The organism is Rubrivivax sp. A210 (assembly GCF_904426505.1).
Lineage (GTDB): Bacteria > Pseudomonadota > Gammaproteobacteria > Burkholderiales > Burkholderiaceae_C > Rubrivivax.
Map to the genome: position 1 here is coordinate 1 of NZ_CAJGBN010000012.1, position 55,523 is coordinate 55,523.

General features: G+C 70.7%; 55 protein-coding genes and 1 pseudogene (1 of these 56 running past the window's edge). 39 read left to right on the forward strand and 17 right to left on the reverse strand.

Annotation, left to right across the window (positions count from 1 at the left end):
• Positions 1-157 precede the first annotated feature (157 nt).
• A pseudogene (locus tag JMV16_RS08630) lies at positions 158-697 on the forward strand (IS1595 family transposase); the annotation flags it as partial.
• 103 nt (positions 698-800) lie between these two features.
• On the opposite strand, the gene icmF reads toward JMV16_RS08630, so the two are convergent.
• Positions 801-4,088 carry a fused isobutyryl-CoA mutase/GTPase IcmF gene (icmF, locus tag JMV16_RS08635; RefSeq protein ID WP_201493853.1) on the reverse strand — a complete coding sequence of 1,096 codons (3,288 nt, stop codon included), beginning with the start codon at positions 4,086-4,088 and terminating at the stop codon, positions 801-803.
• A 227-nt stretch (positions 4,089-4,315) separates the two neighbouring features.
• On the opposite strand from icmF, the gene JMV16_RS08640 reads away from it, so the two are divergent.
• The gene (locus JMV16_RS08640; protein WP_201493854.1) at positions 4,316-5,083 is read left to right on the forward strand and encodes a type III pantothenate kinase; all 768 of its coding nucleotides are present in this window, start codon (positions 4,316-4,318) and stop codon (positions 5,081-5,083) included.
• Between the two features lie 59 nt (positions 5,084-5,142).
• Here JMV16_RS08640 and JMV16_RS08645 read toward each other — a convergent pair whose 3' ends face one another.
• Positions 5,143-5,571 (reverse strand): CBS domain-containing protein, encoded by a 429-nt coding sequence (locus JMV16_RS08645; RefSeq protein ID WP_201493855.1) that lies wholly within the window; start codon positions 5,569-5,571, stop codon positions 5,143-5,145.
• A 153-nt stretch (positions 5,572-5,724) separates the two neighbouring features.
• On the opposite strand from JMV16_RS08645, the gene kynB reads away from it, so the two are divergent.
• The 5 genes from kynB to JMV16_RS08670 all read left to right on the forward strand — a co-directional run bounded on the left by kynB (position 5,725) and on the right by JMV16_RS08670 (position 11,522).
• Positions 5,725-6,366, forward strand: coding sequence for an arylformamidase (gene kynB / locus JMV16_RS08650; RefSeq protein WP_201493856.1), 642 nt, complete (start codon positions 5,725-5,727; stop codon positions 6,364-6,366).
• Positions 6,367-6,401: 35 nt separating this feature from the next.
• Positions 6,402-7,676 carry a kynureninase gene (gene kynU / locus JMV16_RS08655; protein ID WP_201493857.1) on the forward strand — a complete coding sequence of 425 codons (1,275 nt, stop codon included), beginning with the start codon at positions 6,402-6,404 and terminating at the stop codon, positions 7,674-7,676.
• Positions 7,677-7,782: 106 nt separating this feature from the next.
• On the forward strand, positions 7,783-8,700 hold the full coding sequence (gene ppk2, locus JMV16_RS08660) for a polyphosphate kinase 2 (protein ID WP_201493858.1): 918 nt from the start codon (positions 7,783-7,785) through the stop codon (positions 8,698-8,700).
• A gap of 74 nt (positions 8,701-8,774) precedes the next feature.
• The gene (locus JMV16_RS08665) at positions 8,775-10,586 is read left to right on the forward strand and encodes an aminopeptidase P family protein (RefSeq protein WP_201493859.1); all 1,812 of its coding nucleotides are present in this window, start codon (positions 8,775-8,777) and stop codon (positions 10,584-10,586) included.
• Complete coding sequence (locus JMV16_RS08670) at positions 10,587-11,522, forward strand: ROK family protein (protein ID WP_201493860.1); 936 nt, start codon at positions 10,587-10,589, stop codon at positions 11,520-11,522.
• A gap of 25 nt (positions 11,523-11,547) precedes the next feature.
• Here JMV16_RS08670 and rng read toward each other — a convergent pair whose 3' ends face one another.
• The 8 genes from rng to JMV16_RS08710 all read right to left on the reverse strand — a co-directional run bounded on the left by rng (position 11,548) and on the right by JMV16_RS08710 (position 18,426).
• Positions 11,548-13,035, reverse strand: a complete 1,488-nt coding sequence (gene rng, locus JMV16_RS08675) for a ribonuclease G (RefSeq protein WP_201493861.1) — start codon at positions 13,033-13,035, stop codon at positions 11,548-11,550.
• Positions 13,036-13,040: 5 nt separating this feature from the next.
• Positions 13,041-13,655 (reverse strand): Maf family protein, encoded by a 615-nt coding sequence (locus JMV16_RS08680; protein WP_201493862.1) that lies wholly within the window; start codon positions 13,653-13,655, stop codon positions 13,041-13,043.
• Between the two features lie 41 nt (positions 13,656-13,696).
• Positions 13,697-14,167, reverse strand: a complete 471-nt coding sequence (rlmH, locus tag JMV16_RS08685) for a 23S rRNA (pseudouridine(1915)-N(3))-methyltransferase RlmH (RefSeq protein ID WP_201493863.1) — start codon at positions 14,165-14,167, stop codon at positions 13,697-13,699.
• Between the two features lie 110 nt (positions 14,168-14,277).
• On the reverse strand, positions 14,278-14,919 hold the full coding sequence (gene rsfS / locus JMV16_RS08690; protein ID WP_201493864.1) for a ribosome silencing factor: 642 nt from the start codon (positions 14,917-14,919) through the stop codon (positions 14,278-14,280).
• On the reverse strand, positions 14,920-15,516 hold the full coding sequence (gene nadD, locus JMV16_RS08695) for a nicotinate-nucleotide adenylyltransferase (RefSeq protein ID WP_201493865.1): 597 nt from the start codon (positions 15,514-15,516) through the stop codon (positions 14,920-14,922).
• On the reverse strand, positions 15,513-16,430 hold the full coding sequence (gene hemF / locus JMV16_RS08700) for an oxygen-dependent coproporphyrinogen oxidase (protein WP_236580418.1): 918 nt from the start codon (positions 16,428-16,430) through the stop codon (positions 15,513-15,515). Before hemF ends, nadD begins: the two co-directional genes overlap by 4 nt.
• A 17-nt stretch (positions 16,431-16,447) precedes the next feature.
• Positions 16,448-17,704 carry a phosphoribosylamine--glycine ligase gene (purD, locus tag JMV16_RS08705; RefSeq protein ID WP_201493867.1) on the reverse strand — a complete coding sequence of 419 codons (1,257 nt, stop codon included), beginning with the start codon at positions 17,702-17,704 and terminating at the stop codon, positions 16,448-16,450.
• Complete coding sequence (locus tag JMV16_RS08710) at positions 17,701-18,426, reverse strand: YebC/PmpR family DNA-binding transcriptional regulator (RefSeq protein WP_201493868.1); 726 nt, start codon at positions 18,424-18,426, stop codon at positions 17,701-17,703. The genes purD and JMV16_RS08710 overlap by 4 nt, the downstream gene beginning before the upstream one ends.
• Positions 18,427-18,532: 106 nt before the next feature.
• Between JMV16_RS08710 and JMV16_RS08715 the strand changes: the two genes are divergently transcribed.
• The 26 genes from JMV16_RS08715 (at position 18,533) to JMV16_RS08840 (ending at position 42,977) form a co-directional block, all read left to right on the forward strand.
• Positions 18,533-19,414 carry a hypothetical protein gene (locus JMV16_RS08715; RefSeq protein ID WP_201493869.1) on the forward strand — a complete coding sequence of 294 codons (882 nt, stop codon included), beginning with the start codon at positions 18,533-18,535 and terminating at the stop codon, positions 19,412-19,414.
• Between the two features lie 150 nt (positions 19,415-19,564).
• Positions 19,565-20,194 carry a twin-arginine translocation signal domain-containing protein gene (locus tag JMV16_RS08720; RefSeq protein WP_201493870.1) on the forward strand — a complete coding sequence of 210 codons (630 nt, stop codon included), beginning with the start codon at positions 19,565-19,567 and terminating at the stop codon, positions 20,192-20,194.
• A 95-nt stretch (positions 20,195-20,289) separates the two neighbouring features.
• A complete protein-coding gene (locus tag JMV16_RS08725) occupies positions 20,290-21,858 on the forward strand; it encodes a GMC family oxidoreductase (protein ID WP_201493871.1) in 1,569 nt (522 codons plus the stop codon).
• Between the two features lie 29 nt (positions 21,859-21,887).
• Positions 21,888-22,226, forward strand: a complete 339-nt coding sequence (locus JMV16_RS08730; protein WP_201493872.1) for a ribbon-helix-helix domain-containing protein — start codon at positions 21,888-21,890, stop codon at positions 22,224-22,226.
• Between the two features lie 26 nt (positions 22,227-22,252).
• Entirely contained in the window at positions 22,253-22,648 is a 396-nt protein-coding gene (locus JMV16_RS08735) for a VOC family protein (protein WP_201493873.1), read from the forward strand.
• A 34-nt stretch (positions 22,649-22,682) separates the two neighbouring features.
• On the forward strand, positions 22,683-23,987 hold the full coding sequence (locus JMV16_RS08740) for a PQQ-dependent sugar dehydrogenase (protein ID WP_236580419.1): 1,305 nt from the start codon (positions 22,683-22,685) through the stop codon (positions 23,985-23,987).
• A 10-nt stretch (positions 23,988-23,997) separates the two neighbouring features.
• Positions 23,998-24,351: a c-type cytochrome gene (locus JMV16_RS08745; RefSeq protein ID WP_201493874.1), complete on the forward strand. Its 354-nt coding sequence runs from the start codon at positions 23,998-24,000 to the stop codon at positions 24,349-24,351.
• Positions 24,352-24,485: 134 nt separating this feature from the next.
• A complete protein-coding gene (locus tag JMV16_RS08750) occupies positions 24,486-25,118 on the forward strand; it encodes a PEP-CTERM sorting domain-containing protein (RefSeq protein WP_201493875.1) in 633 nt (210 codons plus the stop codon).
• 71 nt (positions 25,119-25,189) lie between these two features.
• Positions 25,190-26,743, forward strand: a complete 1,554-nt coding sequence (locus JMV16_RS08755) for a helicase HerA-like domain-containing protein (protein WP_201493876.1) — start codon at positions 25,190-25,192, stop codon at positions 26,741-26,743.
• A gap of 108 nt (positions 26,744-26,851) precedes the next feature.
• Complete coding sequence (locus tag JMV16_RS08760; RefSeq protein WP_201494386.1) at positions 26,852-27,148, forward strand: phosphopantetheine-binding protein; 297 nt, start codon at positions 26,852-26,854, stop codon at positions 27,146-27,148.
• A 10-nt stretch (positions 27,149-27,158) separates the two neighbouring features.
• Positions 27,159-27,794 carry a hypothetical protein gene (locus JMV16_RS08765; protein WP_201493877.1) on the forward strand — a complete coding sequence of 212 codons (636 nt, stop codon included), beginning with the start codon at positions 27,159-27,161 and terminating at the stop codon, positions 27,792-27,794.
• Positions 27,795-27,804: 10 nt separating this feature from the next.
• Positions 27,805-29,508 (forward strand): AMP-binding protein, encoded by a 1,704-nt coding sequence (locus tag JMV16_RS08770; protein WP_201493878.1) that lies wholly within the window; start codon positions 27,805-27,807, stop codon positions 29,506-29,508.
• Positions 29,509-29,513: 5 nt separating this feature from the next.
• Positions 29,514-30,461, forward strand: coding sequence for an acyl-CoA synthetase (locus JMV16_RS08775; protein ID WP_201493879.1), 948 nt, complete (start codon positions 29,514-29,516; stop codon positions 30,459-30,461).
• Positions 30,442-31,029: a LolA-related protein gene (locus tag JMV16_RS08780; protein ID WP_201493880.1), complete on the forward strand. Its 588-nt coding sequence runs from the start codon at positions 30,442-30,444 to the stop codon at positions 31,027-31,029. Before JMV16_RS08775 ends, JMV16_RS08780 begins: the two co-directional genes overlap by 20 nt.
• A complete protein-coding gene (locus tag JMV16_RS08785) occupies positions 31,026-33,422 on the forward strand; it encodes an MMPL family transporter (RefSeq protein ID WP_201493881.1) in 2,397 nt (798 codons plus the stop codon). The genes JMV16_RS08780 and JMV16_RS08785 overlap by 4 nt, the downstream gene beginning before the upstream one ends.
• A 16-nt stretch (positions 33,423-33,438) precedes the next feature.
• Positions 33,439-34,281, forward strand: a complete 843-nt coding sequence (locus tag JMV16_RS08790) for a polysaccharide deacetylase family protein (RefSeq protein ID WP_201493882.1) — start codon at positions 33,439-33,441, stop codon at positions 34,279-34,281.
• On the forward strand, positions 34,278-35,048 hold the full coding sequence (locus tag JMV16_RS08795) for a class I SAM-dependent methyltransferase (protein WP_201493883.1): 771 nt from the start codon (positions 34,278-34,280) through the stop codon (positions 35,046-35,048). The genes JMV16_RS08790 and JMV16_RS08795 overlap by 4 nt, the downstream gene beginning before the upstream one ends.
• Positions 35,045-36,229: a beta-ketoacyl-[acyl-carrier-protein] synthase family protein gene (locus JMV16_RS08800; protein ID WP_201493884.1), complete on the forward strand. Its 1,185-nt coding sequence runs from the start codon at positions 35,045-35,047 to the stop codon at positions 36,227-36,229. Before JMV16_RS08795 ends, JMV16_RS08800 begins: the two co-directional genes overlap by 4 nt.
• Positions 36,226-37,023: a beta-ketoacyl synthase chain length factor gene (locus JMV16_RS08805; protein ID WP_201493885.1), complete on the forward strand. Its 798-nt coding sequence runs from the start codon at positions 36,226-36,228 to the stop codon at positions 37,021-37,023. The genes JMV16_RS08800 and JMV16_RS08805 overlap by 4 nt, the downstream gene beginning before the upstream one ends.
• Entirely contained in the window at positions 37,020-37,469 is a 450-nt protein-coding gene (locus tag JMV16_RS08810; RefSeq protein WP_201493886.1) for a hydroxymyristoyl-ACP dehydratase, read from the forward strand. Before JMV16_RS08805 ends, JMV16_RS08810 begins: the two co-directional genes overlap by 4 nt.
• A 2-nt stretch (positions 37,470-37,471) precedes the next feature.
• On the forward strand, positions 37,472-38,212 hold the full coding sequence (fabG, locus tag JMV16_RS08815) for a 3-oxoacyl-ACP reductase FabG (protein WP_201494387.1): 741 nt from the start codon (positions 37,472-37,474) through the stop codon (positions 38,210-38,212).
• A 27-nt stretch (positions 38,213-38,239) separates the two neighbouring features.
• Positions 38,240-39,448 carry a beta-ketoacyl synthase N-terminal-like domain-containing protein gene (locus JMV16_RS08820; RefSeq protein WP_201493887.1) on the forward strand — a complete coding sequence of 403 codons (1,209 nt, stop codon included), beginning with the start codon at positions 38,240-38,242 and terminating at the stop codon, positions 39,446-39,448.
• The gene (locus tag JMV16_RS08825; protein WP_201493888.1) at positions 39,445-40,278 is read left to right on the forward strand and encodes a beta-ketoacyl synthase chain length factor; all 834 of its coding nucleotides are present in this window, start codon (positions 39,445-39,447) and stop codon (positions 40,276-40,278) included. The genes JMV16_RS08820 and JMV16_RS08825 overlap by 4 nt, the downstream gene beginning before the upstream one ends.
• Positions 40,279-40,312: 34 nt before the next feature.
• Positions 40,313-41,953 (forward strand): NAD(P)/FAD-dependent oxidoreductase, encoded by a 1,641-nt coding sequence (locus JMV16_RS08830; protein WP_201493889.1) that lies wholly within the window; start codon positions 40,313-40,315, stop codon positions 41,951-41,953.
• An 80-nt stretch (positions 41,954-42,033) separates the two neighbouring features.
• On the forward strand, positions 42,034-42,402 hold the full coding sequence (locus JMV16_RS08835; protein ID WP_201493890.1) for a tlde1 domain-containing protein: 369 nt from the start codon (positions 42,034-42,036) through the stop codon (positions 42,400-42,402).
• Positions 42,399-42,977, forward strand: a complete 579-nt coding sequence (locus tag JMV16_RS08840) for a hypothetical protein (RefSeq protein ID WP_201493891.1) — start codon at positions 42,399-42,401, stop codon at positions 42,975-42,977. The genes JMV16_RS08835 and JMV16_RS08840 overlap by 4 nt, the downstream gene beginning before the upstream one ends.
• Positions 42,978-42,988: 11 nt before the next feature.
• Here the strand turns inward: JMV16_RS08840 and JMV16_RS08845 are convergent, their stop codons facing one another.
• From JMV16_RS08845 to JMV16_RS08860, 4 genes are read right to left on the reverse strand one after another with little or no spacing between them, the layout of a single operon-like run.
• Positions 42,989-43,771 carry a glycosyltransferase family 2 protein gene (locus JMV16_RS08845; RefSeq protein ID WP_411565017.1) on the reverse strand — a complete coding sequence of 261 codons (783 nt, stop codon included), beginning with the start codon at positions 43,769-43,771 and terminating at the stop codon, positions 42,989-42,991.
• Positions 43,768-44,562 (reverse strand): lysophospholipid acyltransferase family protein, encoded by a 795-nt coding sequence (locus JMV16_RS08850; protein WP_236580420.1) that lies wholly within the window; start codon positions 44,560-44,562, stop codon positions 43,768-43,770. Before JMV16_RS08850 ends, JMV16_RS08845 begins: the two co-directional genes overlap by 4 nt.
• Positions 44,546-45,376 (reverse strand): MipA/OmpV family protein, encoded by an 831-nt coding sequence (locus tag JMV16_RS08855; protein ID WP_201493893.1) that lies wholly within the window; start codon positions 45,374-45,376, stop codon positions 44,546-44,548. The genes JMV16_RS08850 and JMV16_RS08855 overlap by 17 nt, the downstream gene beginning before the upstream one ends.
• Positions 45,373-46,737, reverse strand: a complete 1,365-nt coding sequence (locus tag JMV16_RS08860; protein WP_411565018.1) for an NAD(P)/FAD-dependent oxidoreductase — start codon at positions 46,735-46,737, stop codon at positions 45,373-45,375. Before JMV16_RS08860 ends, JMV16_RS08855 begins: the two co-directional genes overlap by 4 nt.
• Before the next feature lie 169 nt (positions 46,738-46,906).
• Here JMV16_RS08860 and JMV16_RS08865 point away from each other — a divergent pair, with 169 nt between their 5' ends.
• From JMV16_RS08865 to JMV16_RS08880, 4 genes are all read left to right on the forward strand, one after another.
• Entirely contained in the window at positions 46,907-47,629 is a 723-nt protein-coding gene (locus JMV16_RS08865; RefSeq protein WP_236580421.1) for a phosphatase PAP2 family protein, read from the forward strand.
• Positions 47,630-47,657: 28 nt separating this feature from the next.
• Entirely contained in the window at positions 47,658-49,445 is a 1,788-nt protein-coding gene (locus JMV16_RS08870; RefSeq protein WP_201493895.1) for a glutamine--tRNA ligase/YqeY domain fusion protein, read from the forward strand.
• A gap of 92 nt (positions 49,446-49,537) precedes the next feature.
• Positions 49,538-50,005 (forward strand): DUF3016 domain-containing protein, encoded by a 468-nt coding sequence (locus JMV16_RS08875; RefSeq protein ID WP_201493896.1) that lies wholly within the window; start codon positions 49,538-49,540, stop codon positions 50,003-50,005.
• Positions 50,006-50,062: 57 nt separating this feature from the next.
• The gene (locus JMV16_RS08880) at positions 50,063-50,524 is read left to right on the forward strand and encodes an FKBP-type peptidyl-prolyl cis-trans isomerase (protein WP_201493897.1); all 462 of its coding nucleotides are present in this window, start codon (positions 50,063-50,065) and stop codon (positions 50,522-50,524) included.
• Between the two features lie 30 nt (positions 50,525-50,554).
• Here JMV16_RS08880 and JMV16_RS08885 read toward each other — a convergent pair whose 3' ends face one another.
• Positions 50,555-50,770: a hypothetical protein gene (locus JMV16_RS08885; protein ID WP_201493898.1), complete on the reverse strand. Its 216-nt coding sequence runs from the start codon at positions 50,768-50,770 to the stop codon at positions 50,555-50,557.
• Between the two features lie 222 nt (positions 50,771-50,992).
• Between JMV16_RS08885 and JMV16_RS08890 the strand changes: the two genes are divergently transcribed.
• Entirely contained in the window at positions 50,993-51,877 is an 885-nt protein-coding gene (locus JMV16_RS08890; RefSeq protein WP_201493899.1) for an HDOD domain-containing protein, read from the forward strand.
• Positions 51,878-51,889: 12 nt separating this feature from the next.
• Here JMV16_RS08890 and JMV16_RS08895 read toward each other — a convergent pair whose 3' ends face one another.
• Positions 51,890-54,205: a YgiQ family radical SAM protein gene (locus JMV16_RS08895; RefSeq protein ID WP_236580422.1), complete on the reverse strand. Its 2,316-nt coding sequence runs from the start codon at positions 54,203-54,205 to the stop codon at positions 51,890-51,892.
• Between the two features lie 255 nt (positions 54,206-54,460).
• Between JMV16_RS08895 and JMV16_RS08900 the strand changes: the two genes are divergently transcribed.
• On the forward strand, positions 54,461-55,141 hold the full coding sequence (locus JMV16_RS08900) for a PEP-CTERM sorting domain-containing protein (protein ID WP_201493900.1): 681 nt from the start codon (positions 54,461-54,463) through the stop codon (positions 55,139-55,141).
• 20 nt (positions 55,142-55,161) lie between these two features.
• Here JMV16_RS08900 and JMV16_RS08905 read toward each other — a convergent pair whose 3' ends face one another.
• Positions 55,162-55,523, reverse strand: the final stretch of a protein-coding gene (locus JMV16_RS08905; RefSeq protein ID WP_236580423.1) for an ABC transporter ATP-binding protein. Its footprint extends 1,498 nt past the window's final position; the window shows 362 of its 1,860 coding nt (coding positions 1,499-1,860); the start codon falls outside the window, past its right edge — the gene reads right to left on this strand; its stop codon occupies positions 55,162-55,164.

The following is a 55,523-nucleotide window of genomic DNA, read 5'->3' on the forward strand; positions in this document are numbered from 1 at the left end:
CTAGATTCCTTCATGGCCCGTCTCCTTGCAAGTTCGCAACGACCTGACCGCCTGTCGGCCAGGTGCATTGGTGTAGCTCGGCACGCCAACGGCGCGCAACCTACGTCATTGCAGGGGACGGGCCGCCAGATTTCGCGTAGCCATTCTGTCTAGGCCGCTCAGCGGGCGGGTCGAGATCGACGACGCCTACCTCGGTGGTGAGCGATCCGGGGGCAAGTCCGGACGAGGCTCGGAGAACAAGGTGCCGTTCGTCGTGGCACTGCAGACGGTGGCCGGCGGCGCGCCGCACCTGCTGTGCATGGCGCAGCTGCCGTTTCGCCGCACCGCTATCGCCGAGTTCGCCGCCGCGCACTTGGTCAGGCCGCTGAGCGTGGTCTCCGATGGCCTCGACTGCTTCCGGGCGACCGCCAATCATGGGCTGCAAGAGCGCATCGTCACCGGCGGTGGTAAGGCCAGTACGGCGTTGCCGGATTTCAAGTGGCTGAATACGGTGCTCGGCAATTTCAAGACGGCCCTGGCAGGTACGTACCACGCCTTCAAGTTCGGCCAGTACGCGTCCCGCTATCTGGCCGAGGTCCAGTTCCGCTTCAATCGACGCTACCGCATGGATCGCATGCTGCCGCGCATACTGCGCGCGTTGGTCGTGGCCAAGCCTTGCCACGAGGCGAGCATCCGGTCTCCGGATGCTCCTTGCTAATCAGGTCGCGTGCTGCCTCACTGATTCGATCATCAGCCACGAAGCCAAGTTTTCCCGGGGCGAGGTCACTTTGTGTCGAACCCGGGGCGTCGTCGCCCGCAGGCTACATGCTGCGCCGGTACTGCCCCCCCACCTCGAACAATGCATTCGTGATCTGGCCAAGGCTGCAACAGCGCACCGCGTCCATCAGTACCGCGAAGACATTGGCGTTGTTGATCACCGCCTGCTGCAGCCGCGCCAGCTGGGCCGGGGCCTCGTGGGCGTGGCGGGCGTGAAAATCGGCCAGACGCTGAAGCTGGCTCTGCTTTTCTTCCTCGGTGCTGCGCGCCAGCTCGATGCTCTCGGGCAGCTTGTCGCCGGCCGTGCTGCGGAAAGTGTTGACGCCGACGATGGGGTACTCGCCGGTGTGCTTGAGCATCTCGTAATGCATGCTCTCTTCCTGGATCTTGCCGCGCTGGTAGCCGGTCTCCATAGCGCCCAGCACGCCGCCACGTTCAGCGATCTTCTCGAACTCGCTCAGCACCGCCTCTTCCACCAGTTCGGTCAGCTCGTCGATGATGAAGGCGCCCTGGTTGGGGTTCTCGTTCTTGGCCAGGCCCCACTCGCGGTTGATGATGAGCTGGATGGCCATCGCGCGGCGCACGCTGTCTTCCGTCGGCGTTGTGATCGCTTCATCGAAGGCATTCGTGTGCAGGCTGTTGCAGTTGTCGTAGATGGCAATCAGGGCCTGCAGCGTGGTGCGGATGTCGTTGAACTGGATCTCCTGAGCGTGCAGGCTGCGGCCGCTGGTCTGGATGTGGTATTTCAGCTTCTGGCTGCGCTCGTTCGCGCCATAGCGGTCACGCAGGGCCACCGCCCAGATGCGGCGCGCCACGCGGCCCAGCACGGTGTACTCGGGGTCCATGCCGTTGCTGAAGAAGAAGCTCAGGTTGGGCGCGAAATCGTCGATGTGCATGCCGCGGGCCAGGTAGGCCTCGACGAAGGTGAAACCGTTGCTCAGCGTGAAGGCCAGCTGGCTGATCGGGTTGGCCCCGGCCTCGGCGATGTGGTAGCCGCTGATGCTGACCGAGTAGAAGTTGCGCACGTCGTGGTGCACGAAGTACTCGGCGATGTCGCCCATCACCTTCAGGCTGAACTCGGTGCTGAAGATGCAGGTGTTCTGGCCCTGGTCTTCCTTCAGGATGTCGGCCTGCACCGTGCCGCGCACATTGGCCAGGGTCCAGGCGCGGATCTTCTGCGCTTCGTCGTCGGTGGGCTCGCGGCCATTGTCGGCCTTGAACTTGCCCAGGTTCTGGTCGATGGCCGCGTTCATGAACATCGCCAGGATGCTGGGCGCCGGGCCGTTGATAGTCATGCTCACGCTGGTGGCCGGGTGCGTGAGGTCGAAGCCGCCGTACAGCACCTTCAGGTCGTCGATGGTGGCGATGCTGACGCCGGAGTTGCCCACCTTGCCGTAGATGTCGGGCCGCGGGTCGGGGTCGTTGCCGTAGAGGGTGACGCTGTCGAAGGCGGTAGACAGGCGCTTGGCCGGCATCCCTTCGCTCAGCAGCTTGAAGCGCCGGTTGGTGCGGAAGGCGTCGCCCTCACCGGCGAACATGCGCGTCGGGTCTTCGTTCTCGCGCTTGAAGGCAAAGGTGCCGGCGCTGTACGGAAAGCTGCCCGGCACGTTGTCGAGCAGCAGCCACTTGAGCAGCTCGCCGTGGCATTCGTAGGCGGGCAGCGCCACCTTGCGGATCTTGCTGCCGGACAGCGTGGTGTGCGTGAGCGCGGTGCGAATCTCCTTGTCGCGGATCTTCACCACGTACTCGTCGCCGGCATAGGCCTTCTGCATGTCGGGCCACATGGCCAGCAGCTTGCGGGCGGCGGGGTCGAGCTGGGCCTCGCGCTGTTCGGCCAGGTTGATGGCGGCCTCGGCGGCGCGCGGCTTGTCCGGCTTGCCGATCGACAGCATCGCCGCGGCGGCGCGCAACTGCTGGATCTCGCGTGCCAGGCGGCTCTGCGCAAGGGCGCGCTTCTTGTAGCCGCGCACGGTGTCGGCGATGTCGGCCAGGTAGCGCACGCGGGCGCCGGGGACGATGGGCACCTGGTGCGTGCTGTGGCGGGTGTCGACGCGCGGCAGGCGGCCCTCGGTGGTCTTCAACCCCAGCGCGGCCAGGCGCGGCAGCAGGGCCTTGTAGAGCGCGGTGACGCCGTCGTCATTGAAGCGGCTGGCCATGGTGCCGAAGACCGGCATCTGCTCGGGCGGCAACTTGAAGGCCTCTTTATTGCGCTGCACCTGCTTGGCGACATCGCGCAGCGCATCCAGGCTGCCCTTGCGGTCGAACTTGTTGATGGCCACGAACTCGGCGAAGTCGAGCATGTCGATCTTCTCGAGCTGGCTGGCGGCGCCGAACTCCGGCGTCATCACATACATCGGCACGTCCACCAGCGGCACGATGGCGGCGTCGCCCTGGCCTATGCCCGAGGTCTCGACGACGATGAGGTCGAAGCTGGCCGCCTGGCAGGCCGCCAGCACATCGGGCAGGGCCTGGCTGATCTCGCTGCCGTAGTCGCGCGTGGCCAGGCTGCGCATGAAGACGCGGGCGCCGCCTTGCCAGGGCGCGATGGCATTCATGCGGATGCGGTCGCCCAGCAGCGCGCCGCCGCTCTTGCGCCGGCTGGGGTCGATGCTGATCACGGCGATGCGCAGCGCATCGCCCTGGTCCAGGCGCAGGCGGCGGATCAGCTCGTCGGTGAGGCTGCTCTTGCCGGCGCCACCGGTGCCGGTGATGCCCAGCACCGGGGCGGTCTTGGGCGCGGCAGCAATGGCGGCCCTGAAGGCTTGGCTGGCGCTGCCGTTCTCGAGCGCGGTGATGGCCTGGGACAGGGCGCGCCAGGCGGCATCGCCATGGCCCTGGAGCGCTGCGACATCCAGGGGCGCATGCACCGAGAGATCGCTGTCGCAGCGCATCACCATCTCGCCGATCATGCCGGCCAGGCCCATGCGCTGACCGTCCTCGGGGCTGTAGATGCGGGTCACGCCATAGGCCTGCAGTTCACGGATCTCGGCCGGCACGATGACGCCGCCACCGCCGCCGAAGACCTGGATGTGGGCGCCGCCGCGCTGGCGCAGCAGATCCACCATGTACTTGAAGTACTCGACGTGGCCGCCCTGGTAGCTGCTGATGGCGATGCCCTGCACGTCTTCCTGCAGCGCCGCGGTAACGACCTCGTCGACCGAGCGGTTATGGCCCAGGTGGATGACCTCGGCGCCCATGCCCTGCAGGATGCGCCGCATGATGTTGATGGCCGCGTCGTGGCCGTCGAACAGTGAGGCCGCGGTGACGAAGCGCACCTTGTGCGTGGGGCGGTAGGCGGCCAGGGCCTGGTAGTCGGCGGAAAGATCGGTCATGGCGTGGCTCTCGGTGAGGCGCGTCGGACGGCGGGCGGGCGTGGGGCCTGACGTTTACGTAAACGTCAACCACGGATGATGCCATGTCGCGCATTTATGCAGGCTGACAAAGCGCCTCTACGGGTACTCGCTCATGGTTAACCCCGACAATCGCAAGCCGGGGGTGGGCCTGGCCGCTGTTAGGCTGGCGCGCCCGCATTGGGGCTGCCATTTGAACCGCGCTTTTCATGACTTTTCTTGCCCTCGACATCGGCAACACCCGCCTGAAGTGGGCGCTCTACACCGCACCGCATCCGGGCGCCGTGCTGATGCAGCATGGCGCGGTCTTCCTGGAAACCATAGACGAGTTGGCCGAGCGCCACTGGAAGACGCTGCCCGTGCCCTCCACCATGCTGGGCTGCATGGTCGCCGGCGACGCCGTGCGCCGCCGCGTCGAAGACCAGATGGAGCTGTGGGATCTCGAGCCCCACTGGGTGGTTCCGGCCGCCCACGAAGCGGGGCTCAAGAACGGCTATGAGCACCCCAGCCGCCTGGGCGCCGACCGCTGGGCGGCGCTGGCCGGTGCGCGCTCGCGCGTCATGGCCTCCGGCGCGTCGCGCCCGGCCCTGGTGGTGATGGTGGGCACGGCGGTGACGGTGGACGCGCTTGACGCCGAGGGCCGCTTTCTTGGCGGCCTCATCCTGCCCGGCTTCGGCCTCATGCTGCGCGCGCTGGAGCAGGGCACGGCCGGCCTCAAGGTGCCCACCGGCGAGGTGGTCGACTTTCCCACCAACACCAGCGACGCGCTGATGAGCGGCGGCGCCAACGCAATCGCCGGCGCCATCGAACGCCAGCACCGGCGGCTGATCATGCGCACCGGCCAGGAACCCCTGCTGCTGATGACGGGTGGCGCCGCCACCAAGCTGGCGCCCATCACCGACCTGCGCTTCGAGACCGTGGACACGCTGATCTTCGAAGGCCTGCTGCTGATGCAATCGCGCCGGCTGGCGCTTTGAGTCAAGCTCGCCGGCGGGCGCCTTGAAACGCGCCCGCCGGCGTGGGCCTCGCCCGAGGCTCAGCTGGTGATGTAGGTCTCGAGCTGGGCGATGGTGGTCTCGTGCTCGGCAATGATGTCGTCCATCAGGTCGCGGATCGAGATCATGCCCAGCACGGTGCTGCCGTCCACCACGGGCAGGTGGCGAATCTTCTTTTCGCTCATCAGCGCCATGCAGTCGCGTGTGCCGGTCTTGGAGCCGACGGTGACGACGTTGCGCGTCATGATGTCGGCGACGCTCGTTTCCTTGGAATTGCGGCCCTGCAGTGCAACCTTTCGCGTGTAGTCGCGCTCCGAGATCACGCCGACCAGGCGGCCTCCTTCCATCACCATCAGCGCACCGACCTCATAGCCCGCCAGCAGCTCGAGCGCGCCGAACACGGTTTCTTCGGGCCGCACATGCCAGAGCGTGCCTTGATGTTTCTTGAGCAGTTCGGATACGGGTTTCATGCTGGCACCTCCTTGCAAGCGGGCCGCCAGATTAACCGATCTCGGGCGCCGCGCAAGTGCCGGCAACACGCTGTGCAGATGCACGATTTCGTGCTTGCGCACTCGGCCCCTCCGGGCCGTCCCCGAGCTGGTGCGACCCCTATCATCGCGGCCATGCAGCGCACCACGCCGAGGCTCTGGGACATCTCGCCGCCCGTGGGCGCGGGCAGCCCCGTATTCCCGGGCGACACGCCCTTTGCCAGCACCTGGGTGGCGCGCATCTCACCAGGCTGCCCGGTCAATGTCAGCACGCTCACGTTGAGCCCGCACACCGGCGCCCATGCCGATGCCCCGCTGCACTACGACGACGCCGGCGCCGCCGCAGGCGCGTTGTCGCTCGAACCCTACCTGGGCCCCTGTCGCGTGATCCACGCCATCGGCGCGCGCCCGCTCATCGCCCTGCACCACCTGGCCCATGCCCTGGACGACCTACCGCCACGCGTGCTGGTGCGCTGCTATGAGCGTGCGCCGCAAGACCACTTCGACCCTGCGCTGCCGGCCTTCGAGGCCGCCGCGGTGGAGGCCCTGGCCGACCTCGGCGTGCTGCTGATCGGCATCGACAGCGCCAGCGTCGACCCCGCCGACAGCAAGACCTTGCCCAGCCATCAGGTGCTGCGCCGACGTGGCCTGCGCGTGCTGGAGAACCTGGTGCTCGACGCGGTGTCCGAAGGCGATTACGAACTGATCGCGCTGCCACTCAGGCTGGTGCAGGCCGACGCCTCGCCGGTGCGGGCCGTGTTGCGCGCCTGGCGCTGAATCCGCGACTCCGTCTTCAATCCACAGGAATGAGCATGAACCGAGAGCAAGCCCTGGCACTGGACGCCGCCGACACGCTGGCGCCGCTGCGCGAGCTGTTCAGCCTGCCGGACGGCCTGATCTACCTGGACGGCAACTCGCTGGGCGTGCTGCCGCGCGCCACCGCGGCGCGCGTGCAGGCCGTGGTGACGCAGGAATGGGGCTGCGACCTCATCCGCAGCTGGAACAGTGCCGGCTGGATGGACCTGCCCCAGCGCATCGGCGACAAGATCGCGCGCCTGGTGGGCGCCGGCGCCGGTGAGCTGGTGGTGGCCGATTCGACCAGCGTCAACCTCTTCAAGGTGCTGAGCGCGGCACTCGCGATTGCCGCCGCCGACGCACCGCAGCGTCGCCGCATCGTCAGCGAGCGCAGCAATTTCCCTACCGATCTCTACATCGCAGAATCGCTGGCGCGCCAGCGCGGGCTGGAGCTGGTGCTGGCCGAGCCCGACGAGATCACCGGCCTGATGGACGAGCGCGTCGCAGTGCTGATGCTCACCCATGTCAACTACCGCACAGGCCGCCTGCACGACATGGCCGCGCTCTCGCAGGCGGCCCATGAAGCTGGCGCCCTGGCCGTGTGGGATCTGGCGCACAGCGCCGGCGCGGTGCCGGTGGACCTGCGCGGCGATGGCGCTGATTTCGCCGTCGGCTGCGGCTACAAGTATCTCAATGGCGGGCCCGGCGCGCCGGCCTTCGTCTGGTGCCACCCGCGCCACGCCGAGCGCTTCTGGCAGCCGCTGGCCGGTTGGATGGGCCACGCCGCGCCCTTCGAGTTCACGCCCGGCTACCGGCCCGCTGCGGGCATCGCGCGCTATTTGTGCGGCACGCCGGCCGTGCTGTCGCTGGCGGCACTGGAATGCGGCGTCGACACCCTGCTCGCCGCCGAACCCCTGGGCGGCATGGCCGCGCTGCGCGCCAAGTCGCTGGCGCTGACAAGTCTCTTCGCCGCGCGAGTGCAGGCACTGTGCCCCGAGCTGGCCCTGATCTCGCCGCCGCAAGACGTCCGCCGCGGCAGCCAGGTCTGCCTGGCGCACGGTGAGATCGCCTACCCGGTGGTGCAGGCGCTCATCGCACGCGGCGTGATTGGCGATTTCAGGGCCGGAGACCCATCGCACCCTGCGGGCGCGGTGGACATCCTGCGCTTCGGCTTCACGCCGCTGTATCTGCGCTTCGCCGACGCCTGGGACGCCGCCGAGCATCTGCACCAGGTGCTGTCCACCGGCGAATGGCGCCAGCCGGCGTTCATTCAGCGCCGGGCCGTGACCTGATGCCGGGCCGCTGTCGCCATCACAATGGCTGGCGACAGCGGCGGTCACGGAACCGTCATGCCGCCCGACTAGGGTCGTTGACCGCTTTTTCTGAATGGCCGTTCTCATGCAAAAGATCGAAGAAGAGCTCCTGCGCCGCATCCACGAAGACCTGCGCGACGATCTGGACGAAGAGTTGGAGCTCGAGGTCGAAGACCGCAAGGTCGACCAGATCGCGGCCGCCGAAGCGGGCATGGTGGGCTTGCAGGACGATGAGTTCCGCCGCCGCTACTTCCGCGAGCTGTTCAGGCTGCAGGGTGAGCTGGTCAAGCTGCAGGACTGGGTCGTGGCCACCAGGCACAAGGTGGTGATCCTCTTCGAAGGCCGTGACGCCGCCGGCAAGGGCGGCGTCATCAAGCGCATCACCCAGCGCCTGAACCCGCGCGTCTGCCGCGTGGCCGCGCTGCCGGCACCCAATGACCGAGAGCGCACGCAGTGGTATTTCCAGCGCTATGTCAGCCACCTGCCCGCCGGTGGCGAGATCGTGCTCTTCGACCGCAGTTGGTACAACCGCGCCGGCGTCGAGCGCGTGATGGGTTTTTGCACCGACGACCAGTACGAGGAGTTCTTCCGCTCGGCGCCCGAGTTCGAGCGCATGCTGGTGCGCTCGGGCATACAGCTCATCAAGTACTGGTTCTCGATCTCCGACGACGAGCAGCGCATCCGTTTCCTCGGCCGCATCCACGACCCGCTCAAGCAGTGGAAGCTGAGCCCCATGGACCTGGAATCGCGCCGCCGCTGGGAGGAATACACCAAGGCCAAGGAAGTGATGCTCGAGCGCACGCACATCGATGAGGCGCCCTGGTGGATCGTCAAGGCCGACGACAAGAAGCGGGCGCGCCTGAACTGCATCCACCACCTGCTCGACCAGATGCCCTATACCGAGGTCCAGCACCCGACCATAGCGCTGCCCGACCGCGAGCGCCGCGAGGACTACACGCGCAACCCCGTGCCTGAGGACATCATCGTTCCCGAGTACTACTGATTGGTGGCAACCCGCGGCCGGCCGGGGATGGCTCTCCCACCTAGAATTTGCCACCCCCGCGCCCGGAGCCGCCCATGGACACCCGCACCTCCCCGTTCCGCCAGCGCATTGCGCGGCTGCAGGAAGCGCTGACGCGCGAAGGCCTGCACGCGCTGCTGGTGCCGTCCAGCGACCCCCATCTGAGCGAATACCTGCCCGAGCACTGGCAGGGCCGCCAGTGGCTGTCGGGCTTTACCGGATCGATGGGCACGCTGGTGGTCTGCACTGACCGCGCCGCGCTCTTTGCCGACAGCCGCTACTGGGTGCAGGCCGAGGCCGAACTGGCCGGCAGCGGCATCGCCCTCGTGAAGATCCCCACCGGCGCCTCGACCCTGCATGTCGACTGGCTGGTGGCGCAGACGCCACGCGCCGCCACCGTGGCTGTCGACGGCCAGGTGCTGGGCCTGGCCGCCGCCGCCAGCCTGAGCCAGGCCCTGGCCGCGGCCGGCGTGCGCCTGCGCACCGACCTCGACCTGTTGGATGCGCTGTGGCCCGAGCGCCCTTCCCTGCCGGCCCAGCCGGTCTATGAGCACGCGGCGCCGCACGCCACGCAGCCGCGCAGCGAACGCCTGGCTGCGCTGCGCCAGGCCATGGCCGAGCGCGGCGCCAGCCACCACTTCGTCTCCACCGTCGACGACATCGCCTGGATCACCAACCTGCGCGGCAGTGACGTGTCCTACAACCCGGTCTTCCTGGCCCATCTGCTGATCGACGCCCAGGGCGCGACGCTCTTCGTCGGCGCCGGCAAGGTGGATGAGGCGCTCGCGGCCCGCCTGGCCGCCGACGGCATCCATCTCGCGCCCTATGGCCGGGCCGGCGCGGCGCTGGCGGCGCTGCCCACCGGCAGCCGCCTATGGCTTGACCCGCGCCGCATCACCCATGGCCTGCGTGCCCAGGTGGCGCCGGGCTGCGCGGTGCTGGAGGCCCTCAACCCGAGCACCCTGCTCAAGAGCCGCAAGAGCACCGCCGAGGCCGCCTTCATCCGCGAGGCCATGGTCGAGGACGGCGCCGCGATGTGCGAGTTCTATGCCGGCTTCGAGGCCGCGCTGGCCGCTGGCGAGCGCCTGACCGAGTTGACCGTGGACGAGCGCCTGAGCGCCGCGCGGGCGCGCCGCCGCGGCTTCATGGGGCTGAGCTTCCCGGTCATCGCCGGCTTCAATGCCAATGGCGCCATGCCCCACTACCGCGCCACACCCGAATCGCATGCCGTGATCACCGGCGACGGCCTGCTGCTCATCGACAGCGGCGGCCAGTACCTGGGAGGTACCACCGACATCACGCGCGTCTGGCCCATCGGCACGCCCAGCGCCGCCATGAAGCGCGACTACACCCTGGTGCTCAAGGGCACGCTCAACCTCTCGCGCACGCGCTTTCCGCGCGGCACGCTCAGCCCCACGCTGGACGCCATCGCGCGCCAGCCGCTGTGGGATCAGGGCATCGAGTTCGGCCACGGCACCGGCCACGGCGTCGGCTACTTCCTGGCCGTACACGAAGGCCCGCAAAGCATCAGCAAGACCACGCCCGAGGCCGCAATGGCCATGGAGCCTGGCATGGTCACTTCCATCGAGCCGGGCGTCTACCGCACCGGCCAATGGGGCGTGCGCATCGAGAACCTGGTGCTCAACGTGCCGGCCACCACGCCCGAGGCCGGGGCCTTTGGCGACTTCCTCGAATTCGAGACGCTGACGTTGTGCCCCATAGACACGCGCTGCATCGCCATCAACCTGCTGCGCGCCGACGAGATCGCCTGGCTCAACGCCTACCACGCCACCGTGCGCGAACGCCTGGCGCCCCATGTGGCCGGTGCGGCGCGTGCCTGGCTGCTGGAACGCACCGAGCCCATCTGAATGGCCGGCGCACCCTTGGCCCTGGGCGTGGACCTGGGCGGCACCAAGATTGCCGCCGCCCTGCTGGACGAGGACGGGCGCACGCTGTGGCAGGCGCGCTGGGCCACGCCCCAGGGCGATTACGCCGCCACCCTGGCCACCGTGCAAACTGCCGTTCAGGCGGCGCACCAGGCCGCCGAGGGCAGGCCCTTCAGCATAGGCTGCGGCACGCCCGGCACCCAGACCGCCGCCGGGCTGATGAAGAACTGCAACTCCACCTGCCTGATAGGCCGGCCGCTGCAGGCCGACCTCATGGCCTTGCTCGGCCAGCCGGTGGTGCTGGCCAATGACGCCAACTGCCTGGCGCTGTCAGAGGCCACCGATGGCGCAGGCGCCGGCGCCGGCGTGGTGTTCGCCGTCATCCTGGGCACCGGGGCCGGCGCCGGCATCGCGGTACACGGCCGCGTGCTGAGCGGCCCCAACGGCCTGGCCGGCGAATGGGGCCACAACCCCCTGCCCTGGGGCACACCGGGTGAAGACCCGCCCTGGGCCTGCTACTGCGGCCAGCGGCATTGCGTCGAGTCCTATGTCAGTGGCAGCGGCCTGGCACAGGACCACCGCCACGTCAACGGCGAAGCCATCGCCGGCGAAGCCATCGTGCAGCGTGCCGCCGCCGGCGATGCGGCCTGCGCCGCCACGCTGGAGCGCCACGCGCGCCGTCTGGCGCGTGCCCTGGCGGCCATCGTCAACCTGCTCGACCCCGACGTCATCGTGCTCGGCGGCGGGCTCTCCCGCATGGTCCATCTGTACGAGCGCGTGCCGGCGCAGTGGGGCCAGTGGGTCTTTGCTGCCGGCGGCCACGAGCCGGTCCACACGCAGCTGTTGGCCAGCGTACACGGCGACGCCTCGGGCGTGCGCGGCGCGGCTTGGATAGGGCGGCAGGCGGCGCGGGGCTGAGCGAGGCCGCGCGCCACCGTCACCACTACAGCAGCACGATGTCGTACTGCTCCGGGTTCATCGTCGGCTCGGCGCTCAGGCTGATTGGCCGGCCGATGAATTCCGACAGTCCCACGATGTGGACGCTTTCCTCGTCCAGCAGCATCTCCACCACCGCGGCGCTGGCGATGACGCGGAATTCCTTGGGGCTGAATTGCCGCGCCTCGCGCAGGATCTCGCGCAGGATGTCGTAGCAGACGCTGCGCGCGGTCTTCACCTGGCCGCGGCCCTGGCAGGTGGGGCAGGGTTCGCACAGCATGTGGGCCAGGCTTTCGCGCGTGCGCTTGCGCGTCATCTCCACCAGGCCCAACTGGGTAAAGCCGCTCACCGTGGTGCGCGTGCGGTCGCGCGCCAGCTGCTTGCGCAGTTCGGCCAGCACCGCCTGCTGGTGGTCTTCGCGCGTCATGTCGATGAAGTCGGCGATGATGATGCCGCCCAGGTTGCGCAGCCGCAGCTGGCGGGCCATCGCGCCGGCCGCCTCGAGATTGGTCTTGAAGATGGTGTCGTCGAAATTGCGCGCGCCGACGAAGCCGCCGGTGTTGACGTCCACCGTCGTCAGCGCCTCGGTCTGGTCGATGATGAGGTAGCCGCCACTCTTGAGATCGACCCGCCGCGCCAGCGCGCGTGCCAGCTCTTCCTCGATGCCGAAGAGATCGAAGATGGGCCGCTCGCCGCGGTAGAGGTCGAGCTTGCTCACCGTGCCCGGCATGTAGGTGTCGCCAAAGGCCTTGAGGGCGTCGAACTGCAGCCGGCTGTCGATGCGAATGGTCTGCGTGGCCTCGTTGGCCAGGTCGCGCAGCACGCGCTCGGCCAGGCTCAGGTCCTGGTGCAGCAGGCTGCCCGGCGGCTTGGTCTGGGCGCGTTCGCGGACCAAGGTCCAGGCGCGGCGCAAGTAGGCGATGTCGTCGGCGAGCTCGGTGTCGCTCGCCTCCTCGGCATTGGTGCGCAGGATGAAGCCGCCACCGCCGCCGTCCTCGGGCCGGCCCACCAGGGCCTGCATGCGCGTGCGCAGCTGCTCGCGGTGCTCGTGGCTGCCGATCTTCTGGCTGATGCCGATGTGGTTGTCGTGCGGCAGGTGGACCAGCATGCGTCCGGCGATGCTGACCTGGGTCGACAGGCGAGCGCCCTTGGTGCCGATGGCGTCCTTGATGACCTGCACCGTGAGCGTCTGGCCTTCGAAGACCTGGCGCTCGATGGGCACCGGCAGGCCTTCGGGTCGGGCGTCGGGGCGCGGGCCGCCGTTGCCGCCGTGCAGGTCAGCCACATGCAGGAAGGCGGCTCGCTCGAGGCCGATGTCGACGAAGGCGCTCTGCATGCCCGGCAGCACGCGCACCACCTTGCCCAGATAGACGTTGCCAACCAGCCCGCGCTCCAGCGTGCGCTCGATGTGCAGCTCCTGCACGGCGCCGTTCTCGACCACGGCCACGCGCGTCTCCTGCGGCGACCAGTTGATGAGGATGTCCTGGTTTGGCATCGCAGTTAAATCCTCAGCAGCACGTTGGCACGGGCCAGCAGCTGCGTGGTCTCGAAGAGGGGCAGGCCCATGATGCCGGTGTAGCTGCCCTCGATGCGCTCGACCCAGGCCGAGGCGCGGCCCTGGATGGCATAGGCGCCGGCCTTGCCCATGGGCTCGCCGCCCTCGACGTAGTTGCGGATGCGCAGGTCGGACAGCTCGGCAAAGCGCACGCGCGACAGGCTCAGCCTCATCTCGTTGGTGAAGCCCGAGCCCACGGCCACCGCGGTGAGCACGCGGTGGGTGCGCCCCGAGAGCGCGCGCAGCATGGCCGCAGCGTCGTCGGCGTCGCGCGGCTTGCCCAGGATGCGCCGGCCCAGGGCCACCGTGGTGTCGGCCGTGAGGATGGGCGCCTTGGGCAGGCCCAGGAGCTCGAGCCGGCGCTGCGCGGCAAACAGCTTGAGCAGCGTCACGCGCCGCACATAGGCCTCGGGCAACTCGCCGCCAAGGGCGTCTTCCAGGACTTCGACGTCCTCGCCCGGCGCTGGCGGCAGCAGGCGGTGCTGCACGCCCAGCTGATCAAGCAACTGGGCACGGCGCGGGCTTTGCGAGGCCAGGTAAACGAAGGGGTGAAAGGGCATGGGGCGCGATTGTCCACGCCCGCCCGCTTGCCAGGCGGCCCTTACTCGCGGTGGTAGGGATGTCCCTCGAGCACCGACCAGGCGCGGTACAGCGCCTCGGCCAGCAACACCCGCGCAAAGGCGTGGGCCAGGGTCAGGTCCGACAGGCGCAAGGTCTCGTCGGCACCGTTCACGAGGGCGGGGTCCAGGCCGTCGGGGCCGCCAATCAGCAACGCCACGTCGCCGCCCTGGGCGCGCCAGCCGCGCATGCGCTCGGCCAACTGGCGGCTGGTGGCGGTGCTGCCGCGCTCGTCCAGCACCACCCGGCGCGCGCCCTTGGGCAGGGCGGCGGTGATGCGCTGGGCCTCGGCCGCCATGCACTGCGCCGCGGTCTTGCCGCCGCTGCGCGGCTCGGCCTTCAGCGCCTTGATCTCCAGCCGCATCTCGGGCGGAAAGCGCTTGGCGAAATCGGCCCAGGCGGCATCGGCCCAGGCCGGCTGACGCTGGCCTATGGCCACCACCAGCAGCTTCATCGCCTCATACGGATTCGCCTTCAACCGTCCGACGTCGTTGGGTCGCCTTGCCGTGCTGAAGCACTGTCTTCGGCTCCCCGCCTGGTCATACGGTCGAATGCAAACCCGTGTCAGGTGGTGCGCAGGGTCTTGCGCGTGGGCGTCTTGCGCGCCGGCGCCTTCTTGGCCGCGGCCGTCTTGCGCGCCGGCGACTTGCCGGCCACGCGCTGGTAGGCGGCCGTCTTGTCGGCGGCCTTGCGGGCCGCGGTCTTGGGCGCGGACTTCGCAGGCGCCTTGGCCACGGACTTGGCAGCCGCCTTGCGGGCCGGCGCCTTGCGCGGCGCGGCCTCCGCGTCGGCCACCGCCTTCTTCGCGGCGCGGCGCGGCGCCGGCTCGGGCTCGCTGGCCTTGACCAGGCCGGTGTTGACGGCGCCCACCTTCATGCGCACTGCCTTGCCGCCCCAGATTTCTTCGAGGTGGTAGTAGTCGCGGATGCCCGGCTGCATGATGTGGGCCACGGCGGCACCGCAGTCGACGATGATCCACTCGCCGTTTTCCTCGCCCTCGGTGCTCATCACCTGCATGCCGCGCGACCTGACGGCGTCGCGCACGCTGGCGGCCAGGGCCTTGGTCTGCCGGTTGCTGGTGCCCGAGGCGATGATGACGCGCTCGAACAGCGAGCTGAGGTGCTCGGTGTTGAAGACGGCGATGTTCTGGGCCTTGACGTCTTCAAGACCGTCGACGATGGCGCGCTGCAGCTTGCGGATGTCCATTCAGCTCCTGGTATCGGGCCCGTACAGGCCATGGGATTCAATATAGCCGGCCACCGCCGGCGGCACCAGTGCGGCGATGCCGCGGCCCTGGGCCACGCCTTGCCGCACGCCGGTGGATGACAGGTCGGTCAGCGGCAGCGGCACCATGCGGTGCGGATGGCGCAGCACCTCGGGGTGGACGGCACCGGTCTCGCCAGGCCGCCCGGCCACGGCCAGCACGACGCGGCCCATCAGATCCTGCCAGCCGTGCCAGGTGTGCAGGCCGGCGTACTGGTCCTGCCCCATGAGCAGAACCCACTCCGTATGCGGCTCGCGCGCCTGCAGGGCCTTGACCGTATCCAGCGTGTAGCTGGCGCCGGAGCGCTCGATCTCGATCGGGTCGAGCACGAAGCGCGGCTCATGGGCGATGGCCAGGCGCAGCATCGCAACGCGGTGGGCCGCGTCGGTGAGCGTGCGCGCCTTCTGCCAGGGCTGGCCGGCCGGCACCCAGCGCACCTCGTCCAGTTGCAGGCCGTCCAGCGCGGCCTGCGCCAACGCGACATGAGCGCGGTGTACCGGATCGAAGCTGCCGCCGAAGAGGGCAGCGCGTCGCGTCATGCGGCCAGCCAGTCGCGCACCGGCAGGAAGTCGCTGTACAGCCGCGCCTCGGGCGAGCCGGGCTCGGGCTGCCAGTCATAGCGCCACTTCACGATGGGCGGCATGCTCATCAAGATGCTCTCGGTGCGGCCACCACCGTGCAGGCCGAAATGCGTGCCGCGGTCCCACACCAGGTTGAACTCGACATAGCGGCCGCGCCGGTAGGCCTGGAAATCGCGCTCGCGTTCGCCATAGGCCGTGGCGCGGCGGCGCTGCGCAATGGGCAGGTAGGCCGGCAGAAAGGCGTCGCCCACGGCCCGCATCAGCGCGAAGCCGTTGTCGAAGCCGCCCTCGTTGAAATCATCGAAGAAGAGGCCGCCCACGCCGCGCGGCTCGTTGCGGTGCTTGAGGAAGAAGTACTCGTCGCACCAGGCCTTGAAACGCGGATGCTTGTCGGCACCGAAGGGTGCCACCGCATCGTGGCAGACACGGTGGAAGTGGCGCGCGTCGTCCTCGACGCCGTAATAGGGCGTGAGATCCATGCCGCCGCCGAACCAGGCCACAGCCTCGCGCCCCTCCGGAAACGCCGCCAGCAGGCGCACATTCATGTGTACCGTGGGCACGTAGGGGTTGCGCGGGTGCATCACCAGCGAGACGCCCAGAGCCTCGAAGGGCGCACCGGCTAGGTCGGCGCGGTGTTGCGTGGCCGAAGGCGGCAGGCTCTGGCCTTTCACATGGCTGAAGTTGCAGCCGCCGCGCTCGAGCAGGCCGCCCTCCTCCACCAATTGCGACAGGCCGTCGCCCTCCAGCTTGCCGCCGGCAGGGCGGGTCCAGCCGTCGCGGCGAAAGGGCGTGCCGTCCTCGGCCTCGAAGGCGGCGACGATGCGGCCCTGCAGGCCGAGCAGGTAGGCGCGCACGGCAGCGGTGTCGGTCATGGCACGGCTCATGCAGCTCAGTGGCGGATGGCGCGGTGGCCGATGTCGCTGCGCCACTGGGCGCCGTCGAAGCCGATCTGGCGCACCACGTCGACGGCGCGCTGCTGCGCCTGGCGCACCGAGTCGGCCAGCGCGGTGACGCAGAGCACGCGGCCGCCACTGGTGACGATCTGGCTGCCCTGCGGCGCGGTGCCGGCGTGGAAGACCTCGACGTCGGCGCCGGCCACCACCGGCAGGCCGGTGATGACATCGCCCTTGCGCGGCGACGCCGGGTAGCCGTGGGCGGCCATCACCACGCCCAGCGCGATGCGGCGATCCCATTGCAGCTCCACCTTGTCCAGCGTGCCCTCGGTGGCGTGCATCAGCACCTCGAAGAGATCGCTCTTCAGGCGCAGCAGGATGACCTGGGCCTCGGGATCGCCGAGGCGGCAGTTGAACTCCACCGTGCGTGGCTGGCCCTGGCCATCGATCATCAGCCCGGCATAGAGAAAGCCGGTGAAGGGCACGCCGTCGCGTGCCATGCCGTCCAGCGTGGGCTGGATGATCTCGTGCATCACCTTGGCATGCACGTTGGGCGTTACCACGGGCGCCGGCGAATAGGCACCCATGCCGCCGGTGTTGGGGCCGGTGTCGCCGTCGCCGATGCGCTTGTGGTCCTGACTGGTGGCCAGGGGCAGCACATGGCGGCCGTCGCAGACGACGATGAAGCTGGCCTCCTCGCCGGCCATGAAGTCCTCGATCACGACGCGCTCGCCCGGCTTGCCCAGCATGGCGTCGATGGCGGCATGGGCCTCGGCGGCCGTCATCGCGACGACCACGCCCTTGCCGGCGGCCAGGCCGTCGGCCTTGACGACGATGGGCGCGCCGTGGCGCTCAACATGCGCATGCGCCGCCGCCGCCTCGGTGAAGGTGGCGTAGAGCGCGGTGGGGATGCCGTGGCGCTGCATGAAGTCCTTGGCATAGGCCTTGGAGCTTTCAAGCTGGGCGGCGGCCTGGGTGGGCCCGAAGATGCGCAGGCCGCGGGCGCGGAAGAGGTCGACGATGCCGGCCGCCAGCGGCGCCTCGGGGCCGACCACGGTGAGCGCCACCTTCTCGGCCGCCACGAAATCGGCCAGTTCGGCCGGGTCGGTGAGCGGCACGTTGTGCAGCGCCGGGTCGGCCGCAGTGCCGGCGTTGCCGGGCGCCACGAAGACCGTCTGCACGCGCTCGCCCTGCGCCAGCTTCCAGGCCAGCGCATGCTCGCGGCCGCCGCCGCCGATGACGAGGACCTTCATTCCTCGATCAGGGCGTTGTGGTACACGTCCTGCACGTCATCGAGATCCTCGATCACGTCGAGCAGCTTCTGCATGCGCGCAGCGTCGTCGCCGGCCAGCTCGATGGGGTTCTCGGCGCGCATCGTCACCTCCGCCACCGCAGGCTCGAGGCCGGCGGCGGCGAGCGCGTTCTTCACGGCCTCGAAATCGGCCGGCGGCGTCAACACCTCGATGGAGCCGTCGTCGCCGCTGATCACGTCTTCGGCGCCTGCATCGAGCGCGACTTCCATCACCTTGTCCTCGCTGGCGCCGGGCGCGAAGACGAGTTGGCCGCAGTGCTTGAACTGGAAGGCCACCGAGCCCTCGGTGCCCATGTTGCCGCCGTACTTGCTGAAGGCGTGGCGCACCTCGGCCACGGTGCGCACGCGGTTGTCGGTCATGCAGTCGACGATGATGGCCGCACCGCCGATGCCATAGCCCTCGTAGCGGATTTCCTCGTAGTTCACGCCTTCGAGGTTGCCGGTGGCCTTGTCGATGTTGCGCTTGACGGTGTCGACCGGCAGGTTCACCGCCTTGGCCTTCTCGATGGCCAGCCGCAGGCGCGGATTGGCCGTGGGGTCGCCGCCGCCCAGGCGGGCCGCGACCATGATCTCGCGGATCACGCGCGTCCAGGCCTTGCCGCGCTTTTCATCCTGCCGGCCCTTGCGGTGCTGGATATTGGCCCATTTGGAATGACCCGCCATGGAATGCTCTGCTCCTCGAATTCGGAGGACGATTTTAGCTGCCGCCCCCGCCGGGCCCCTAAGCGGCACCTTGGCAAGGCGGCCGGGGGGCGATTACCGTCACGCCATGAACAGCCCCCAAGACTTCGACAGCTTCCTCGACCAGGCCTGGGACGACCACGCCGAAGACGCCGCCGGCGTGGCCGCGCGGCTGGCCTCCCAGGGCCTGACCGTGGCCAGCGCCGCCGGCCACATCGCGCCGCTGGCCCAGTTGGCCCACCACGTCTGGGGCGAGCATCTGGGCGACTGGGCCACTGGCCGCGCCTGGCTGGTTCGGCTCGGCGCCCACGACGCGGCGGATGACGTCGGCCGCGCCGCGGTGGCACGCTGCACCGCCAGCCTGGACCTGAGCGAGGGCCGTGTAGACCCGCGCGGCGGCCTGACCGCCTCCGAGCGCATCCGCGTGGTCGCCATGGCGGCGGCCAACCTGGCCGAGCGCGACACCCCGCGCGCCAGCATGCTGTTCGAGCAGGCCCTGGCCGAGGCCGATGGCGCCGGTCTGGCCGACAGCGACCCCATGCACCGCGCGCTGGCCGTCACCGGCAACAACCTGGCCTGTACGCTGGAAGAGAAGCCGCGGCGGTCAGCCGCCGAGCGCCAGCTGATGATCCGCGCCGCGCAGGCGGCACGCCGCCACTGGGCCATCGCCGGCACCTGGCGCGAGACGGCGCGTGCCGAGTCGCGCCTGGCGATGAGCTGGCTGCAGGCCGGCGAGCCGTCGCAGGCCCGCCACCACGCCCGCCTGGGTCTGGAACTGGTGCTGGCCCAGGAGGGCCCAGCGCTGGAGCAGTTCCTGGCCTGGGCCGCACTGGGCCGGGTCGACCTCGTCGCCGGCAACCAGGACGGCCACCAGACGGCGCAGGCAGGCGCACGCGCCGCCTTTGGCGCATTGGCAGACGACGAGCGCGTCTGGTGCCAGGAGATCCTGGACCAGATGGCCGCAACCTGACGCGCAGGACCGCGCGTCTGGCGCGGTGCCGCAGTCGGCATCGGGTCGAACCCGGTAAACAGCCGTTTATGACCTTTGGCGGCCTGCGGGTGGAATACTGCCCCCGGCCGGCGCAGACCGGCGCCCGATACCCCGACAGGAGACAAGACGATGCGCGTGATCCCCATCGCGGCCCGGCGTGAGCCCGCGGCCGCCTGCGACGACGAATCCGGCGAAATCCCCCGCCTCAATCTGCCGTTGGCGCGGCGCGACTTCCTCAAGGGTTCGGGCGTGCTGATGGGCACCATCGCCACCGGCTCCGTGCTGGCGGCGCTGGCGCCGTCGCCGGTGTGGGCCGTCGAGCTCAAGACACTGAGCAAGGGCGAGGGCGAGGCGCTGATGAAGATGGGGCGCACGCTGTACCCGCACGCCAAGTTGCCCGACGCCGTGTACGCGCTGCTGGCCAAGGATCTGGACGCGGCAGCCGCCGCCGATGCCGCCACCGCCACGATGCTGCGCGAAGGCCTGGCCGGGCTGGACAAGGCCGTCGGCGGACGCTTTGCCAAGGCCAGCGACGCCAAGCGTCTGGCCGCCGTCAAGGCCATCGAAGGCAGCCCCTTCTTCGGCGCCGTGCGCGGCAAGTGCGTCACCTCGCTCTACGACAACGACATGGCCTACGCCGTGTTCGGCTACCCCGGCGCCTCCTTCGACAAGGGCGGCTACATCACGCGCGGCTTCCAGGACCTGAAGTGGCTGCCCGCGCCCGACGAGGCCGCCAGCCCCAAGCCCTTCATGGGCTGAGGCCGGCCCACGCGGGCCTGGCCCGCACCTGAACGTCGAGCGCCCGGGCCCGCTGCGGCCAGGGCCGTGCATTCATAAGAAAGCAGGAGACATCCATGGCGAAATTCGAACAGGGCGACGATTCGGTCGTCGTCATCATCGGCTCGGGCGCAGGCGGCGGCACGCTGGCCAACGAGCTGTGCCAGAAGGGCATCAAGGTGGTGGTGCTGGAGGCTGGCGCCCGCCAGTCCACGGCCAGCTTCATCAACGATGAATGGAAGTCCTTCGTCCAGCTGGCCTGGCTGGACCCGCGCACCACCTCGGGCAGCTGGCGCGTCGCGAAAGACTTCTCGGGCCTGCCGGCCTGGATCTGCAAGACCGTGGGCGGCACCACCACGCACTGGGCCGGCGCCTCGCTGCGCTTCCAGGCGCACGAGTTCAAGGCCAGGACCACCTACGGCGGCATTGCCGGCACCAACCTGGCCGACTGGCCGCTGACGCTGGCCGAGCTCGAACCCTGGTATGCCAAGGCCGAGGACAAGATGGGTGTCACGCGCACCCACGGCATTCCCGGCCTGCCCGGCAACAACAACTACAAGGTGATGCACGCCGGCGCCAAGAAGCTGGGCTACCAGGACGTACACACCGGCAACATGGCCATCAACAGCGTGCCGCGCCATGGCCGCGGGCGCTGCATGCAGATCGGCTTCTGCTTCCAGGGCTGCAAGAGCGGCGCCAAGTGGAGCACGCTGTACACCGAGATCCCGGCCGCCGAACGCACCGGCAACCTCGACCTGCGTCCCGAATCGCACGTCGTGCGCATCGAGCACGACGATGCCGGCAAGGCCACGGGCGTCGTCTACTTCGACAAGGATGGCAAGGAGCAGCGCCAGAAGGCGCGCCTGGTCTGCGTGGCCGGCAACTCCATCGAGACGCCACGCCTGCTGCTGCTGTCGGCCTCGAGCAAGTTCCCCGACGGCCTGGCCAATTCATCGGGCCAGGTGGGGCGCAACTACATGCGCCACATGACCGGCTCGGTCTACGCCGCCTTCAAGCAGCCGGTACACATGTACCGCGGCACCACCATGGCCGGCATCATCCGCGACGAGGCCCGCCACGACACCAAGCGCGGCTTTGCCGGCGGCTACGAGCTCGAGACGCTGGCGCTGGGCATACCCTTCATGGCCGCTTTCCTCAACCCGGGCGGCTGGGGCGCCGACTTCTCATGGTGGATGGACCACTACACCCACCTCGCCGGCATGTGGCTGGTGGGCGAGGACATGCCGCGCGAGAGCAACCGCGTCACCCTCAACAAGGCGGTGAAGGACAAGTACGGCAATGCCGCGCCCAATGTCCACTTCGACGATCACGACAACGACGTGGCAATGCGCAACCACGCCTTCGCCCAGGGCGAAAAGGTCTACCAGGCCGCCGGCGCCATCCGCACCTTCCGCACCCCACCCTACCCGAGCACGCACAACCTGGGCACCTGCCGCATGGGCGCCTCGGCCAAGGACAGCGTCTGCAACGCCTTCGGCCAGACCCACGACGTGCCCAACCTCTTCATCTCCGACGGCAGCCAGTTCACCACCGGCGGCGCCGAGAACCCGACGCTGACCATCGTGACCCTGGCCATTCGCCAGGCCGACCACATCGCCAAGCTGATGAGCCAGCGCGCGATCTAAGGCGCAGGCGGAACAGGAGGACAGCGCCCATGTGCGAATACTTCGTCAAGGCCGACCCCATCGCCTACGAGCAGCGCACGCGCAGCGTGCGCATCCATGGCGTGCTCACCAGCATCCGGCTCGAGAACATGGCCTGGGACATCCTGGCCGAGATGGCCGATGCCGAGAGCTGCACCACCAACCACCTCATCGTGACCTTCCACGACGAGATCATGGCCCATCGGGGCGAGGTGCCCAACTTCGCCTCCTTCCTGCGCGTCACCTGCATGCGCTACCTGCGCCGCCAGCTGATGGCGGCCGAACGCGAACGCCCTACCGTCGCGCCGCCGCCCAAGGTGGTGGCGCTGGGCGCTCGCGCCTCACGTTGACCCCCATCCACCGCAAGCCCATCCGCATGGCCAAAGTCATCCATTCCATGATCCGCGTGCTCGATCTCGAGCGCTCGATGCGCTTCTATGCCGACGCCCTCGGCCTCACCGAGGCCCACCGGCTCGACTTCCCCGACTTCGCACTCGTCTACCTGCGCAATGCCGAGAACGATTTCGAGATCGAGCTCACCCTCAACAAGGGCCGCACCGAGCCCTACACCCATGGCACCGGGTATGGCCACATCGCCGTCGTGGTTTCCGATGTAGCCGCCACCCATGCCGCGCTCTGCCAGCAGGGCTACGAATGCGCGCCCGTCAAGGAGTTCAAACGCGGAGAAGAACTGCTGGCAAGGTTTTTCTTCATTCAAGACCCGGATGGATACAAGATAGAGATGCTGGAGCGGCACGGCCACTACCAGTGACAACGCCAACGACAGACACAACGAGGAGACAAGCTTGACCAAGACCCCCAACCGTTCCGACTACCGACCCGCCTTCCGACTCGGGCTGCTCACCGCCCTGCTGGCTGCCGCCGGCCTGGCCGGTGCGCAGGATGGCACCATCCAGAAGCTGCAGCAGATGAAGGTCGCCACCACCGACCTCAACATCCCGCTCGTGCCGCAGACCGGCAAGAACGCTGACACCATCCGCGAGAACCTCAAGCGCATCAAGCTGCCGCCGGGCTTCAAGATCGACCTCTACGCCGTCGTGCCCGATGCCCGCCACATGGCGGTCGCGCCCAGCACCAACATGCTCTTCGTGGGCACGCGCAAGACCACGGTCTGGGCCGTCACCAACCGCAACAGCGGCGACATGGCCACCGAGGTCAAGTCCTTCGCGCCCAGCCTGAAGTTCAGCAACCCCAACGGCGTGTGCTGGACCAAGGACGGCTTTCTCATCGTCGCCGAGCACAACCGCGTGCTCAACTTCCCGGCCGCCGAGTTCTTCTATGAAGGCCCGGACGTGGCGGTGATCACTGTCGTCGACCAGGGCAAGCTGGTGCCGCCGGAAGAAGAAAGCTACAACCACGGCGCCCGCACCTGCCGCGTCGCCGACGACGGCAAGCTCCACGTCACGCTGGGCCAGCCCTACAACGTGCAGCCCAAGGACAAGGTGGCGCTGTACGAGAAGCTGGGCATAGGCGGCATGGTGCGCATGAACGCCTTCGATGGCTCGGGCCGGGAGGTGGTTGCTCGCGGCGTGCGCAACCCGGTGGGCATGGACATCAACCCCAAGGACAAGTCGGTCTGGTTCACCGACAACCAGACCGACGGCATGGGTGACGACACCCCGCCCGGCGAACTGAACCGCATCACCAAGAGCGGCGGCGAGCACTTCGGCTACCCCTTCATCCACGGCAACAGCACCCAGATCGCCGGCACTGGCGCCGCGCCCGACCTCAAGGGCATGTCGCCGCCTTCCAGCTGGACCAAGCCGCAGCTCGAGTTCCCGGCCCACCAGGCCCAGCTGGGCATGACCTTCTACACCGGCAAGATGTTCCCGGCCAAGTACCAGGGCGGCATCTTCGTCGCCTCGCACGGCTCGTGGAACCGCACCAAGCCCAGTGGCGCCCTCATCAACTTCGTCTCGCTCAAGGGCGACGGCAATGCCGACAAGTCCGAGGTCTTCGCCGAAGGCTGGATCGACGACAACGGCATCTACCGTGGCCGCCCGGTCGACGTGGCGGTGATGAAGGACGGCTCGCTGCTGATCAGCGACGACTTCGCCGGTGCGCTCTACCGCGTCACCTACGCGCCCTGAGGAAGCAGCGATGCGAGTGTCGAATCGCAAGCCGGGTTTGGTGCTCGTGCCGATGTTCGCCCTGGTGTTGACTGCGGCCTGGGCGGCACCCGCCGCCTGGGCTCAGGATGCCAAGCTCGGCCGCCAGAAGGCCCAGCCCTGCATGGTGTGCCACGGCACCAACGGGCTGTCCACCCAGCCCGATGCGCCCAACCTGGCGGGCCAGCCGGCCCTTTACCTGCGCACCCAGCTCAAGGCCTACCAGAGCGGCGAGCGCCGCCACGAGACCATGGCGATGATGGCCAAGACGCTGTCCGACGAAGACGTGGCGCATGTCGCGGCCTGGTTCTCGTCGATACGCATCGAGGCCCACGTCAAGCCCTGAGCACGCCAACGGACCGGCCCCATCGACCCCCGCGAATGCGGGGGTTTTCGTATCTGCGATGGCATCAGTGCGTCTGTGGACATATTGCACGGATGGCCCAGGGCCAACCGCCCTCTGCCCTAGCGCCTTCCGCCATGAAAACCGCCGTCACCACCCTGGCCTGCATGCTCGCCCTGCTGAGCAGCACCGCCGCGTGGGCCCAGGCGTCCACCGATCATGCAGACAGGGTCAGCGCCACCTGGAAGGTAGGCAGCAGCGCCGAGATCCAGCTTGGCACCGGCAGCAGCGGCTTTGCGCGCGCCGTGGCCGCCGCCCAGGAAGCGCTGGACAAGGCCAGCCCGCTGGCCGTGAGCTTCCAGAACCGGTCGACGCCATCCTTGACCACCACCTTGTTGCCGGCCGCCATCGAGGTGACGGTGGGTGGCGCAGGCCACGCCATCGAAGTCTTCGACCTCGGCCAGCGCGCCCGCTCCGCCAAGGCGGAAGCGCCGGCCATGTCCTGCCTGGCCGATTGCGGCGAGTTCACGCTGTCCTTCGATCTCGATGACTTGCTGGCCGGTGGCGCCAGCCTCAGCGAATGGGTAGGCCTGGACGAAGACGACCCCGGCACCGCCGGCTTCGCCCTGCTGGCCGCCGACCCGGCGGCCGGCTCGAACCGCAATGCCGCGCTGACGACCACCATCAGCGCCGTGCCCGAGCCCGGCTCCATGCTGCTGATGCTCGGCGGCCTGGCCGCCTTCTCGCGCCGTCTCTTCCGCCGCGCCTGAACAGCGCCGGCGCGGCCCGCGCGGCGTCTCGCCTTAGACTGCGCGCGCTGTCCACGCCGCGGAGACGCCCCATGCCCGACCCCATCCTCGTTGCCCAGCGCGGCGACGCCCAATGCCAGCTGCTGCCGGCGCTGGCCAACCGCCACGGCCTCATCACCGGCGCTACCGGCACCGGCAAGACGATCTCGCTGCAGACGCTGGCCGAGAGCTTCAGCCGCATCAGCGTGCCGGTGTTCATGGCCGACGTGAAAGGCGATCTCACCGGCATCAGCCAGGCCGGCAACATCAGCCCCAAGCTGCGCGCCGTGCTGCAGGAACGAGGCCTTGCCGAACCGCCCGCTGCCGCCTGCCCCACCACGCTGTGGGACGTCTTCGGCGAGCAGGGCCATCCGGTGCGCGCCACCGTCAGCGACATGGGGCCGCTGCTGCTGGCGCGCATGCTGGCGCTCAACGAGACCCAGCAGGGCGTGCTCAACCTGGTGTTCAAGATCGCCGACGACAACGGCCTGGCTATCCTGGACATGAAGGACCTGCGCGCCGTGCTGCAGTACGTGGGCGACAACGCGAAGGACTTCACCACCGAGTACGGCAACATCAGCGCCGCCAGCGTGGGCGCCATCCAGCGCGGCCTGCTGCAGATCGAGGAACAGGGCGGCGACCGCTTCTTCGGCGAGCCCATGCTCGACATCAGCGACTTCATGCAGACGGTAGACGGCCAGGGCGTGGTCAACATCCTCGCCGCCGACAAGCTGATGAACGCGCCGCGCCTGTACGCCACCTTCCTGCTGTGGATGCTGTCGGAGCTGTTCGAGCTGCTGCCCGAGGTGGGCGACCTCGAAAAGCCCAAGCTGGTGTTCTTCTTCGACGAGGCCCACCTGCTGTTCAAGGACGCGCCGGCGGCCCTGGTCGAGCGCATCGAGCTGGTCGTGCGCCTGGTGCGCAGCAAGGGCGTGGGCGTCTACTTCGTGACCCAGAACCCGCTGGACGTGCCCGACAGCGTGCTGGCGCAACTCGGCAACCGCATCCAGCATGCGCTGCGCGCCTTCACGCCGCGCGACCAGAAGGCGGTGAAGGCCGCCGCCGAGACCATGCGCGCCAATGCGCAGATCGGCGACATGGCCGCCGCCATCATGGACCTGGCGGTGGGCGAGGCCTTGATCAGCTTCCTCGACGAGAAGGGCCGGCCCAGCGTCACCGAGCGCGTCTACGTGCTGCCACCGGGCAGCCAGATCGGCCCCGTCTCGCCCGTCCAGCGCCAGGCCCTGCTGCAGGGCTCGCTGGTGGCCGGCACCTACGAGAAGACGGTGGACCGCGAATCGGCCTACGAGAAGCTCAAGGGCCGCGCAGCCGGCGGCGCCGAAGCGGCCTCGGGTCAGGCGTCACCGACGGGCGGCGCGACCCTGCCCACCACGGCCGGTGCGCCGGCCGAAGGCACCGGCGGCGGGCTGATGGACGGCCTCAAGGGCGTGCTCTTCGGCAGCACCGGCCCGCGCGGTGGCCGCCACGAAGGCCTGGCCGAGGCGGCGGCGCGCTCGGCCGTGCGCAGCATAGGCTCGGCCGTGGGCCGCGAGATCATCCGCGGCGTGCTGGGCTCGCTGCTGGGCGGCGGCTCGCGGCGGCGCTGACGAGGCAAGGCTCAAGGCCGCAGTCCGGAGCCGCATACCCCCGGCCGCCTACAATCCAGGGCTTCGCGCAGCTGGCGCGCCGACCACCTCCGGGAGCCCTTCGTGTCCTTGCCGCAACCCGCCACCGCCGCCGCACCGGCCCAGGATCAGGCCCTTCTCGAGCGCGAGCTGGCCGAGTTGTTCGTCGCGGCGCTCAATCTCGAAATGGCGGCCTCTGACATCGATGCCACGACGCCGCTGTTCGGCGACGGCCTGGGGCTGGACTCCATCGACATCCTCGAAGTGGCGCTCGAGGTCTCGCACCGCTACGGCTTCCAGCTGCGCTCGGACGACGAGAACAACCAGAAGATCTTCCAGAACCTGCGCAGCCTGGCGGCCCATGTCGCCCAGCACCGCACGCAGTAGACCCGGCGCCATGCCCGCCTGGCGCTACGCGGCCGCGGCCACGGCCCTGGCCGGCTATGCCCTGCTTTCGCACCTGCTGATGGTGCATGCGGCCCGCGAGCCCTGGGCCGTGGCGGTGCTGTTCGGTCCGCTGCTGCTGGCCGTGGCCGGTGCCGGCCTGGCGCGCCGCCAGCCCCTGGTGCTGGCCGCCTGCGCCGCCCTGCTGGCGCTGCTGGTGCTGGTCGTGCTGCGCGGTGGCGTGCAGGACATGCAGCGCCTGTATGTGCTGCAGCACGCCGGCATCCACCTGGCGCTGGCCTTGGGCTTCGGCATCACGCTGCGCCCGGGCGCCACGCCGCTGATCAGCGCCATCGCAGCGCGCCTGCACCGGACCTTCACGCCCGAGATGCAGGCCTACACGCGCTGGCTCACCGGCCTGTGGGTGCGCTACTTCCTGGCCATGGTGGCATTGTCCTTCGCCATCTATGCCCTGCTGCCCTGGGAGGCCTGGAGCCTGTTCGGCAACCTGCTCACGCCGCTGGCGGCACTGGCCTTCTTCGTCGGCGAGCACATCCTGCGCTACCGTCGCCACCCCGAATTCGAGCGCGTCACGCTGCGCGCCGCCTTCGAGGCCTACCGCGCGGCCGACGCGGCGCGCCGGCCATGAGCACAGCGTTATGAGCGATCTCCTGCCCCTGCTCGCCGAGCGTGACCTCGCGGCGCCGCTGGCCTGGCGCGGCGGCCAGGCCGTGAGCGGCGCGCAGTTCATCGCCGAGGCCCGGGCGCTGGCGCAGCAACTGCCCGACGGCCGCCCCATCAACCTGTGCCAGGACCGCCTGCACTTCGCGCTCGCCTTCGCCGCCGCCCTGCTGCGCGGCCAGACCAGCCTTCTGCCACCCAATGCCCTGCCCGAGACGCTGCGCCAGATTCCGGGCGATGGAACTGCCGCTTATCTGCTGGCCGATGACCCCGACCTCGACGCCGGTGGCCTGCCGCTGCTGTCAGTGCAGCGCCCCACCGACGTGGAACCGGCCCAAGCCATGCCGCAGATCGCCGCCAGCCAGGCCGCAGCCTGCCTGCTGACCAGCGGCTCCACCGGCGTACCTCAGCCGCACAGCCGCCGCTGGCGCCAGCTCGTCGCCAGCGTGGAGGCCGAGGCCGAGCGGCTGGCGGCACTGATGGGCCGCGCCAGCCTGGCCGGCGTCAACATCGTCGCCACCGTGCCGGCCCAGCACAGCTATGGCTTCGAATCCAGCGTGCTGCTGGCCCTGCTGGGTGGTGCCGCCTTCGACGCCGGCCGGCCCTTCTACCCGGCCGACATCGCCGAGGGCTTGGCCCGCCTGCCGCGCCCGCGTGCCCTGGTGACGACGCCGCTGCACCTGAAGACCCTGTTGCTCGCCGGCGTGGCGCTGCCGCCCGTGGACCTGGTGCTCTCGGCCACGGCGCCGCTCTCGCCCCAGCTCGCGGCCCAGGCCGAGGCGGCCTTTGGCGGCATCCTGGCCGAGATCTATGGCTGCACCGAGGCCGGCCAGGTGGCAGCCCGCCGCACGACGGCCGGCGAGACCTGGACCACGCTGGGCGCGATGCGCCTGCGCCAGGAGAGCGGGGCCGGCGCTGACCTTGGCGAAGGGCGCTACCTCGTCGACGGTGGCCCGGTCGAAGAGGCTACGCCCTTGGCCGACGTGCTGGTGCTCGAGGACGAGCGCCATTTCCGCCTGCTGGGCCGCGCCAACGACCTCATCCACGTCGCCGGCAAGCGCAGCTCGCTGGCGCACCTGAACTTCCACCTCAACCGCATCGAGGGCGTCGCCGACGGCGCCTTCTGGCTGCCCGATGCCCGTGGCGAAGAGGTCGTCAGGCCGGTGGCCTTGGTCGTCGCGCCGGGCCTGAGTGCGCAGCAAATCATCACGGCGCTGCGCGAGCACCTGGAAGGCGCCTTCGTGCCGCGGCGCGTGATCCAGGTCGAGGCCCTGCCGCGCGAGGCCACCGGCAAGCTCACCGCGACGGCGCTCGCCCGCTTCGCGCGCCAGACGCTCGGCATCGCCGACGCCGACGCCGACGCCGACGCCGAAGAGGCCGTGGTCGACCTCCGCATCGCACCCGGGCATCCGGCCTTCGCCGGCCATTTTCCGGGCCGGCCGCTGCTGCCCGGCGCGGCGCTGCTGTCGCTGGTGGTGCAGGCGCTTGAGCGCCAGCCCGCGCTGCGCCACCGCCTGGGCGCCACGCCCGCCATTGCCAGCGCCAAGTTCCTGGCCCCGGTGGGCCCGGGCGCACGCCTGCGCCTGGGCCTGCGCGCCCAGGGCCAGGGCCTGGCATTCGAGATCCGCGAGGGCGACACGCCCGTGGCACGCGGCCAGCTCACGGCCGGGGCGGCAGGGTGAGCGGCATGGCCCCGCCCGGCCCTCGCCAGGCCGCGGCCCCCGAATGGGCCGCCAGCGACGAGCGCAGCAACGCGGTCACGCTGCGCCTGATGGCCTGGATCGCGGTGACGGCGGGGCGCCCTGTGGCGCGCCTGTTGCTGCACCCCATTGCGCTGTACTTCCTGTGCTTCGCGCCCGCGCCGCGCCGCCATGCGCGGCGCTACCTGGGGCGGGCGCTGGGCCGGCCGGCGAGCTGGCTCGACCTCTACCGCCACTTCCACGCCTTCTCGGCCACGGTGCTGGACCGCGTCTACTTCGTGCGCGGCCAGATGCAGGCCTTCGATCTTCAGATCACCGGCGAGCACCTGGTCGACGAGACCCTGGCCGAGGGCCGCGGCGCCTTTCTGCTCGGTGCCCACCTGGGCAGCTTCGAGGCCTTGCACGCGGTGGGCGACAGCCGCCCGGGGCTGGAAGTGGCGATGGTCATGTTCCCCGACAACGCGCGCAAGATCCACGGCGTGCTGCAGGCGCTGGCGCCCGAGTTCAGGCTCTCGGTCATCGCCATCGGCCGCAGCGGCTCGACGCTGCAGATCCGCGACGCGCTGGACGCCGGCAAGCTGGTGGGCCTGCTGGGTGATCGCTCGCTGGGCGCCGATTCGGCGCGCACGCTCAGCGTCGAACTGCCCTTCCTGGGCCGTGCCGCGCGCTTCACCGACGGCCCGCTGCGCCTGGCCATGCTGCTGCGCCGCCGCGTCATCTTCATGGTGGGCCTCTACCGCGGCGGGCGCCGCTATGACATCCGTTTCGAGGTACTGGCCGATTTCCGCCAGCCGCCGGCCGAGCCCGCCGCGCGAGAGCAGGCCATCCAGACCGCGCTGGCCGCCTATGCCGCACGGCTGGAAGCACTCTGTCGTGAGGTTCCCTACAACTGGTTCAACTTCTTCGACTTCTGGAATGAGGACGCACAGCCCTGATCGCCGCGGCTTCGTCGCCGGCCTGCTGCTTGCGGCGGCGCTGCCGGCGCGCGCCCTCGACCTGCCCGAGCTGGCTGCGCTGCTGGCGCGGCGCAAGAGCGGCGAGGCACGCTTCACCGAAGAGCGCACCGTGGGCGGCCTCGACGGCCCGCTGCTCTCAAGCGGCACGCTCAGCTTCACCGCGCCCAGCCGCTTTGCCCGCCACACGCTGCAGCCGCGCGAGGAGTCCATGGTCGTCGACGGCAACAGCCTGGTGCTCAAGCGCGGCGGCCGCAGCCGCCAGATGGCGCTGGACGCGATACCTGAACTCGGCGCCCTGGTCGAGGCCCTGCGCGGCACGCTCAGCGGCGACGCGGCCACGCTGGCGCGCCACTTCCAGGTCCAGGTCGAGGGCGCGCCGGCGCGCTGGACGCTCACGCTGAAGCCGCGCGACGCCCGCCTGGCCACCCAGCTGCGCGAGATCAAGATCACCGGCCTGGCGAGCGATGTGCGCAGCGTCGAGTTGTGGATGTCCGGCGGCGACCGCTCGGTGATGGCCATCGAGCCGCTGCCGGCCGCGGCCCGATGAGCGGGCCCGCGCACGAGGCGAGCCGCGCCCCGCCCCGCCACCGCGCCTGGATCGTCGCGGCCTGGCTGCTGCTGCTGGCCGCGGCGCTGGGCCAGATCCTGCGCACGAATTTCACCGCCGACCTCAGCGCCTTCCTGCCCGCCAGCCCCGACGCCCAGCAACGCGTGCTGATCGAGCAGCTCGAAAGCGGCGCCCCGGCGCGCACCCTGCTGCTGGCCATCGAAGGCGGCGACGCCCGCCTGCGGGCCGAAGCCTCCCGCGCACTGGCGGCGCGGCTGCGTGCCAGCGGCCTGTTCGAGCAGGTGGGCAACGGCGAGACCGAGGCCTGGGCCCAGGTCGGCAGCTGGCTGGTGGACAACCGCTATGCGCTGAGCCCGGCGGTCGAGCCGCAGCGCTTCACTGCGGCCGGCCTGCGCGACGCCTTCGCCGACATGCTCTCGCTGCTGGGCACGCCGGCCGGCGGCGCCGTCAAGCCGCTGCTGGAACGCGACCCCACCGGCGAAACCCTGCGCATCGCCGAAGGACTGATTCCGTCGGGGGCGCCGCGCAGCGTCGAAGGCGTCTGGGCCTCGCGCACGGGCGAGCGCGCCCTGCTCATCACCGGCAGCAAGGCGCCAGGTGCCGACCTCGACGCCCAGGCCGTGACCATCGCCCGCGTCAGGAGCGAGTTCGCCGCCGTCGGTGGCGACTTGAAGCTGTTGATGAGCGGCGCGCCGCTGTTCGGCGTCGACAGCCGGGCCCAGATCGAGCGCGAGATCCACTGGCTGGCCGCCGCCGGCACGCTGCTGATGAGCGCCCTGCTGCTGGCTGCCTTTGCTTCGCTGCGCGCGCTGCTGGTGGCGCTGCTGCCGGTGGCGAGCGGCGTGCTGGCGGGCATTGCCGCGGTCAGCCTCGCCTTTGGCACGGTTCACGGCATCACGCTGGGTTTTGGCACTACGCTCATCGGCGAGGCGGTGGACTACGCCATCTACTACCTGATCCAGGCGCGCGCCGGCGGCTGGCGCCACTGGCTTCGCGAGGGCTGGCCCACCGTCAGGCTGGGGCTGCTGACCTCGGTCTGCGGCTTCGCGGCCCTGGTCTTCTCGGGCTTTCCGGGGCTGATGCAGCTGGGTGTGTTCTCGGTCGCCGGCCTCTTTGGCGCGGCGCTGTTCACCCGCTTCGTGCTGCCGGTGCTGATGCCCGACGGCGCCGCGGGCACCCGCGGCGCCGCCCGCCGCCGCGCCCTGGGCGGCGCGGTGGCGCGGGCCTTCGCCTGGCTGCCGCGCCTGCGCTGGCCGCTGCTGGCCCTGGGCGTGGCCGCCGCGGCCGTGCTGTGGCAGCGCGGCGACCTCTGGCGCGCCGAGCTGAGCGCGCTCAGCCCCATTCCCAAAGCGGCCCAGGATCTGGACGCCAGCCTGCGTGCCGACCTCAGCGCAGGCGATTCGCGCAGCCTGGTGGTGGTGTCGGGCGCCGACCTCGAGGCCACGTTGCGCCAGGCCGAGGCCGCCGGCCGCCTGCTCGACGCCCTCGTGGAGCGCGGCGCCATCGCCGGCTACGACAGCGTGGCGCGTTGGCTGCCCAGCGCCGCCACCCAGGACCAGCGCCGCGCCAGCCTGCCCGACGCGGCCACGCTGCATGCGGCCGTGGCCGCGGCCACGGCCGGCGGCCCGCTGCGCGCCGAGCGCCTGGCGCCTTTCATGGCCGAGGTGCAGGCGGCACGCCAGCGGCCCCCGGTGACGCTGGCCGGGCTGCGCGGCGCCGGGCTCTCGCCGCTGATCGATGCCCTGCTGCTGCAGCGCAAGGACGGCAGCTGGGTCACGCTGCTGCCGCTGCAGCCGCCGCAGGCGGCAAGCGCCGGCCTCGACACCGCCGCGGTGCGCGCCAGCCTGCAGGCGCTGCCGGGCAGCCAGGTCATCGAGATCGGCGCCGAGCTGTCGCGCCTGTATGCGCGTTACCTGCGCGAGGCCCAGGTCCAGGCCCTGTTCGGCGCCCTCGGCGTGGTGCTGCTGATGGCCTTCACGCTGCGCTCGCCGGCGCGCCTGCTGGCGGTCTGCCAGCCCTTGCTGCTGGCCGTGCTGCTGACCTTGGGCGGCCTGGCCGCGCTGCAGGTCCAGCTTGGCATCCTGCACCTGGTGGGCCTGCTGCTGGTGGTGGCCGTGGGCTCGAACTACGCCCTCTTCTTCGACCTGCTGCGCCGCCGCCTGCCAGCCGACGACGACGCCGACACCCTGGCCTCGCTGCTGCTGGCCAATCTCACCACGGTGCTGTCCTTCGGGCTGTTGGCGCTGTCGGCCATTCCGGCACTCTCGGCCATCGGCCGCGTGGTGGCGCCGGGAGCGCTGCTGGCGTTGCTGCTCGCAGCGGCCTTCGCCCCGCGCATGTTCGGTGCAAAGCCTGCGTCACAGGGTGCGTGAGAAAATTTTCGCCAGCATGTCCGCCGCCCCGCCCCTCGCCTCAGCCCCCCGCCCGCCCCGCTGGCCGCTGCCGCCCTTCATCACCGCCACCCTGGGCCTGCATGGCGCGGCGGCAGCAGCGGCGCTGGCCCTGCCTGGCGCCTGGCCCTGGGCCGCGGGCGCGGTGGCGGCCAACCACCTGGCCATCACCGCCGCCGGCCTGTGGCCGCGCAGCACCTGGCTGGGGCCCAATGTGCGGCGCCTGCCCGGCGGCGCGGCCCAGGTGGCGCTGACCATTGACGACGGCCCCGACCCCGAGGTCACGCCGGCCGTGCTCGACCTGCTGGCCGAACTGGGCGTGCGCGCCAGCTTCTTCTGCATCGCCGAGCGCGCACGCGCCCAGCCGGCGCTGCTGCGCCGCATCGTCGCCGCCGGCCACAGCGTGCAAAACCACAGCCTGCGCCACGACCACCGCTTCTCGCTGATGGGCCCGCGCGGCCTGACGCGCGAGGTCGGCGACGCGCAGGCCTTGCTGGCCGATCTGAGCGGCGTGCAGCCCCAGGCCTTCCGCGCCCCGGCCGGGCTGCGCAACCCCTTTCTCGATCCGGTGCTGCATGCGCTGTCGCTGCACCTGGTGAGCTGGACGCGGCGCGGCTTCGACACCCGCACGGCCGATGCCGATGTGGTGTTGGCTCGCCTCAGCCGCGGCCTCGCCGCCGGCGACATCCTGCTGCTGCACGACGGCAACGCCCGGCGTGGCGCCAGCGGCCGGCCGCTGCTGCTGGATGTGCTGCCGCCGCTGGTGGCGCGCTGCCGCGCCGCCGGCCTGCGCCTGGTGACGCTGGCCGAGGCGCTGCCGCCGCGCCACGCTGCGGCATGAGGCGCGACGACACCCCCAGCCTCACGGCCACGGCCGCCTGGCGCGCCGTCCATGCCGCGGCCTGCGCGCCCTACCGCGCCGTGCCCGGCTTCTACCGCCTGATCGGCATGCAATGGTCCTGGCATTGGGCGCGCGGCAAGCTCGCCCACGACCCGGTCTTCCGCGGCCTGCTCGAACGCGGCGACCTGCCGCCGCGCGCCCGCGTCGTTGACATCGGCGGCGGCCAGGGCCTCATCGCCGCCCTGCTGCACGCCTGCGAGCAAGTGGCCGAGCGCCAGGGCTGGCCCGCGGCCTGGGGTGCGGCGCCCTCGGCCACCGCCTACACCTGCATCGAGCTGATGGCGCGCGACGCCCGCCGCGGCGAGACGGCCCTGCACGGCCTGCACTTCGGCCCGCGCTTCGTCTGCGCCGACATGCGCCAGGCGCCGCTGCCGCCCTGCGACGTGGTCGTCATCCTCGACGTGCTGCACTACGTGGACCACGCGGCGCAGGACGCCTTGCTCGAGCGCGTGCGTGCCGCGCTGGCGCCGCGAGGTCGCCTGCTGCTGCGCGTGGGCGACGCCGCCAACCTGCGCGGCTTCGCCATCAGCCAGTGGGTCGACCGCGTCGTCACCGCGGCGCGCGGCCACAAGGTGGCGCCGAGCTGGGGCCGGCCACTCGCGGCCTGGATCGCGCGCCTTGAGGAACTCGGCTTCACGGTTCACAGCCTGCCGATGAGCCAGGGCACGCCCTTCGCCAATGTGCTGCTGGTCGCTGATCTGACATGAAGCCGCTGGCCGTCAGCGCCTACACCCTGGTCACCGCGCTCGGTGCCGGCCGTGCCGCCACGCTGGCGGCGCTGCAGGCCTCGCGCAGCGGCCTGGCACGCCAGGATTTCGAGACCGCGGCGCTGGGCAGTTGGCTGGGCGTGGCCGCTGGCGTCGACGACGTGGTTCTTGCGCCCGAACTGTCCGAGTACGACTGCCGCAACAACCGCCTGGCCGATCTCGGCCTGCGCGCCGACGGCTTCGGCGAGCGCGTGCGCCAGGCGGCGCAGCGCTGGGGCGGGTCGCGCATCGGCGTCTTCCTGGGCACCAGCACCTCGGGCATCCTGCAGACCGAGATCGCCTACCGTCACCGCGACGCCAGTGGCGCGCTGCCGGCCAGCCTGCACTACGGCCAGACCCACAACAGCTACTCGGTGGCGCGCTATGTGCGCGCGGCGCTGGGCCTGGCGGGGCCGGCTTATGTGGTGTCGACGGCCTGCTCGTCCAGTGCCAAGGTCTTCGCCGCGGCGGCGCGCATGGTCGAGGCCGGCGTCGTCGACGCCGCCGTCGTGGGCGGGGTCGACAGCCTGTGCATGACCACGCTCTATGGCTTCAAGTCACTGGAGCTGATGTCCGACGACATCTGCCGCCCCTGGGACGCGCAGCGCAATGGCCTCTCGCTGGGCGAGGGCGCGGCCTATGCGCTGCTGGAACGCGACGCCGCCGCGCCCCTGGCCTGGTTGCTGGGCGCGGGCGAGAGCAGCGACGGCCACCACATGAGCAGCCCCCACCCCGAAGGCGCCGGCGCCGCCGCCGCGATGCGCGCCGCCCTGGCCCAGGCCGGGCTGCAGCCGGGCGCTGTGGACTACCTCAACCTGCACGGCACCGGCACGCCGGGCAACGACGCCGCCGAAGACAAGGCCGTGGCCGCCGTCTTCGGCACCGCCCTGCCCTGCAGCAGCACCAAGGGCCACACCGGCCACACGCTGGGCGCAGCCGGCGGGGTCGAGGCCGCCATCTCCATGCTGGCGCTGCAGCACGGCTTCATGCCCGCCGGCCTGAACGTGCAGACGCCCGACCCGGCCCTGCGCAGCGCCTATCTTTACCAGCCGCGCCAGCAGGCGCTGCGCGTTGTGGCGAGCAATTCCTTCGGCTTCGGCGGCAGCAATGCCTGCCTGGTCTTCGGGGTCGCGGCGCCATGACCACGCTGCGCGTCGCCATCACCGGCATCGGCCTGCTGGGCCCCGGCCTGGCCAGCTGGACTGGCGGCAGCGCCCTGCTGCGCGACCCGTCGGCCTGGCAGGCGGCGCCCACGGTGGTACCGCCGCCGGGGCGATTGCCGCCCACCGAGAGGCGGCGCGCCGGCACCGTGGTCAAGGCCTCGCTGGTGGTGGCCGACGAAGCGGTGGCGATGGCTGGCGCCGACGCTGCCAGCCTGGCCACCGTCTTCTGCTCCTCCACCGGCGACCCCGCCAACTGCCATCTGCTGTGCGAGGCCCTGGCCGCGCCCGAGCGCCTGGTGTCGCCGACGCGCTTCACGAACTCGGTCCACAACGCGCCGGCCGGCTACTGGCACATCGCCTGCGCCTCCCGCGCGCCGTCCACCAGCCTGGCCGCCTTCGACGCCAGCTTCGCCGCCGGCCTGCTGGAGGCGGTGGTGCAGTGCCTGGCCAGCGGCGCGCCGGTGCTGCTGGTGGCCTGCGACCTGCCCTATCCCGAGCCGCTGCACCGCCTGCGGCCGGTGGCCGACGCCTTTGCGCTGGCCCTGGTTGTCGCGCCGGCCGACTTCATCATCGGCCGTGGCCTGGCGCTGAGCGTCACGTCCGAGGCCACCGCCACGCCCTGCGTCCACGCCGGGCTCGAGGCCGTGCGGCTGGGCATCCCGGCGGCTCGCGCCCTGCCGCTGCTGCAGGCACTGGCCGGCGCCGCCGCGGCCCGCGTCGTCATTGAAGGCCTGCCCGGCCTGGCGCTGCACGCCGAGGTCGCGCCGCGATGAACACACCCACGACGCTGGACCGCGCCGGCATCGCCGCCCGCATCCCCCACCGCGGCCGCATGTGCCTGCTCGACAACCTGGACGGCTGGAGCACCGACGAGATCCGCTGCCGCACGGCCAGCCACCGCGACCTCGCCAATCCGCTGCGCCTGGGCGGCAGCCTGCCGGCGGCGGCGGCCGTCGAATACGCGGCCCAGGCCATGGCCCTGCACGGCGGCCTCGGCGCCCCAGCCGATACGCCACCCACGGCCGGCTTCCTGGCCAGCGTGCGCGGGGTGCGTCTGCTGGTGGAGCGGCTGGACACGGTGGCCGGCGACTTGCATGTGTACGCCCGCCGCCTGCTGGGCGATGCGGGCCAGGCGCAGTACCAGTTCGCGCTGCGCGACGGCAGCGGCGCCCTGCTGGTGGAAGGGCGCGCCACCGTGGTGCTGGACCGCCTGCCATGACGCTGCCGCTGGCGGGCAAACGTGCCCTCGTCACAGGCGCCAGCGGCGCCCTCGGCAGCGCCATCGCGCGCCGCCTGGCGGCCCTGGGCGCCACCGTGCTGCTGCACGGCCATTCGCGCCCGGAGACGCTGGCCGCGCTGGCTGAAGAGATCATGACCGCCGGCGGCGCCGCCGAATGCTGGCCCTTCGACCTGGGCAGCGACGCCGCCTGCGCCGAGGCCGTGGCGAAGATGCTGGCCGGCGGCCCGGTGCAAATCGTCGTCAACAACGCCGGCATCCACGACGATGCCGTCTTCCCCGGCATGAAGCCGGCGCAATGGCATGGCGTCATCGATGTCTCGCTGCACGGCTTCTTCCGCGTCACCCAGCCCCTGGTGCTGCCCATGCTGCGCACGCGCTGGGGGCGCATCGTCAACATCTCGTCGGTGGCGGCGCTGGCCGGCAACCGCGGCCAGGTCAACTACGCCGCGGCCAAGGGCGCGCTCAACAGCGCCACCAAGGCGCTGGCGCTGGAACTTGCCAGCCGCGGCGTCACCGTCAACGCGGTTGCGCCCGGCATCATCGAGTCACCCATGGCCACCGGCGCAGGCAGCGCCTTCGATGCCGAGGCCATCAAGCGCCTGGTGCCAGCCCAGCGCGCCGGCCGGCCTGACGAGGTGGCGGCCCTGGTCGGCTTTCTCGCCGGCCCCGAGGCCGCCTACATCACGGGCCAGGTGATCTCGGTCAACGGCGGGCTGTACTGACCGGCCCCAAGGTCGACAGCGGCGCCCATGAACCCCGCCCCCCGCCGCATTGCACCCTTGGCCATCACAGCCCAGGGCCTGGCCAGCGCGGCCGGCATCGGCTTGGCGCCGCTCGCCAAACTGCTGCGCGCCGGCGGCTCGGCGCTCACCCCGCTCACAGGCCTGCCCGCCGCGCCACCCTGCTGGGCCGGCCGCGTGCCGGGGCTGGAAAGCGCGCCGCTACCCGCCGCCTGGGCCGAGTGGGACTGCCGCGCCACCCGCCTGGCTTGGCAAGGGCTGCGTGCCGATGGCTTTCTGACCGCCGCACAAGCGGCGTGCGCCCGCCATGGCGCTGGCCGCGTCGGCCTGGTGCTGGGCACCTCGGCCTCGACCATCGCCGCCTCGGAGCAGGCCTATGCCACGCTCGACGCCGACGGCAGCTTTCCGCCGGCGCTGCGCAGCGAGCGCCTGAACACCCTGCACGCGCTGGCGGCCTTCGTGCAACTGGCCACAGGCCTGCAAGGGCCTTGCGTCACCGTCTCCACCGCCTGCTCGTCGAGCGCGCAGGCCTTTGCCCAGGCCGAGCGCTGGCTGCGCCTGGATCTGGCCGACGCGGTGGTGGTGGCCGGCGTCGACGCGCTCTGCGCCAGCCTGTTCTTCGGCTTCCACGCCCTGGGCCTGCTCGCGCCCACGCCCTGCCAGCCCTTTGCCGCCGCGCGCTGCGGCATCAGCATCGCCGAAGCCGCAGGCTATGCCTTGCTCGAACGCGGCACCGGCCCCTGGCAACTGCTGGGCTGGGGCGCGGCCAACGACGCCCACCACATGTCCAGCCCCCACCCTCAGGGCCTGGGTGCCGAGCGGGCGCTGGACGACGCCCTGGCCCGTTCCGGGCTCGCCGCCGAGGACATCGACTACCTCAACCTGCACGGCACGGCGACACCGCTCAATGACGCCGTCGAGGCCGCCCTGGTGGCGCGGCGCTACAGCCCCGGCGTATACGCCAGCGCCAGCAAGGGTGCCACCGGCCATGCCATGGGCGCGGCCGGCATCGTCGAGGCCCTGGTCTGCGGCCTGGCGCTGCGCGAGGAACTGGGCTCGGGCAGCGCCGGTACCGCAGCCGTCGACCCGGCCTTGGGCGCGGTGTTCGCGGGCCAGTTGCGCAAGGCGCCGTCACTCTGCACGGCGCGCGTGGCCGCCAGCCATTCCTTCGGCTTCGGCGGCAACAACGCGGTGCTGATCTTCGGTGGCAGCGCATGAGCACGAGCCACCGCGCCTGGATAGACGGCGTCGCACTGTGGGCGCCGGCCCTGCCCGGGTGGGACGGCGCGGCGCGCGCCGCCCTGCGCGGCGAGCCCGTGGCCATCACGCACCAGCGCCGCCCCGCGCCACAACGCCTGGCCGCCAACGAGCGCCGGCGCGCGCCCGACACCGTGCTGCTGGCGCTGGCCGTGGCCGAGCAGGCGGTGGCCGATTCGGGCCACGAGGCGGCAGCGCTGGCCAGCGTCTTTGCCTCGGCCCATGGCGATCTGGCCATCACCGACGCTTTGTGCCGCACGCTGGCCGACGACCCGCTGCTGCTGTCGCCGCTGCGCTTTCACCACTCGGTCCACAACGCGGCCTCAGGCTACTGGGCCATCGCCAGCGGCAGCCGGGCCGCGAGCACGGCGCTGGCCGCCTTCAGCCAAAGCTTTGCCAACGGCCTGCTGGAGGCGCTGGCCCAATGCGCGGCCGAGAGCGAGCCGGTGCTGCTGTGTACCTATGACACCGAGGCCTGCGGCGCGCTGGCCTCGGTCAACCGAAGCCGCGGCCTGCTGGCCCTGGGTCTGGTGCTGTCGCCACGGCCAGGCCCGCGCTCGCGCTGGGCGCTGGCCTGGTCGCTGCAGCCCGGCGCGGCCGAAGCGCCGCCGCTGCATTCGGCTGCGGCGCAAGCCCTGGCCACCAATGCCAGCGCCGACGCCCTGCCGCTGGCCGAGGCCCTGGCCCGCGGCGGCGCGGCCCATCTGCGGCTGCCGCTGCACGCCAAACTGGCGCTGGACCTCGAACTGCGCGCCCTTGTGGCCCACGAGGGCGAGGCGCCTGGTGCATGATGCGCCAGCCCGTCGGGCCGAGGACCGCGCGACCATGAACCAGACGACGCACGACGTGATCATCATGGGCGGCGGATTGGCCGGCCTGACGCTGGCGCTGCAATTGCGACAGCGCCTGCCGGAGCTGGACGTGCTGGTGTTGGAGCGCCGCAGCCACCCGGTGCCCGAGGCCTGCCACAAGGTGGGCGAGAGCAGCGTCGAGATCGGCGCCCACTATTTCCAGAAGGTGCTGGGCCTGGAGCAGCACCTGCTCGACAAGCAGCTCAAGAAGTTCGGCTTCCGCTTCTTCTTCAGCGAGGGCAGCCGCGACATCGCAGCCGTCACCGAACTCGGCGCCAGCCGGCCGCTGCCGGTGACGAGCTGGCAGATCGACCGCGGCATCTTCGAGAACTTCCTCGGCCAGGAGGTGGCCCGCCGCGGCATGCGTTTCGTCGACAGCGCCCTCATCCGCGGTGTCGAACTGGCCGAGGACCGGCACGCACCGCACAGCGTCACCTGGCAGCGCGCCGGCGAGCCCGAGCAGACGGCGCAGGCACGCTGGGTCATCGACGCCTGCGGTCGGGCCGGCCTGCTCAAGCGCAAGCTGGGGCTGGCGCGTGACAACGCCCATGCGGCCCATGCCGTGTGGTTCCGCATCGCCGAGCGCATCACCCCCGACGACTGGTCGCAATGCGCCGCCTGGCGCGCCCGCTGCGTCACGCCCACGCGCTGGCTCTCTACCAACCACCTCGTCGGTGCCGGCTACTGGGTGTGGCTGATTCCGCTGGCCAGCGGCTCGCACTCGGTGGGCATCGTCGCCGACCCGGCCTACCACCCGCTGGAGCGCATGAACAGCTTCGAGCGCGCGATGGAATGGCTGGCCGAGTACCAGCCCCTGCTCTTCGACGACCTTGCCGCCAAGCGCGACAAGTTGCAGGACTTCGCCTTCTTCCGCCGCTTCAGCTACGACTGCGAGCAGGTCTTTTCAGCCCAGCGCTGGGCGCTGGCGGGGGAGGCCGGGCGCTTTCTCGACCCCTTCTACTCGCCGGGCAGCGACTTCATCGCCATTGGCAACACCTACATCACCGAGCTGGTGGCCCGCGACCACGCCGGCCTGCCGCTGGGCGCCCACACCAAGGTCTACGAGCAGATCTTCAAGTCCTTCTACGACAGCACGATGGCGCTGTACCAGGACCAGTACGGCCTCTTCGGCGACCCCGAGGTGCTGCCGGTCAAGATCATCTGGGACTACACCTACTACTGGAGCGTGCTGGCCCAGCTCTTCTTCCACGGCCGCCTCACCGACCTGGCCGCGCTCTCGCACCTGCGCGACGAGCTGGGCCATTGCAAGAAGCTCAATGTCGCAGTGCAGCGCTATGTACACGACTGGTCGGGCCTGAGCGCGCGGCGCAACCGGCCGCTGATGCTGGACCAGGCCTCGGTGCCCTGGTTCGTCGAGCTCAACCGCAGCCTGGCCGACAGCCTGGACGAGCCGGCCTTCAGGCTGCGCCTGCGCGAATCGGCGCTGCGCCTGCGCGCGCTGGCCACCGAAATCCTCGACCGCGGCAGCGCCGAGCAGCCGGCGCTGGACGGTGCCGCGCTGGCCGCCGCCATCGCTGCCGCCGGTGGTGCGCTGCGCGGCGGCGAGGCGATGTTGTTTGCGCCGCTGGGCGCAGAGGCAACGCTGCCAGCCTGAGCCCCGCCCCCAAGGCGAAGGACGCCGCAGGCGCCACCGGACCGCAGAATCCGGCCCGCGCCCACCCACAGGAGAACACCATGCCCTGGACCTATTCGCAATCTACCGGACAACTGCGCCACAACGGCACCCTGGTCGGCACGGGCTATTCCGGCGCCGGCCTCACCAGCGCCGGCGGCCGCAACAACCCGGCAATGCAGAACGTGCCCAACCAAGGCCCCATCCCGGCCGGTCAGTGGCAGATCGGCAATGCCTACCAGCACGCGAACAAGGGGCCGACCTCGATGAACCTGTCGCCGGTGGGCCACAACGCGCTGGGCCGCAGCGCTTTCATGATCCACGGCAACAACGTCCAGAACAACGCCTCCCAGGGCTGCATCATCCTGGGCCCGGCGCTGCGCCAGCAGATCGCGGCCAGCGGCGATACCCAGTTGACGGTGCAGCCTTGAGGCTCCCGCGCGGCGCGCCCGGCCTGCTGGTCGCCCTGGCCATGGCCTGGGCCGTGCCCGCTGGCGCCGACGCCCTGCGCGGCACCGAGGCGGTGGAGGCCACGCTGGCCAGCGCCGGCCCGCGCGCCGCGCTGCAGCGGCATTTCGACTGTACCCTGCGCCGGCCCGCCGGCTATCGGGGCGTGGCCAGCGGCGACCCGGCCTGGGTGGCGCTGGCCGAACGCCTGCTGCCGCACGCCGACGCCTGCTACAGCACCGGCCTGCAAGACGCCCTGGGCCGCGCCATGCAGCGCGCGCCGCGCGCCGTGCTGCCCCTCGTGGGCAAGACGCCGACGCTGGCGGCCGAGGCAATCTGCCTGCCCTTCATCTCCGACGAGATTCCGCTGGCGCGCCAGAAGGCGGCGCTGGCCCGATCGCGGCAGGCCATTGCCGGTGTGCGCGACGAGGCGTTGCAGCCGCAGCGGCAGGCCTGCCTGGGCTTCATCGGCTCCGTCGAGGAGGCGGTTGCGGCGCGCCAACCGGCCGCGACACCAGCCGCGACACCGGCCAAGGCGGCGGCCTCGGCGGCGCGCTGAGGCCGCTCAGCTCAAGGCTGGAAGGGCGGCAGCCGGCACAGCCTGCGCCACACCAGCAGCGGCAGGCGCAGCGCGAACTCCAGCATCAGCCGCGTGTGCATCCAGGTCAGCAGCAGGTTGTCGCGGCCGTAGCGGAAGTGGCTGACGCCGCCCTCGGCGGCCGTGAGGTACTTCACCGGCGCGTCCAGGTTGATGGGCTTGACGCCGCGCCAGGCCAGGCGCACCACGGCCTCGGTGTCGAAGTCGAAGCGGCGCATCCAGGGCTGGCGCCGCATCACCGCGGCCAGGGCCTGCACCGGGTAGACGCGAAAGCCGTAGAGCGAATCGGCCACGCCAGCGCCCAGGGTCTCGAGGTCGGTCCAGCCGTTGGAGATGCGGCGGCCACGCACGCGCAGCAGCGGCGCGCTGGCATCAAAAACGGGCCGGCCCAGGATCATGGCCTCGGGCCTGCGTTGCGAGGCCTGCATGAAGGCCGGGATCAGCGCCGCCGGATGCTGGCCGTCGGCGTCCATCGCCAGCACATGGCCGTAGCCGGCCGCCTCCGCCTGCTCCAGACCGTGCAGCACGGCCGCGCCCTTGCCCTGGTTGTGCGGCAGCACCCAGACGCGCAGGCCGGGGTCGGTGGCGGCCAGCGCCTGCAGGCCGGCGGCCGTGCCGTCGCTGCTGCCGTCCACCACCACCCACACGGGGCACCACTGGGCACGCGCCGCGGCCACCGTCTCGTAGACCTTGGCCCCGGTGTTGTAGCTGGGGATGAGTACCAGGTGGCTGGTGGAGGGCAGGTCGGCACTCACCGCGGCGGCCCCTGGCGCAGGCCGGCGGCGACGTAGGCCTCGATCTCGTCGCGCGCCGCGTCGATGTCTTGCGGCGGCTCGAAGCGGCGGCCCAGGCGCACGGCAAAGCGTATCGGCAGCGGCGGCAGCCGCCACAGCGGCCAGCCCTTGGCCAGATAGGGCGATTCGGTATCGATGAAGACCACCTGGATCGGCACCTGGGCCCGCCGCGCGATGAGCGCAAAGCTGGCATGGAAGCGGTTGACCGGCACGCGCGTCGTGCGCGTGGCCTCAGGGAACATCACCAGCTGGCCGCCGGCGCGCAGATCGGCCACGGCACGGTGGACCATGCCATAGAGCGAATCGTTGGGGATGTAGCGCGCCAGCCGAGCGCCCGGGCCCAGCAGCGGGTTGCGCATCAGGCTGGCCTTCATGATGCAGGCGGCGCGCGGCAGCCGCGCCACCAGCATCAGGGCGTCGAGCAGGCTGGGGTGGTTGGAGACGATGACCAGGCCGCGCTCGTCGCGGAGCGCGTCCAGCACCGCGGCGTCCAGGCGCAGCATGCCGCTGGCGGCGGCGACGCGCCAGAAGGCGCGGTAGCCGTAGGCGATGGCGGCGCGGCCCAGGCGCAGGCCGGCGGCACGCGGCAGCAAGGGGAGCAGCGGCAGCGCGACCAGGTTCCAGGCCAGCGACATCAGGCCCAGCAGCAGCAGTTGCAGCTGCAGCGCCAGCCAGGCCAGCGGGCGCAGCAGCAGGGGCGCGGGGCGGCTGGGCGACACGGCGGCCCGGACCTCGTCAGCGCGTGTCGCCAACGCGCTCATCCGAGACCCTGAAGATCCAGCTCGCGCCCAGGCCTATGCTGAGCGTCTGGCGTTGTGTCACCAACGGGCTGGCGGCAAAGCGCGCGCCGGCCACGCTGTCGGCGCGCACAAAGCCGCCCAGCCACCAGTCGCCGGCGCGGCGCGCGAGGCTGGCGGTCAGGCCCCAGCCGGCATAGCCGCCCTGGCTGTGGAATTCCGAGCGCGATGCCGTCGCAAAAGCGGCATCGACGTCGTAGGTGAAGGCGTTGTTGCGGCGCGAGGCATAAAGCGGCCCGCCCTGCAGGCCGATGTTCCAGCCGTCGCGCTTCAGGTCGAGGTTGAGCACCGGGTTGGCAACCCAGCCGATGTGCTGGACCGGGCGGCGCACGGTGAAGGCGGCGCGCAGCGGCAGGCGCAGGTCCAGCCGCCAGCCAGGGCCTCGCCCCAGGTGCAGGTTGAGCTTGGGGCCGAACTCCAGCGTCGGCGCCAGGTCGGGCATGCCGGCACGGGCACGGTTGTCGCGGCTGCTGGCGGGCGGGCCGGCGCCCAGGCTGAGGTCGAAATCGGCGCGCTCGCCATCCAGCAGCAAGGCCCGTGCGCCCTCGCGGTCGGAGCGCAGAATGTCGCCGCGGTAGATCACATAGGGCAGGGGCAGCAGCCACTGGTGGCTTTGCTCGCTGCCGCGGTAGTGCGGCACGCGCAGCGTCGCCAGGCCCAGGCCCAGCTCCCACAACGGCTGGTCGGCGGCGGCCGGCCGCGCCGCTGCCAGGGCCCCCAGCGTGGCCATTGCAGCCAGCCGCCGCCAGCGCGGTACGCGGCGGTTCATCGGCCCTCCACGGCGATGTTCTCGCCTTCGAGCGCGCCGACATCGCGGATGTTGAAGCGCCGCAGGCGCCAGGCCGCGAGCGTGGTGCGCCAGTCACGCAGCGCGCTGAGGTAGTAGACGAGCTTGAAGAAGCGCAGCGAGGGGCCGATCGGCGTGCGGCCGAAGATGTCGCCGGCCAGCAGCGAGAGCACGGCCTCCTTGGCGCGCAGCACATTGCGCGGGCGCATGAAGAGGGCACGCATGGCAGGGTTGGTCATGCGGAAGATGAACCACGAGAACTCGCGCGGCCCCTTGTCCATGTGGGCCGCGTAGCGCCGGCGGGCCGCCGCCGCAGCGGCGGGCCGATCCAGCGTCGCCTCGACCACCTCCACCGCCTTGAAGGCACTCGCCATGGCCAGGTAGACGCCGGAAGAGAACACCGGGTCGATGAAGGCATAGGCGTCGCCCACCATCAGCCAGCGCGGCCCGCTGCAGGCGCTGGCCGTGTAGCAGTAGTTGCCGGTGGCCCAGACCTTGTCATCGACCAACTGCGCGCCGGCCAGGCGCTCGGCCAGCACCGGGCTCATGGCAATGGTGTCGAGGAAGAATTCCTTCAGCGGCTTGCTGCGCGACTTCAGGTAGTGCGGCCAGCAGGTGGCGCCGACGCTGGTGCTGCCGTCGGCCAGCGGGATGAACCAGAACCAGCCGTGCTGGAACCAGAAGACGCTGATATTGCCTTCGAGCTTGCCCGGCAGGCGCCGCGCGCCGGTGAAGTGGCCGAAGACCGCCGCGCTGTTGTGGCGTGGGTTGCGCTGCTTGAGACCGAGTTGCTGGGCCAGCAGGGTGTCGCGGCCCGAGGCGTCGACGACGTAGCGGGCACGCCATTGGCGCCGTGCGCCGTCGTCCCGCGTGGCATGCACGGTGGCGCCATCGGCGTCGAAATCGACCTTGCGCGCCTGGCAGCCCTCGAAGACCTCGGCGCCCTCGGCCGCGGCGTGGCGGATCAGGATCTCGTCGAAGACGTCGCGCCGCACCTGCCAGGCCATGGGCTGGTTCTTGTCCCAGGCCTCGGAAAACTCGAGCAGGCTGTGGAAATCGTGCTGGAAGGAGACGAACTCGATGCCCCACTTGGGCATGGCGATGGCATCGACCTGGGCACGCACGCCGAGTTCGTCGAACAGCGGCCCATTGGCCGGCAACAGCGATTCGCCGATGTGGAAGCGCGGGTGGCGGGCCTTTTCCAGCAGCACCACGCGGCGACCCTGGCGCGCCAGCAACGCGGCCAGTGTGCTGCCGCCCGGGCCGCCGCCGATGACGAGTACGTCGCAGCGGTCGGCGGCGGTGTCGGGCGAAGCCGGGAACGGCGCCTGGGTCATGGGCATGGGGCGGGCGGCGAGGGCCGCAGCCGGCGCGATCAGACGCCGGCCGCGCACACCGCGTGGCGCGGAGCATCGAAGCGGCGGATTATCCCCAAAGCGCCCACGACAGCTGGCCATGGCGGCGGGTGTTAGCCTTTGCCGCCCCCAGCCGCCAGCGCCGACGACTTCCGCCTTGCCGCCCCACCCTGCCACCGAACGCGTCCAATCCAGCGCAGCCAGCCTGCACTGGCTGCGCGATTGCGACCAGCGCCTGCGCCATCGCTTCTGGCTCAAGTTCGTCGGCATCTCGGCCTTCATGTCGATCTTCTTCGTCGCCTATTTCCACCTGCTGCGCCATCCGGCGCGGCCGGTGACGGTGATGCCGCTCACGGCGCTGGACCAGGCCATCCCGGTCCAGCCCGGCTGGATGGCGGCCTATGTCTCGCTGTGGGTCTATGTGGGTCTCGCGCCGGGGCTGTTGATCGGCCTGCGCGCCCTCATTGCCTACGGCGCCTGGATCGCCGCGCTGTGCGCCACCGGCCTGCTGTGCTTCTACCTCGTGCCCACCGCCGTGCCGCGCCTGCCGCTGGCGGTGGACCTGGCCCAACACCCGGCCTTCGCGATGCTGCAGGGCGTGGACGCGGCCGGCAATGCCTGCCCCTCGCTGCACGTCGCCACCGCGCTGCACGCGGCGATCTGGCTCGACCACCTGCTGCGCCGCATGGCCGCCCCTGGCGGCCTGCGCCTGCTCAATGCCGCCTGGCTGCTGCTCATCGTCTACTCGACGCTGGCGACCAAGCAGCATGTGGTGTGGGACGTGGTGGGCGGCACGCTGCTGGCCCTGCCCTTCGCCTGGGCCTCACTGCGCTGGTTTCCGCACGCCGGCAACGGCGGCCTCGCGGGGGGTGGTCGATAGAATCGCGCCACACTCAGCTGCGGCGCACATGGCCCTCGACCCTTCCCACACTCCTCCCGTCCAGGCCAGCAACTTCCTGCGCGCCATCATCGAGCGCGATCTCGAAGCCGGCGACTGGTCCGGGCGCCGCTTCGGCGGCAGCCCGGGCGACGCCGCCCACCATGCCGCCGGCGCCCCCGATCCGGCGCGCATCCGCACCCGCTTCCCGCCCGAGCCCAACGGCTACCTGCACGTCGGCCACGCCAAGAGCATCTGCCTGAACTTCGGTCTGGCGCAGAGCTATGGCGGCATCTGCCACCTGCGCTTCGACGACACCAACCCCGAGAAGGAAGAGCAGGAATACGTCGACGCCATCATCGAGGCGGTGCGCTGGCTGGGCTTCGACTGGAACGTGGGCGGCACCAGCCACCTCTACTACGCCAGCTCCTACTTCGACTTCATGTACCGCGCCGCCGAGGCCCTGGTGGGGGCGGGCCTGGCCTATGTGGACGAGCAGAGCGCCGAGGCCATGCGCGCCAACCGCGGCGACTTCAACACGCCCGGCACCGACAGCCCCTACCGCGGCCGCACGCCGGCCGAGAACCTGGCGCGGCTGCGCGAGATGCGCGACGGCCTGCATGCCGACGGCGCCATGGTGCTGCGCGCCAGGATCGACATGGGCTCGCCCAACATCAATCTGCGCGACCCCACGCTCTACCGCATCAAGCGCGCCCACCACCACGCCACCGGCGACCAGTGGTGCATCTACCCGATGTACACCTATGCGCACCCCATCGAGGACGCGCTGGAACGCATCACGCACAGCATCTGCACGCTCGAGTTCGAGGACCAGCGCCCGTTCTACGACTGGCTGCTCGAGAACCTGGCCGACCTGGGCCTGCTGGCGCGCCCGCTGCCCCGCCAGCACGAGTTCGGGCGCCTGAACCTGAGCTACGTGATGACCAGCAAGCGCAAGCTGCGCGAACTGGTGGCCGAAGGCGTGGTCGAGGGCTGGGACGACCCGCGCATGCCCACGCTCTTCGGCATGCGCCGGCGCGGCTACACGCCGGCCAGCATCCGCGCCATGGCCGACGGCAGCGGCGCCAGCAAGACCAATATCTGGCTCGACTACAGCGTGCTCGAAGGCTGCCTGCGCGCCGATCTCGAAGGCGAGGCGCCGCGCGCCATGGCCGTGCTCGATCCACTGCCGCTGGCCATCACCAACTGGGCCGAGATCTACGGCAGCGAAGGCCACATCGAGGCCTGCAGCGCCCCGGCCCACCCGCAGCGGCCCGAGCTGGGCCTGCGCCAGTTCGGCCTGGGCGCGCAGCTCTGGATCGAGCGCGACGACTTCGCCGAGCTGCCGGCCAAGGGCTTCTTCCGCCTCTTCCCTGGCAACAAGGTGCGGCTGAAATACGGCCTGGTGGTCGAGTGCACCGGCTGCGAGAAGGACGACCAGGGCCGCGTGACGCGCGTGCTGGCGCGCGCCCTGCCCGACACGCGCAGTGGCACGCCGGGGGCCGATGCGGTGAAGGTCAAGGGCACCATCACCTGGGTCGCCGCGCACGACGCCGTGGCCGCCACCGTGGTGCTCTACGACCGCCTCTTCACCGAGGCCCAGCCCGAGGCCGGCGGGCGCGACTACCGCAGCGTGCTCAACCCGCACAGCAAGCGTGTGCAGGCCGGCTACGTGGAGCCCGGCCTGGCCGGCGCTGCGCGCGAGCAACGCTGGCAGTTCGAACGCCACGGCTATTTCGTCACCGACCGCGTGCTGCACACGGCCGAGGCGCCGGTATTCAACCGCATCACCACGCTGCGCGACGGCCGCGCGGGTTGAAAGCCCGAGTGTTTCGGTAAATATCTGAAAAAGCCCTGCCGCCGCCGCGCGGCCGGCGCAGCATGGGCGCACCGCTGCCTCGGGAGCCGGCCATGCACACCGCCTTTCCCTGCCTCCTGTTTGCCACCACCCTGGCCGCTGCCGGCAACACCCTGGCCGCCGGCGAAGTGCAGGTGAACTGGATCGGTGTCGAGCAGTACAGCGACATCGGCCGCGCCACCTACGAGCGCAATCACACGATGAACCGGCTCACGGCCCACCTGCAAGGCCTGGGCCGGCACCTGCCCAATGGTCAGATCCTCACGATCGACGTGCTCGACCTCGACCTCGCCGGCACGCTGCGGCAGCGCCCCACGGGCGAGTTGCGCGTGTTGCGTGGCGGCGCCGATTGGCCGCGCATCTCGCTGCGCTACACGCTGCAGGCCACTGGCCGCACCGTGGCTGCCGGCGAAGAGCATTTGTCCGACCTCGACTACCTGGCCCACGTCCGTCAGGGCGACCTGGCCTACGAGAAGCAGATGCTCGAACGCTGGTTCGTGAAGACTTTCGACACACCCTGAGCGCGCCGCCGGCGGCGGGCCGGGCGAGCAAGCTGCGATGATTGCGGGCTCATCCACATGGAGCCCTCGCCCTTGTCTAACGCCCACCGCACCCTGGCCGCCCTGGCCCTCACGCTGGCCACCGCCCTGCCCGTCCTGGCCCAGACCGATGCCCTCAAGCTCGCCGCCGCCGAGAAGGGCGCCGTCGTCACCGACAGCGGCCTCGTCTACCTCGCCCTGCAGGAAGGCAAGGGCGCCTCGCCGGCCGCCACCGACACCGTGAGCGTGCACTACCGCGGCACCTTTCCCGGCGGCAAGGAGTTCGACAGCTCCTATTCGCGCGGCCAGCCGGCCGCCTTCCCGCTCAACCGCGTCATCAAGTGCTGGACCGAGGGTGTGCAGCGCATGAAGGTGGGCGGCAAATCACGCCTGACCTGCCCGTCGGCCATCGCCTACGGCGAACGCGGTGCCGGCGGCACCATTCCGCCCAACGCCGTGCTGCAGTTCGAGGTGGAACTGCTGGGCATCACCGGCAAGTGATCGCGACTGCGGCGCGGGCTGTGAAAGCGCCTAGTGCCGCAGTTCGTCGACGACGGCCGGCAGCGCGTACTCGCGGCCGACCACGGCGCGCGCATAGAAGTAGTTGCAGCGCGCCGGCTCGCTGAGCGCATCGAGCTCGACCAGGCCGCCCTCGTCGCACGGAAACATCAGTGCCCGCCCCGGGTGGTAGAGCGATTCGAAGCGCAGCATGAAGCTGTGGCTGCTGGCGGTGGCGTGCGTGGTCATGGAAGGCGTTCTGGCTTTGCGGTCGGCGCCGCGGGGTCCGTCAGCAGAAGTTAGTGCGTGCCGGCCGCCGCCGCTGCGGGGGCGGCGCCACCGCAGCGGTCGGCGCGATGCTGCGCGGCCTGTCGGTGTCTGTCCGACAAGGGTGCGGCGCCCTCAAGTCGTGCCGCAGGCTGCCGATAGTCCGAGGGTCGATTCCCGGCCGGCCCAACGCATGACCCCGCCATGACTCTCACGATCAGCCAGCCCCCGCGAACCGAGCGCGTCGCGCAGGAACTCGATCTCTCGCGCAAGAGGGGCGAGTTGCGCAAGATCCTGATCCCGCCCTGCCCCGATCTGCTGGTGCGCCTGCAAGCGGCGATGGCCGAGACCGAGCCCGACCTGAGCGAGATCGCGCGCATTGCCGGCAGCGATGTCGCGATGTCGGCCACCCTGCTGCGCAACGCCAACAGCCCGCTGCACGCGGTAGGCCAGCCGGTGGCGACGGTGGGCCAGGCCATGAACCGCCTCGGCCTCATCGAGACCGCCGCGGTGCTGACCGGCTTCCTGGTGCGCCACGCCATTCCCGTCGACCATCCGCAACTGCGCCACTTCTGGGAACACGCCGCCATCCGCGCGGCCACGCTGCACTTCATCGCCCGCCACCTGCCCGGGCTGGTGCCCGAGCTGGCCCATCTCTACGGCCTCTTCTGCCACGTCGGCATGCCGGTGCTGCTGCAAAGCGTGCGCGGCTATGGCGGCACCCTGGTCGAGGCGCGGGCACGCATCGACCGCTCCTTCATCGCCACCGAGAACGCCAACCACCGCACCGACCACGCCGTCGTCGGCGCCCTGGTGGCGCGCACCTGGCACCTGGAGCCGACGCTGGTGGCCGCAATCCGCCTGCACCACGATCTCGAAAGCCTGGCCGACGACGGCACCGAGGCCGAGATCCACACCCTGGTGGCCGCCGGCCTGCTGGCCGAATACCTGATGCGCCGCCGCGAAGGCCTGGACCCCGAGAACGACTGGACCCAGTTCGGCGCCCAGGCCCTGGCCTGGCTGCAACTCAGCGCCGACGACCTGGCCGACTGGACCCAGCCGCTGCAGGCGGAACTCGACGCGCTGTAGCGCGCGAAACAATCAGCGCGGCTTGCGCCGGGCCGCTGGCCGCGCCGGCGTCGCCCCGGTCTCGCGCGGCGGCAAGCCTGTGTGCTGGGTCAGGATCTGGCCGCGCTTCACCGCCGTCGGCGCCGCCTGCGTGCCAGGCAGCGTGCTGTTCTTGCGCCGCGCGCTCACATAGCCGCCGTCGCCGGCCGGCTGGTAGGTGGGGATGAGCTGGTGCTTGCCGTTGCCGATGAGATCGGCGCGGCCCATCGCCTTCAGCGCCTCGCGCAGCAGCGGCCAGTTGGCCGGGTCATGCCAGCGCAGAAAGGCCTTGTGCAGGCGGCGGCGGCGTTCGCCACGCACGACGTCGACGCGCTGCACGCGGCGGGGGTCGCGGCTGACGCCTTCCAGCGGGTTGAGCTCGCTGTGGTACATCGCCGTCGCCGTGGCCATGGGGCTGGGGTAGAAGGTCTGCACCTGGTCGGCCTTGAAGCCGTTGCGCTTGAGCCAGATCGCCAGGTTCATCATGTCCTCGTCGCTGGTGCCCGGATGGGCGGCGATGAAGTACGGGATCAGGTACTGCTTCTTGCCCGCCGCCGCACTGGCCTGCTCGAAGAGCTGCTTGAAGCGCTCATACGTGCCGATGCCGGGCTTCATCATCTTCGACAGCGGTCCGGACTCGGTGTGCTCGGGCGCGATCTTGAGGTAGCCGCCGACGTGGTGGGTGACGAGTTCCTTCACGTACTCGGGGCTTTGCACCGCGAGGTCGTAGCGCAGGCCGCTGCCGATGAGGATCTTCTTCACGCCGCGCAGCTGGCGCGCACGGCGGTACAGCTTGATCAGCGGGCCGTGGTCGGTGTTGAGGTTGGGGCAGATGCCGGGGTAGACGCAGCTGGGCTTGCGGCAGGCGGCCTCGATGGCGCGGCTCTTGCACCCGATGTGCCACATATTGGCCGTGGGGCCGCCGAGATCGCTGATGACGCCGGTGAAGCCCTTGACCTTGTCGCGGATCTCCTCGATCTCGCGGATCACGCTGTCTTCGCTGCGGCTCTGGATGATGCGGCCCTCGTGCTCGGTGATCGAGCAGAAGGTGCAGCCGCCGAAGCAGCCGCGCATGATGTTGACGCTGAAGCGGATCATCTCCCAGGCCGGGATCTTGGTGGCGCCGTCGTGGCTGCCGTTCTCGTCGGCATACAGCGGGTGCGGGCTGCGCGCGTAGGGCAGGTCGAACACCTGGTCCATCTCGGCCGTGGTCAGCGGGATGGGCGGCGGCGTGATCCAGACATCGCGCTCGCCATGGCGCTGCACCAGGGCGCGCGCATTGCCGGGGTTGGTCTCGAGGTGAAGCACGCGGTTGGCGTGGGCATAGAGCACGGCATCGCTCTTCACCTGCTCGAAGGCCGGCAGGCGGATCACGGTCTGGGCGCGCGGCGGCAGCACGACGGCGCCGGTCTTGCGGCTGGCCGGGGGGGCCACGACGGCGCCGGTGGCCGCGCCCTCTTCCCGGGCGCAGCTTTCGCCCTGGGCCGCGGCGGCGTCGCCGGTGCTCAGGTAAGGGTTGATGTGGGCATCGATGCGGCCGGGGCGGTCGACCTCGGTGCTGTCGATGGCCATATAGCCCTGGGGCTCGTGGCCGCGTCGCACCATGAAGGCGGTGCCGCGGATGTCGGTCAGCGCTTCGATGGGTTCGCGCCGCGCCAGCCGGTGCGCGACCTCGACGATGGCGCGCTCGGCATTGCCGTAAAGCAGCAGGTCGGCCTTGCTGTCGACCAGGATGCTGCGGCGCACCTTGTCCTGCCAGTAGTCGTAGTGGGCGATGCGGCGCAGGCTGGCCTCGATGCCGCCCGCCACCACCGGCACCTCGCTCCAGGCCTCCTTGCAGCGCTGGGCGTAGACCAGGGTGGCGCGGTCGGGCCGGCGGCCGCCGGCGCCGCCGGGGGTGTAGGCGTCGTCGCTGCGAATCTTGCGGTCCGCCGTGTAGCGGTTGATCATCGAATCCATGTTCCCGGCGGCGACGCCGAAGAACAGGTTGGGCTTGCCCAGGGCCTTGAAGGCATCGGCGCTCTGCCAATCGGGCTGGGCCACGATGCCGACGCGGAATCCCTGCGCCTCGAGCACGCGGCCGATCACCGCCATGCCGAAGCTGGGGTGGTCGACATAGGCGTCGCCGGTGACGATGACGATGTCGCAGCTGTCCCAGCCCAGCTGGTCCATCTCGGCCCGGCTCATGGGAAGAAAGGGCGCGGGACCGAAGCGCTTGGCCCAGAACGGACGCCAGCTGCCCAGCGGCTTGGCGGGCTCGGCACCCGCGGGGCGGGCGATGACGGGGCGGTCTTTGGTGGAGGCTGACACCGGCGGATTGTCCCAGCGCGCGCCCTCCCGATGGAAATGCGGGGCTCTCGACAGCCCGGCCAACGGCACGCCGGACGGCCGACGAGAAATATGCACGTTCGGTACTTTTGACACCGGCATCCATGTGACGGCGGTCGATATTTCCAAGACCATGATTTGATTGACTTTTTTCGGGCTGGCCCGTCGCTTGCAATTTGTTACGCACAGTCCGCGAAGAACGCGGGCACGCCGTCAAACACACGAATGAGCCACCCCATGCGCCTGAACACCCTCACCCTCGCCGCCGCCCTGCTCGCCGCCAGCCAGCTGGCTGCGGCCGCCAACGTCTCGTCCATCTCCGAGAACTTCGAGGGCACGCTGTCGCATTGGACCGACCGCAGCGTCTTCGTCGGCGGTGCCGTGCAGTCGGCCATCGTGGTGGACCCGCTCAATGCCGCCAACCATGCGCTCGGCTTCAACCGCACCTTCGGTGCCGGCAGCCTGTTCAGCGTCGACACCATCTCCACCACCACGGGCCAGTTCACCGTGAATTTCGACTACCTGGGCCTGGCCAAGGCCGGCAGCGTGGCCGGCAACCTGGGCGGCTTCTTCGGCATCAGCCAGGGCTTCCCTGGCACCCACGACTGGATTGCCGGCACCCTGGACGGCTTCCGCATGGCCAACGGCGTGCCGGTCATCGGCCTGGTCGACGACGGCCAGTGGCACCACTACAGCCTGACCTTCAACACCACCATCGGCAACACCGTACACCTGATGTTCGAGGACTACGACGGCTCGGGCGGCGTTGCCGGCGACGTCTTCTTCGACAACATCCAGTTCAACGACAGCAGCGTCGCCGCGCTCCCGCTCAACAATGTGCCCGAGCCCGGCAGCCTGGCCCTGCTCGGCGCCGCCGCGCTGGCCGCCGCCGCCGTCAGCCGCAAGCGCCAGGCCTGAAGCCTGCGAGCGCTGGCGGCTCAGGCCGCCAGCGCCGGCGCCTCGTCTTCGTCGGCCGCCTCGCCCAGGAAGCCGCCGCTCTGGTGCGCCCACAGGCGCGCATAGATGCCGCCGGCGGCCAGCAGGCTGGCGTGGCTGCCGGCCTCGACGATGCGGCCCTGGTCCATCACCACCAGGCGGTCCATCGCCGCGATGGTGGACAGGCGGTGGGCGATGGCGACCACCGTCTTGCCCTCCATCAGCCGGTAGAGGCTGGCCTGGATGGCGGCCTCGACCTCGCTGTCGAGCGCGCTGGTGGCCTCGTCGAGCAGCAGGATGGGCGCGTCCTTGAGCATCACGCGCGCAATGGCCACGCGCTGGCGCTGGCCGCCGCTGAGCTTGA

Coding starts and splice junctions, on each gene's coding strand:
- icmF (WP_201493853.1), bottom strand. CDS start 4,088: ATGACCGATCTTTCCGCCGACTACCAGGCCCTGGCCGCCTACCGCCCC.
- JMV16_RS08640 (WP_201493854.1), top strand. CDS start 4,316: ATGACTTTTCTTGCCCTCGACATCGGCAACACCCGCCTGAAGTGGGCG.
- JMV16_RS08645 (WP_201493855.1), bottom strand. CDS start 5,571: ATGAAACCCGTATCCGAACTGCTCAAGAAACATCAAGGCACGCTCTGG.
- kynB (WP_201493856.1), top strand. CDS start 5,725: ATGCAGCGCACCACGCCGAGGCTCTGGGACATCTCGCCGCCCGTGGGC.
- kynU (WP_201493857.1), top strand. CDS start 6,402: ATGAACCGAGAGCAAGCCCTGGCACTGGACGCCGCCGACACGCTGGCG.
- ppk2 (WP_201493858.1), top strand. CDS start 7,783: ATGCAAAAGATCGAAGAAGAGCTCCTGCGCCGCATCCACGAAGACCTG.
- JMV16_RS08665 (WP_201493859.1), top strand. CDS start 8,775: ATGGACACCCGCACCTCCCCGTTCCGCCAGCGCATTGCGCGGCTGCAG.
- JMV16_RS08670 (WP_201493860.1), top strand. CDS start 10,587: ATGGCCGGCGCACCCTTGGCCCTGGGCGTGGACCTGGGCGGCACCAAG.
- rng (WP_201493861.1), bottom strand. CDS start 13,035: ATGCCAAACCAGGACATCCTCATCAACTGGTCGCCGCAGGAGACGCGC.
- JMV16_RS08680 (WP_201493862.1), bottom strand. CDS start 13,655: ATGCCCTTTCACCCCTTCGTTTACCTGGCCTCGCAAAGCCCGCGCCGT.
- rlmH (WP_201493863.1), bottom strand. CDS start 14,167: ATGAAGCTGCTGGTGGTGGCCATAGGCCAGCGTCAGCCGGCCTGGGCC.
- rsfS (WP_201493864.1), bottom strand. CDS start 14,919: ATGGACATCCGCAAGCTGCAGCGCGCCATCGTCGACGGTCTTGAAGAC.
- nadD (WP_201493865.1), bottom strand. CDS start 15,516: ATGACGCGACGCGCTGCCCTCTTCGGCGGCAGCTTCGATCCGGTACAC.
- hemF (WP_236580418.1), bottom strand. CDS start 16,430: ATGACCGACACCGCTGCCGTGCGCGCCTACCTGCTCGGCCTGCAGGGC.
- purD (WP_201493867.1), bottom strand. CDS start 17,704: ATGAAGGTCCTCGTCATCGGCGGCGGCGGCCGCGAGCATGCGCTGGCC.
- JMV16_RS08710 (WP_201493868.1), bottom strand. CDS start 18,426: ATGGCGGGTCATTCCAAATGGGCCAATATCCAGCACCGCAAGGGCCGG.
- JMV16_RS08715 (WP_201493869.1), top strand. CDS start 18,533: ATGAACAGCCCCCAAGACTTCGACAGCTTCCTCGACCAGGCCTGGGAC.
- JMV16_RS08720 (WP_201493870.1), top strand. CDS start 19,565: ATGCGCGTGATCCCCATCGCGGCCCGGCGTGAGCCCGCGGCCGCCTGC.
- JMV16_RS08725 (WP_201493871.1), top strand. CDS start 20,290: ATGGCGAAATTCGAACAGGGCGACGATTCGGTCGTCGTCATCATCGGC.
- JMV16_RS08730 (WP_201493872.1), top strand. CDS start 21,888: ATGTGCGAATACTTCGTCAAGGCCGACCCCATCGCCTACGAGCAGCGC.
- JMV16_RS08735 (WP_201493873.1), top strand. CDS start 22,253: ATGGCCAAAGTCATCCATTCCATGATCCGCGTGCTCGATCTCGAGCGC.
- JMV16_RS08745 (WP_201493874.1), top strand. CDS start 23,998: ATGCGAGTGTCGAATCGCAAGCCGGGTTTGGTGCTCGTGCCGATGTTC.
- JMV16_RS08750 (WP_201493875.1), top strand. CDS start 24,486: ATGAAAACCGCCGTCACCACCCTGGCCTGCATGCTCGCCCTGCTGAGC.
- JMV16_RS08755 (WP_201493876.1), top strand. CDS start 25,190: ATGCCCGACCCCATCCTCGTTGCCCAGCGCGGCGACGCCCAATGCCAG.
- JMV16_RS08765 (WP_201493877.1), top strand. CDS start 27,159: ATGCCCGCCTGGCGCTACGCGGCCGCGGCCACGGCCCTGGCCGGCTAT.
- JMV16_RS08770 (WP_201493878.1), top strand. CDS start 27,805: ATGAGCGATCTCCTGCCCCTGCTCGCCGAGCGTGACCTCGCGGCGCCG.
- JMV16_RS08775 (WP_201493879.1), top strand. CDS start 29,514: ATGGCCCCGCCCGGCCCTCGCCAGGCCGCGGCCCCCGAATGGGCCGCC.
- JMV16_RS08780 (WP_201493880.1), top strand. CDS start 30,442: ATGAGGACGCACAGCCCTGATCGCCGCGGCTTCGTCGCCGGCCTGCTG.
- JMV16_RS08785 (WP_201493881.1), top strand. CDS start 31,026: ATGAGCGGGCCCGCGCACGAGGCGAGCCGCGCCCCGCCCCGCCACCGC.
- JMV16_RS08790 (WP_201493882.1), top strand. CDS start 33,439: ATGTCCGCCGCCCCGCCCCTCGCCTCAGCCCCCCGCCCGCCCCGCTGG.
- JMV16_RS08795 (WP_201493883.1), top strand. CDS start 34,278: ATGAGGCGCGACGACACCCCCAGCCTCACGGCCACGGCCGCCTGGCGC.
- JMV16_RS08800 (WP_201493884.1), top strand. CDS start 35,045: ATGAAGCCGCTGGCCGTCAGCGCCTACACCCTGGTCACCGCGCTCGGT.
- JMV16_RS08805 (WP_201493885.1), top strand. CDS start 36,226: ATGACCACGCTGCGCGTCGCCATCACCGGCATCGGCCTGCTGGGCCCC.
- JMV16_RS08810 (WP_201493886.1), top strand. CDS start 37,020: ATGAACACACCCACGACGCTGGACCGCGCCGGCATCGCCGCCCGCATC.
- JMV16_RS08820 (WP_201493887.1), top strand. CDS start 38,240: ATGAACCCCGCCCCCCGCCGCATTGCACCCTTGGCCATCACAGCCCAG.
- JMV16_RS08825 (WP_201493888.1), top strand. CDS start 39,445: ATGAGCACGAGCCACCGCGCCTGGATAGACGGCGTCGCACTGTGGGCG.
- JMV16_RS08830 (WP_201493889.1), top strand. CDS start 40,313: ATGAACCAGACGACGCACGACGTGATCATCATGGGCGGCGGATTGGCC.
- JMV16_RS08835 (WP_201493890.1), top strand. CDS start 42,034: ATGCCCTGGACCTATTCGCAATCTACCGGACAACTGCGCCACAACGGC.
- JMV16_RS08855 (WP_201493893.1), bottom strand. CDS start 45,376: ATGAACCGCCGCGTACCGCGCTGGCGGCGGCTGGCTGCAATGGCCACG.
- JMV16_RS08860 (WP_411565018.1), bottom strand. CDS start 46,737: ATGCCCATGACCCAGGCGCCGTTCCCGGCTTCGCCCGACACCGCCGCC.
- JMV16_RS08870 (WP_201493895.1), top strand. CDS start 47,658: ATGGCCCTCGACCCTTCCCACACTCCTCCCGTCCAGGCCAGCAACTTC.
- JMV16_RS08875 (WP_201493896.1), top strand. CDS start 49,538: ATGCACACCGCCTTTCCCTGCCTCCTGTTTGCCACCACCCTGGCCGCT.
- JMV16_RS08880 (WP_201493897.1), top strand. CDS start 50,063: ATGGAGCCCTCGCCCTTGTCTAACGCCCACCGCACCCTGGCCGCCCTG.
- JMV16_RS08885 (WP_201493898.1), bottom strand. CDS start 50,770: ATGACCACGCACGCCACCGCCAGCAGCCACAGCTTCATGCTGCGCTTC.
- JMV16_RS08890 (WP_201493899.1), top strand. CDS start 50,993: ATGACTCTCACGATCAGCCAGCCCCCGCGAACCGAGCGCGTCGCGCAG.
- JMV16_RS08900 (WP_201493900.1), top strand. CDS start 54,461: ATGCGCCTGAACACCCTCACCCTCGCCGCCGCCCTGCTCGCCGCCAGC.